The 56,037-nt window shown below is 65.7% G+C and carries 52 protein-coding genes, 1 other RNA gene and 1 pseudogene (2 of these 54 cut by a window edge); 31 read left to right on the forward strand and 23 right to left on the reverse strand.

The features are described 5' to 3' along the window. From yihA to ACM9HJ_RS11010, 4 genes are all read left to right on the forward strand, one after another. Positions 1-323 carry the end of a ribosome biogenesis GTP-binding protein YihA/YsxC gene (gene yihA, locus ACM9HJ_RS10995; protein ID WP_416571770.1) on the forward strand. Its footprint begins 358 nt before the window's first position, so the window shows 323 of its 681 coding nt (coding positions 359-681); its start codon lies off the left edge, out of view; it ends in the stop codon at positions 321-323. A 327-nt stretch (positions 324-650) separates the two neighbouring features. Then, positions 651-2,267, forward strand: a complete 1,617-nt coding sequence (locus ACM9HJ_RS11000; RefSeq protein WP_416571771.1) for a hypothetical protein — start codon at positions 651-653, stop codon at positions 2,265-2,267. A gap of 64 nt (positions 2,268-2,331) precedes the next feature. Further along, positions 2,332-2,577 (forward strand): hypothetical protein, encoded by a 246-nt coding sequence (locus ACM9HJ_RS11005; protein WP_416571772.1) that lies wholly within the window; start codon positions 2,332-2,334, stop codon positions 2,575-2,577. Between the two features lie 114 nt (positions 2,578-2,691). Continuing rightward, positions 2,692-3,657, forward strand: coding sequence for a glycosyltransferase family 2 protein (locus ACM9HJ_RS11010; protein ID WP_416571773.1), 966 nt, complete (start codon positions 2,692-2,694; stop codon positions 3,655-3,657). 39 nt (positions 3,658-3,696) lie between these two features. On the opposite strand, the gene ACM9HJ_RS11015 is transcribed toward ACM9HJ_RS11010, so the two are convergent. Beyond that, positions 3,697-4,809 carry an acyl-CoA dehydrogenase family protein gene (locus tag ACM9HJ_RS11015; protein ID WP_416571774.1) on the reverse strand — a complete coding sequence of 371 codons (1,113 nt, stop codon included), beginning with the start codon at positions 4,807-4,809 and terminating at the stop codon, positions 3,697-3,699. A 117-nt stretch (positions 4,810-4,926) separates the two neighbouring features. Here ACM9HJ_RS11015 and ACM9HJ_RS11020 point away from each other — a divergent pair, with 117 nt between their 5' ends. Next, complete coding sequence (locus tag ACM9HJ_RS11020; protein WP_416571775.1) at positions 4,927-5,685, forward strand: winged helix-turn-helix transcriptional regulator; 759 nt, start codon at positions 4,927-4,929, stop codon at positions 5,683-5,685. A gap of 6 nt (positions 5,686-5,691) precedes the next feature. Here ACM9HJ_RS11020 and ACM9HJ_RS11025 read toward each other — a convergent pair whose 3' ends face one another. The 5 genes from ACM9HJ_RS11025 to ACM9HJ_RS11045 are packed head-to-tail and all read right to left on the reverse strand — an operon-like array spanning position 5,692 to position 9,132. Next, positions 5,692-5,991: a hypothetical protein gene (locus tag ACM9HJ_RS11025; RefSeq protein ID WP_416571776.1), complete on the reverse strand. Its 300-nt coding sequence runs from the start codon at positions 5,989-5,991 to the stop codon at positions 5,692-5,694. Beyond that, on the reverse strand, positions 5,988-7,610 hold the full coding sequence (locus ACM9HJ_RS11030; protein ID WP_416571777.1) for a cisplatin damage response ATP-dependent DNA ligase: 1,623 nt from the start codon (positions 7,608-7,610) through the stop codon (positions 5,988-5,990). The genes ACM9HJ_RS11025 and ACM9HJ_RS11030 overlap by 4 nt, the downstream gene beginning before the upstream one ends. Continuing rightward, positions 7,610-8,632, reverse strand: a complete 1,023-nt coding sequence (locus ACM9HJ_RS11035; protein WP_416571778.1) for a ligase-associated DNA damage response exonuclease — start codon at positions 8,630-8,632, stop codon at positions 7,610-7,612. Before ACM9HJ_RS11035 ends, ACM9HJ_RS11030 begins: the two co-directional genes overlap by 1 nt. A gap of 13 nt (positions 8,633-8,645) precedes the next feature. Further along, positions 8,646-8,927 carry a type II toxin-antitoxin system RelE/ParE family toxin gene (locus tag ACM9HJ_RS11040; RefSeq protein ID WP_416571779.1) on the reverse strand — a complete coding sequence of 94 codons (282 nt, stop codon included), beginning with the start codon at positions 8,925-8,927 and terminating at the stop codon, positions 8,646-8,648. Between the two features lie 13 nt (positions 8,928-8,940). Next, complete coding sequence (locus ACM9HJ_RS11045; RefSeq protein ID WP_416571780.1) at positions 8,941-9,132, reverse strand: hypothetical protein; 192 nt, start codon at positions 9,130-9,132, stop codon at positions 8,941-8,943. Between the two features lie 182 nt (positions 9,133-9,314). Here ACM9HJ_RS11045 and ACM9HJ_RS11050 point away from each other — a divergent pair, with 182 nt between their 5' ends. Next, positions 9,315-11,588, forward strand: a complete 2,274-nt coding sequence (locus ACM9HJ_RS11050; protein ID WP_416571781.1) for an NADP-dependent malic enzyme — start codon at positions 9,315-9,317, stop codon at positions 11,586-11,588. 3 nt (positions 11,589-11,591) lie between these two features. Here the strand turns inward: ACM9HJ_RS11050 and ACM9HJ_RS11055 are convergent, their stop codons facing one another. Then, positions 11,592-11,885, reverse strand: a complete 294-nt coding sequence (locus ACM9HJ_RS11055; protein ID WP_416571782.1) for an addiction module antidote protein — start codon at positions 11,883-11,885, stop codon at positions 11,592-11,594. Then, the gene (locus ACM9HJ_RS11060; RefSeq protein ID WP_416571783.1) at positions 11,878-12,195 is read right to left on the reverse strand and encodes a type II toxin-antitoxin system RelE/ParE family toxin; all 318 of its coding nucleotides are present in this window, start codon (positions 12,193-12,195) and stop codon (positions 11,878-11,880) included. Before ACM9HJ_RS11060 ends, ACM9HJ_RS11055 begins: the two co-directional genes overlap by 8 nt. 168 nt (positions 12,196-12,363) lie before the next feature. Here ACM9HJ_RS11060 and ACM9HJ_RS11065 point away from each other — a divergent pair, with 168 nt between their 5' ends. Continuing rightward, positions 12,364-13,782 (forward strand): ATP-binding protein, encoded by a 1,419-nt coding sequence (locus ACM9HJ_RS11065; protein WP_416571784.1) that lies wholly within the window; start codon positions 12,364-12,366, stop codon positions 13,780-13,782. A gap of 3 nt (positions 13,783-13,785) precedes the next feature. On the opposite strand, the gene ACM9HJ_RS11070 is transcribed toward ACM9HJ_RS11065, so the two are convergent. Then, complete coding sequence (locus tag ACM9HJ_RS11070) at positions 13,786-14,322, reverse strand: YybH family protein (protein WP_416571785.1); 537 nt, start codon at positions 14,320-14,322, stop codon at positions 13,786-13,788. Positions 14,323-14,599: 277 nt separating this feature from the next. On the opposite strand from ACM9HJ_RS11070, the gene ACM9HJ_RS11075 reads away from it, so the two are divergent. From ACM9HJ_RS11075 to phoB, 6 genes are all read left to right on the forward strand, one after another. After that, positions 14,600-15,640 carry a substrate-binding domain-containing protein gene (locus tag ACM9HJ_RS11075; RefSeq protein ID WP_416571786.1) on the forward strand — a complete coding sequence of 347 codons (1,041 nt, stop codon included), beginning with the start codon at positions 14,600-14,602 and terminating at the stop codon, positions 15,638-15,640. Positions 15,641-15,796: 156 nt separating this feature from the next. Then, positions 15,797-17,260: a phosphate ABC transporter permease subunit PstC gene (pstC, locus tag ACM9HJ_RS11080; RefSeq protein ID WP_416571787.1), complete on the forward strand. Its 1,464-nt coding sequence runs from the start codon at positions 15,797-15,799 to the stop codon at positions 17,258-17,260. Next, on the forward strand, positions 17,253-18,572 hold the full coding sequence (gene pstA / locus ACM9HJ_RS11085; RefSeq protein WP_416571788.1) for a phosphate ABC transporter permease PstA: 1,320 nt from the start codon (positions 17,253-17,255) through the stop codon (positions 18,570-18,572). Before pstC ends, pstA begins: the two co-directional genes overlap by 8 nt. 2 nt (positions 18,573-18,574) lie before the next feature. Further along, positions 18,575-19,378: a phosphate ABC transporter ATP-binding protein PstB gene (pstB, locus tag ACM9HJ_RS11090; protein ID WP_416571789.1), complete on the forward strand. Its 804-nt coding sequence runs from the start codon at positions 18,575-18,577 to the stop codon at positions 19,376-19,378. 163 nt (positions 19,379-19,541) lie between these two features. Beyond that, complete coding sequence (gene phoU / locus ACM9HJ_RS11095; RefSeq protein WP_416571790.1) at positions 19,542-20,267, forward strand: phosphate signaling complex protein PhoU; 726 nt, start codon at positions 19,542-19,544, stop codon at positions 20,265-20,267. A gap of 40 nt (positions 20,268-20,307) precedes the next feature. Continuing rightward, complete coding sequence (gene phoB, locus ACM9HJ_RS11100) at positions 20,308-21,015, forward strand: phosphate regulon transcriptional regulator PhoB (RefSeq protein ID WP_416571791.1); 708 nt, start codon at positions 20,308-20,310, stop codon at positions 21,013-21,015. Between the two features lie 38 nt (positions 21,016-21,053). On the opposite strand, the gene ACM9HJ_RS11105 is transcribed toward phoB, so the two are convergent. The 6 genes from ACM9HJ_RS11105 to ACM9HJ_RS11130 all read right to left on the reverse strand — a co-directional run bounded on the left by ACM9HJ_RS11105 (position 21,054) and on the right by ACM9HJ_RS11130 (position 25,571). Continuing rightward, the gene (locus tag ACM9HJ_RS11105; protein ID WP_416571792.1) at positions 21,054-22,433 is read right to left on the reverse strand and encodes a pyridoxal-phosphate dependent enzyme; all 1,380 of its coding nucleotides are present in this window, start codon (positions 22,431-22,433) and stop codon (positions 21,054-21,056) included. Positions 22,434-22,516: 83 nt separating this feature from the next. Continuing rightward, positions 22,517-23,158: an elongation factor P hydroxylase gene (locus ACM9HJ_RS11110; protein WP_416571793.1), complete on the reverse strand. Its 642-nt coding sequence runs from the start codon at positions 23,156-23,158 to the stop codon at positions 22,517-22,519. A gap of 87 nt (positions 23,159-23,245) precedes the next feature. Continuing rightward, complete coding sequence (locus tag ACM9HJ_RS11115) at positions 23,246-23,851, reverse strand: TetR/AcrR family transcriptional regulator (RefSeq protein ID WP_416571794.1); 606 nt, start codon at positions 23,849-23,851, stop codon at positions 23,246-23,248. Next, entirely contained in the window at positions 23,824-24,318 is a 495-nt protein-coding gene (locus ACM9HJ_RS11120; protein ID WP_416571795.1) for a PaaI family thioesterase, read from the reverse strand. Before ACM9HJ_RS11120 ends, ACM9HJ_RS11115 begins: the two co-directional genes overlap by 28 nt. Positions 24,319-24,397: 79 nt before the next feature. Next, positions 24,398-25,060: an aspartyl/asparaginyl beta-hydroxylase domain-containing protein gene (locus tag ACM9HJ_RS11125; RefSeq protein WP_416571796.1), complete on the reverse strand. Its 663-nt coding sequence runs from the start codon at positions 25,058-25,060 to the stop codon at positions 24,398-24,400. Positions 25,061-25,064: 4 nt separating this feature from the next. Further along, positions 25,065-25,571: a dihydrofolate reductase gene (locus ACM9HJ_RS11130; RefSeq protein ID WP_416571797.1), complete on the reverse strand. Its 507-nt coding sequence runs from the start codon at positions 25,569-25,571 to the stop codon at positions 25,065-25,067. 94 nt (positions 25,572-25,665) lie between these two features. Here ACM9HJ_RS11130 and thyA point away from each other — a divergent pair, with 94 nt between their 5' ends. The 7 genes from thyA to ACM9HJ_RS11165 all read left to right on the forward strand — a co-directional run bounded on the left by thyA (position 25,666) and on the right by ACM9HJ_RS11165 (position 31,771). Next, positions 25,666-26,562 carry a thymidylate synthase gene (gene thyA / locus ACM9HJ_RS11135; protein WP_416571798.1) on the forward strand — a complete coding sequence of 299 codons (897 nt, stop codon included), beginning with the start codon at positions 25,666-25,668 and terminating at the stop codon, positions 26,560-26,562. A 100-nt stretch (positions 26,563-26,662) separates the two neighbouring features. Further along, positions 26,663-28,390, forward strand: a complete 1,728-nt coding sequence (ggt, locus tag ACM9HJ_RS11140; RefSeq protein ID WP_416571799.1) for a gamma-glutamyltransferase — start codon at positions 26,663-26,665, stop codon at positions 28,388-28,390. Between the two features lie 4 nt (positions 28,391-28,394). After that, positions 28,395-28,749: a transfer-messenger RNA gene (gene ssrA / locus ACM9HJ_RS11145) on the forward strand. 355 nt (positions 28,750-29,104) lie between these two features. Next, entirely contained in the window at positions 29,105-29,611 is a 507-nt protein-coding gene (locus tag ACM9HJ_RS11150; RefSeq protein ID WP_416571800.1) for an SspB family protein, read from the forward strand. Positions 29,612-29,619: 8 nt separating this feature from the next. Next, on the forward strand, positions 29,620-29,973 hold the full coding sequence (locus ACM9HJ_RS11155) for a TfoX/Sxy family protein (RefSeq protein ID WP_416571801.1): 354 nt from the start codon (positions 29,620-29,622) through the stop codon (positions 29,971-29,973). A gap of 100 nt (positions 29,974-30,073) precedes the next feature. Then, positions 30,074-30,820 carry an enoyl-CoA hydratase gene (locus ACM9HJ_RS11160; RefSeq protein ID WP_416571802.1) on the forward strand — a complete coding sequence of 249 codons (747 nt, stop codon included), beginning with the start codon at positions 30,074-30,076 and terminating at the stop codon, positions 30,818-30,820. Between the two features lie 81 nt (positions 30,821-30,901). Continuing rightward, on the forward strand, positions 30,902-31,771 hold the full coding sequence (locus tag ACM9HJ_RS11165; protein ID WP_416571803.1) for a MipA/OmpV family protein: 870 nt from the start codon (positions 30,902-30,904) through the stop codon (positions 31,769-31,771). Between the two features lie 254 nt (positions 31,772-32,025). On the opposite strand, the gene ACM9HJ_RS11170 is transcribed toward ACM9HJ_RS11165, so the two are convergent. Further along, positions 32,026-32,550, reverse strand: coding sequence for a GNAT family N-acetyltransferase (locus tag ACM9HJ_RS11170; RefSeq protein WP_416571982.1), 525 nt, complete (start codon positions 32,548-32,550; stop codon positions 32,026-32,028). Positions 32,551-32,552: 2 nt separating this feature from the next. Next, the gene (locus ACM9HJ_RS11175; protein ID WP_416571983.1) at positions 32,553-33,581 is read right to left on the reverse strand and encodes an NrtR DNA-binding winged helix domain-containing protein; all 1,029 of its coding nucleotides are present in this window, start codon (positions 33,579-33,581) and stop codon (positions 32,553-32,555) included. A 260-nt stretch (positions 33,582-33,841) separates the two neighbouring features. Here ACM9HJ_RS11175 and ACM9HJ_RS11180 point away from each other — a divergent pair, with 260 nt between their 5' ends. Further along, a complete protein-coding gene (locus ACM9HJ_RS11180) occupies positions 33,842-38,683 on the forward strand; it encodes an NAD-glutamate dehydrogenase (RefSeq protein ID WP_416571804.1) in 4,842 nt (1,613 codons plus the stop codon). A gap of 120 nt (positions 38,684-38,803) precedes the next feature. On the opposite strand, the gene ACM9HJ_RS11185 is transcribed toward ACM9HJ_RS11180, so the two are convergent. Further along, a complete protein-coding gene (locus tag ACM9HJ_RS11185) occupies positions 38,804-39,205 on the reverse strand; it encodes a YbaN family protein (RefSeq protein ID WP_416571805.1) in 402 nt (133 codons plus the stop codon). A gap of 110 nt (positions 39,206-39,315) precedes the next feature. Here ACM9HJ_RS11185 and ACM9HJ_RS11190 point away from each other — a divergent pair, with 110 nt between their 5' ends. Continuing rightward, complete coding sequence (locus ACM9HJ_RS11190) at positions 39,316-39,663, forward strand: DUF3088 domain-containing protein (protein WP_416571806.1); 348 nt, start codon at positions 39,316-39,318, stop codon at positions 39,661-39,663. A 98-nt stretch (positions 39,664-39,761) separates the two neighbouring features. On the opposite strand, the gene ACM9HJ_RS11195 is transcribed toward ACM9HJ_RS11190, so the two are convergent. The 4 genes from ACM9HJ_RS11195 to zwf are packed head-to-tail and all read right to left on the reverse strand — an operon-like array spanning position 39,762 to position 44,439. Then, on the reverse strand, positions 39,762-40,394 hold the full coding sequence (locus tag ACM9HJ_RS11195) for a bifunctional 4-hydroxy-2-oxoglutarate aldolase/2-dehydro-3-deoxy-phosphogluconate aldolase (protein ID WP_416571807.1): 633 nt from the start codon (positions 40,392-40,394) through the stop codon (positions 39,762-39,764). A gap of 14 nt (positions 40,395-40,408) precedes the next feature. Beyond that, complete coding sequence (gene edd / locus ACM9HJ_RS11200; RefSeq protein WP_416571808.1) at positions 40,409-42,244, reverse strand: phosphogluconate dehydratase; 1,836 nt, start codon at positions 42,242-42,244, stop codon at positions 40,409-40,411. 37 nt (positions 42,245-42,281) lie between these two features. Then, a complete protein-coding gene (pgl, locus tag ACM9HJ_RS11205) occupies positions 42,282-42,977 on the reverse strand; it encodes a 6-phosphogluconolactonase (protein WP_416571809.1) in 696 nt (231 codons plus the stop codon). Next, complete coding sequence (gene zwf, locus ACM9HJ_RS11210; RefSeq protein ID WP_416571810.1) at positions 42,964-44,439, reverse strand: glucose-6-phosphate dehydrogenase; 1,476 nt, start codon at positions 44,437-44,439, stop codon at positions 42,964-42,966. The genes pgl and zwf overlap by 14 nt, the downstream gene beginning before the upstream one ends. 362 nt (positions 44,440-44,801) lie before the next feature. Here zwf and hexR point away from each other — a divergent pair, with 362 nt between their 5' ends. The 5 genes and pseudogenes from hexR to ACM9HJ_RS11235 form a co-directional block, all read left to right on the forward strand. After that, positions 44,802-45,650, forward strand: a complete 849-nt coding sequence (hexR, locus tag ACM9HJ_RS11215; protein ID WP_416571811.1) for a transcriptional regulator HexR — start codon at positions 44,802-44,804, stop codon at positions 45,648-45,650. Positions 45,651-45,726: 76 nt separating this feature from the next. Further along, entirely contained in the window at positions 45,727-47,943 is a 2,217-nt protein-coding gene (gene glgB / locus ACM9HJ_RS11220) for a 1,4-alpha-glucan branching protein GlgB (protein WP_416571812.1), read from the forward strand. 123 nt (positions 47,944-48,066) lie between these two features. Beyond that, a complete protein-coding gene (locus tag ACM9HJ_RS11225; RefSeq protein WP_416571813.1) occupies positions 48,067-48,690 on the forward strand; it encodes a CatA-like O-acetyltransferase in 624 nt (207 codons plus the stop codon). 32 nt (positions 48,691-48,722) lie between these two features. Continuing rightward, positions 48,723-49,898 carry a cystathionine gamma-synthase gene (locus tag ACM9HJ_RS11230; protein ID WP_416571814.1) on the forward strand — a complete coding sequence of 392 codons (1,176 nt, stop codon included), beginning with the start codon at positions 48,723-48,725 and terminating at the stop codon, positions 49,896-49,898. Positions 49,899-50,022: 124 nt separating this feature from the next. Beyond that, a pseudogene (locus ACM9HJ_RS11235) lies at positions 50,023-50,412 on the forward strand (DUF29 domain-containing protein); the annotation flags it as partial. A 558-nt stretch (positions 50,413-50,970) separates the two neighbouring features. Here ACM9HJ_RS11235 and apbC read toward each other — a convergent pair. After that, a complete protein-coding gene (apbC, locus tag ACM9HJ_RS11240; RefSeq protein WP_416571815.1) occupies positions 50,971-52,125 on the reverse strand; it encodes an iron-sulfur cluster carrier protein ApbC in 1,155 nt (384 codons plus the stop codon). A gap of 175 nt (positions 52,126-52,300) precedes the next feature. On the opposite strand from apbC, the gene hflK reads away from it, so the two are divergent. The 4 genes from hflK to ACM9HJ_RS11260 form a co-directional block, all read left to right on the forward strand. Beyond that, positions 52,301-53,458: an FtsH protease activity modulator HflK gene (gene hflK / locus ACM9HJ_RS11245; RefSeq protein WP_416571816.1), complete on the forward strand. Its 1,158-nt coding sequence runs from the start codon at positions 52,301-52,303 to the stop codon at positions 53,456-53,458. Positions 53,459-53,471: 13 nt separating this feature from the next. Beyond that, complete coding sequence (gene hflC, locus ACM9HJ_RS11250) at positions 53,472-54,347, forward strand: protease modulator HflC (RefSeq protein ID WP_416571817.1); 876 nt, start codon at positions 53,472-53,474, stop codon at positions 54,345-54,347. A 182-nt stretch (positions 54,348-54,529) separates the two neighbouring features. Continuing rightward, positions 54,530-54,715: a DUF2065 domain-containing protein gene (locus ACM9HJ_RS11255; RefSeq protein ID WP_416571818.1), complete on the forward strand. Its 186-nt coding sequence runs from the start codon at positions 54,530-54,532 to the stop codon at positions 54,713-54,715. Positions 54,716-54,874: 159 nt separating this feature from the next. Further along, positions 54,875-56,037 carry the 5' portion of a DegQ family serine endoprotease gene (locus tag ACM9HJ_RS11260; protein ID WP_416571819.1) on the forward strand. The gene runs 397 nt beyond the window's last position, so the window shows 1,163 of its 1,560 coding nt (coding positions 1-1,163); it begins with the start codon at positions 54,875-54,877; its stop codon lies off the right edge, out of view.

A 56,037-nucleotide genomic window follows, 5' to 3' on the forward strand; every position in this document is an offset into this window, starting at 1 on the left:
TCATCAAGTCCTACCTGCGCGGCCGCGTCACGCTGAAGCGCTCGCTGGTGCTGGTCGATGCCCGCCATGGCTTGAAACCGCACGATATCGACATGATGAAGATGATGGACCAGACGGCCGTCGGCTATCAGATCGTGCTGACCAAGGCCGACACGTTGAAGCCCGGTGCCGTGGAGAAGATCCGCGAGCAGGTGGCCGTGGCCCTGAAGACCCATGGTGCCGCCCATCCGGAGGTGCTGGCCACCTCGTCCGAAACCGGCCTGGGCATTCCCGAACTGCGCGCCTTCCTGACCCGCCTGGCGGAACCGGTGCCGTTGGCCTGATCAGAAAAGTCCCGCCGGGATCAGGAGGGGGGCGGCCGGTGAACGAAGCCGTCCCCTTCCATGAATCCCGACGGGCGGGACCGGAACGCCATGGGGGCAGCGTCCGGCCCGGTCAGTGAAGCAGTGCTACGCCGCCCTGTAACGCAAGCGCCTTGCCAACCAGCCGGGGCCAGCAAATCCGCCATCGCCCCACCCATGAGCCAACCGGGACTGTCCGGAACCGGACAGTCATTGTCCGCGCGTGAACAGCGCCCGTGTGGATCGCCTTGATTGCGCCCGGATGCGGGCTTATCACCGGGACAGCTTAACCATCATCCCGGACCCTCCATGTCCCGAAGCCTGTCTCCCCGCACCCTGATCCTGGTGCTGCTGGCCGTTCTGCCCGTGCTGGTGGCCTTCTATTCGCTGACCCTGGGCCAGGACGGGAACTGGGACCTGCGCAATTACCATTGGTACAATGCCATGGCCTTCCTGGAGGGAAGGGAACTGGTGCAGGACGTGGCGCCGGCGCAGGTGGCCAGCTTCTACAATCCCACGCTGGACCTGCCGGTCTATTGGCTGGCGCAGTTCCTGCCGGCGCGCGTCGTGTCCTTCATCCTGTCCTGGGTGCAGGGGATGAACCTGGTGCCGCTGACAGGCATCGCCTGGCTGTTGCTGCCGGCACTGGCCGGCCGGCCACGGGCCCTGGCGTCGGTCGCACTGGCGCTGGTCTGCTTCCTGGGCGCCGGGCAGATGGGCCTGCTGGGCACCACCTTCTATGACAATGTCATCAGCCTGTTCGTGCTGGGCAGCGCCTGGCTGGTCATGGCGCGGGCCGATGATGTGTGGGCCGGGGTACCGGGGCGGGGGTTCCCGATCGTCTTCATCGCCGGTCTGCTGGTGGGATCGGCGGTCGGGCTGAAGCAGCCGACGCTGCCCTATGCCGTGGGCCTGTGCTTCGCCTTCCTGGCCGTCGCGGGCAGTTTCTGGCGGCGGATGTTCCTGTCCTTTTTCTTCGGCATCGGCGTCATCGCCGGCATGGCTTTGTTCTCCGGCCATTGGATGTGGCATCTCTGGTCGACATACCAGAACCCGCTGTTCCCCTATTTCAACGACTTCTTCAAGTCGCCCTGGGGCGTGCCGGAGGCCTATCGCGACGACAAGTTCCTGCCGCACGGGTTCTGGGAGAACCTGATCTTCCCCTATACCTGGACGATCGATCCCAAGAAGGTGGGGGAGATCATCTTCACCGACCTGCGGGTGCCGGTGATGGTGGTGGTCCTGCTGCTGACCCCGGTCCTGGCGCTGGCCGGGCGGTTTGCGGGCAAGCGGGAGGCTTTGGTGCCGCTCCGGCCGGCGCTCTATCTGCTGGTGGCGGGTGCCTTGACCTATCTGGCCTGGCTGAAGCTGTTCGCCATCTATCGCTACCTGATCCCGCTGGAGATGATGGCGCCGCTGGTCATGGTGGCCGCCATCGCGCTATGGCCGCTGCCGCGCCGGGCCAAGGGCATAGCCATCGTGGCCCTGCTGGCCCTGGTCACCGTGACGGCCCGGCCCGGCACCTGGGCGCGCATGCCGTTTTCGGACCGGTTCGTGGAGGTCTCCATCCCCGATCTGCCCAACCCTGATAACACCATCATCATCCAGACCGGCTATGCGCCCACCAGCTTCCTGGCCTATGGGTTTCCGAAGAATGTGCCGTTCCTGCGCATCCACAGCTATTTCATCCATCCCGACCATGGCGACATATTGCTGAACCGCGCCATGCATGGCCGCATCGACGCGCATGACGGGGATATCTTCTGGCTGGTCGCGCAATGGGAGATCTGGACAGCGGAACATATCCTGCCCTTCTACGGGCTGGCCGCCGACATGGATGATTGCGGGCTGGTGAAGTCCAACCTGGATGAACCGATGATGCTGTGCAGGTTGCGAAAGGTTCCTATTGTGCAAACCGATAAGTGATCCTGCACTTGGAAGCAGCCCCGACCTGCCCTACATTGCCAGGGTGCAGGTTGGGTGGCATTCTATGCAGATGGTCATGGATACGCATCGCGTGGTGAAGCGGCTGAAAGAGGCCGGGTTCACCGACATACAGGCCGAAGTGGTGACCGACGTCCTGCGGGATAGTCGGGAGGCAGGCCTTGAGTCACTGGTGACCAAGAGCTTTCTCAAGGCGGAAATGGCCGATTTCAAGGCCGACCTGCTTAAGTGGTTGCTGCCGATGATGATCGGCCAGGTCGCGCTGACCGCCACCCTGGTCAAGCTGCTCTGACATCCCCACCAGACCGGCGGACATGAAAGCGCCGCGTTTCCGCCGCAGCTTTCGCCGATTGTTCGTGTTATCTGTCTGAAATCCTATCCTTGTCCAACCGGACCCGATCATCCCATGTCCCTGACCGACAGCCTGACCCAGGCCGCCCCCCGCATCGCCGTGCTGGTGCCCTGCTATAACGAGGAAGCCTCGATCGAAGCCGTCGTGCGCGACTTCAAGGCGGCCCTGCCCACGTCCACCATCTATGTCTATGACAACAACTCCAAGGACCGCACCTCGGAGATCGCATCGGCGGCCGGGGCCGTGGTCCGGCGGGAGCCGTTGCAGGGCAAGGGCAATGTCGTGCGCCGCATGTTCGCCGACATCGAGGCCGACGTCTATGTCATGGTCGATGGCGACGACACCTATCACGCGCCCAGCGCATCCAAGCTGGTGGCCAAGCTGCTGGATGAGAAGCTGGACATGGTGAACGGTGCCCGCGTCACCGACTGGGAGACGTACCGCGCCGGCCACCGCCTGGGCAATGTCATGCTGACCACCCTGGTCACCATGGTGTTCGGCAAACGCACCGACGACCTGCTGTCGGGCTACCGCGTCTTTTCCCGCCGCTTCGTGAAAAGCTTCCCGGTCCTGGCCGGCGGGTTCGAGATCGAGACGGAACTGGTGGTGCATGCTTTGGAAATGAGCATGCCGCTGGGCGAGGTGGAAACGCCCTACAAGGACCGCGCCCCCGGCTCGGTCTCCAAGCTGTCCACCTTCCGCGACGGGTTCCGCATCCTGTGGATGATCGGTAAGCTGATCAAGGAGGAGCGGCCGATGCAGTCCTTCGGGCTGGTCGCCGTTCTGCTGGCCGTGATCTCGGTGATCATCACCGTGCCGCTGTTCATCACCTATTATGAGACCGGCCTGGTGCCACGCTTCCCCACGGCCGTGCTGGCCACGGGCCTGGGCCTGCTGTCCTTCCTGTCGCTGACCTGCGGCCTGATCCTGGACACGGTGACCCGTGGCCGGCGGGAGATGAAGCGCCTGCGCTATCTCCAGATCCCCGCACCGGATTTCGACAGCGGCTTTCTGAAGTGATCCAGGCGCGGACCGGGGTGACACCGGTCCGCATCCCCCTCACGCATCTATAGAAAGCCCCAGGGCCAGCCGACCGGACATCTCCGCCTGCGGGCGGGTGGTCAGCGGGTGGAAGCGCGTGCCCTGAATATCGCGGAACAGCCGCTCCAGCCCCGCTGCCCGCCGGAACCCGGCACCGCCCACGGCGTCCATGGCCTTGGTCACGCTGGCGATCATGCCGCGGGCGGCCAGGGTGCGGGCCTGGAAGATGGCATTGGTCGTCGCCGGCCCCGGCTTGGCGGTCACCGACAGGTGCTGCATCCGCTCCACCGCCATTGTGGCCAAGCTGAGTTCCGTTTCCATCTCCCCCACGGCGGCGATCAGATGCGGGTCCGGCTGCCTGCCGGCCAGCATGGACAGGGCCTTGTCCCGTGCCGCCAGCGCCACGCCCAGATATGCCGAATAGACCAGCGGGAAGGCCACCATGCTGATGATGTGGAACAAAGGGTGCCAGGGGCCGGAGGGGCGGCGGCCGGATACAGCCCCGTCGGCCAGGAAGAACCCGTCCAGCACGACATCGTGCGAACCGGTGCCACGCATGCCCATGGCCTGCCAGCAAGGCTCGATCCGCACGCCGTCCGCCTTCATCGGGACCGCGAAATGCAGGACCTGGGGCCCGCCCTCGGCATCGGCATCGACGGCGCAGGTCAGCAGCAGGTCGCCGGCCGGCGCGCCGCTGGCGAAGACCTTGCGGCCATGGATGCGATAGCCTCCTTCCACCCGCTCCGCCCGCCCCGACCCTTGCAGCCAGTCCGACCCGCCGCTGGACATCAGCAGCACCCTGTCCTGGGCCACACGGGTCAGCAGCGGCCCCGTCGGTGCCGCCACATGGCGCAGGCGCCAGGCGGCGGCGGCCACCTGGTGGGTATGCATGGAGAACCACAGGGCGGTGGACCCGCAATGCCGGCCCAGTTCCGTCAGCATGGCGCCCAGTTCCGCCCCATCGGCCCCGCCGCCGCCCAACTCGCGCGGCACGCCCGCCGCCAACAGGGGGGAGGCCTTCAGCGCCGCCGCATTCTCCAGGGCGAAACCGTCGGTCTCGTCCATCTCCGCGCTGCGCAAGGCGAAGGTCTGGCCCAGGTTCCGCGCCGTTTCAATCAAATCGCTCGTCATGTCATCGCCTGTTTGGATCGGGTTTCCGTCTTTCGGGGATGCCCTTAATCCAGCGCGACAAAGCGACGCGCTCAAGTACAATGAATGGACCGTCACGGCCCCAGGAAAGCCGCCCCCATGAGCTATGGCCAGTTCTGTCCCGTTTCCAAGGCGGCGGAGATTTTCGCCACCCGCTGGACACCGCTGATCCTGCGCGAACTGATGCTGGGCAGTACGCGGTTCAACGATATCCATCGCGGCTTGCCGCTGATATCCCGCACCCTGCTGGCGCAGCGCCTGCGGGAGCTGGAGCGGGCCGGCGTGGTGCGGGCCGAACGCCGCCCGCGCGGCCATGACTGGCTGCTGACGGAGGCGGGCGACGCCTTCCGCCCGATGGTGGAGGGGCTGCATCTCTGGGGCCGGCGCTGGGGGCGCGGCCTGCCGACCCAGGATGACATGGACCCGCGGCTGCTGATGTGGGACATCCACCGCAAGGTACGGCTGGACCGGGTGCCACCGGGCCGGCACGTGCTGCGCTTCCATTTCAAGGGATTGCCGCGGCAATTCACCGCCGTGCGCCGCGTCTGGCTGGTGCTGACCCCGGCCGATGCCGATGTCTGCCACCAGGACCCGGGCTATCCCGTGACGCTGGGGGTGGAGGTGGATGTCGGCCTGATGTGCCGGCTATGGATGGGGTACGAGGCCTGGGAAGAGGCGCTGCGCCGCAGTGCCGTGCAGTTCGATGGCGACCGGGAGGCGGCGCGGCTGCTGCCTGACTGGCTGGATCTGGCGGAACGCCGGGCGCGGGCGGATGACCACCTGCCCCTGACGCCAGCCCCGCCGCGCGCCACTGATCGCCCGGTTTCGGCGCTGTCGCCGGCGGAAGCCCCAGCCTGATCGGGATTATTTCTGTACGGCTTCCTCGGCTGCCTTCTTCTCGCGGAAGGCGGCGCGTTCCTCATCGACCCGCTTTTCGTCGGCGATGGCCTCGTCGTTGGTCATCAGCCTGGGGAAGACGGTGATGGTCTTGTCCTCCAGCTTGAAATAGCCCATGCCGATGCCGGCGATCCATGTCGGGATGACCAGCGCGCCGACGCAGGCGGCCAGGATGCCGAACAGGCGGGTCTTGTTGCGCCCCATTCTCATGCGGCGGCCGGTCTCGTCCGATATGGGTTCGGCCGAATAGGCCCGTTTCAGCTTCATGTCCCCACCATCCTTTCCAAAACCTCCAGCCGGTCGGCCTCTGCCGCCGGCTTGTCCCAGCGCAGCCGCGCAATGCGGGGAAAACGCATGGCGATGCCGCTCTTGTGCCGTGTCGAGCGGTGGACGCTGTCGAATGCCACCTCGAACACCAGACCGGGCGCCACCTCCCGCACGGGACCGAAGCGGTTGGTGGTATGGTTGCGCACCCAGCGGTCGATCTCCACCAGTTCCGCATCGGTGAAGCCGAAATAGGCCTTGCCGACCGGCACCAGTTCCCCGCCAGCATTCGGCTCACCCCGCCAGGCGCCGAACGTGTAGTCGCTGTAGAAGCTGGATCGCTTGCCATGCCCGCGCTGGGCGTACATCAGCACGCAATCCGCCGTCAACGGTCCGCGCTTCCATTTGAACCAGGGCCCCTTGGGCCGGCCGCCGATATAGGGGCTGTCGCCCCGCTTCAGCATCAACCCCTCGATGGCGCCATCCTCCACGCCTGTGTCACGGGCCGACAGGCGCAGGCGGGAAAGGTGATCCCAATTATCGAAGGGGACAAGGGGTGACAGGTCCATGCCCGCCGGCCGGGTGCGGTCAAACCAGGCTTCCAGCCGTGCGCGGCGCGCGTCGAAGGGCAGGGCGCGCAGATCCTCGCTCCCGTCGAACAGCATGTCGTAGAGCCGGACCCAGGCGGGATAGTCCTTCAGCATCGCCGCCGTCACCCGCTTGCGGTTCAGGCGCTGCTGAAGGTCGTTGAAGGGGGCGATGCGCCCGTCACGGTGGACCAGCAATTCTCCATCCAGGACGGCGTGGAAGCCCATATGACCGGCCACATCGGGGAATGCCGCCGCGATCTCATCGCCCGTGCGGCTGTAGATGCGGGCCAGATCGGGCGTGCCGCGCGCCACCAGTTGCACGCGGATGCCGTCCCATTTCCACTCCGCGCGGAAATCGGTGGGGTCCAGCGCCTCGATATCCCCTTCCTCCAGCGGATGTGCCAGCATCATCGGCCGGAACCCGCCCGTCTCCCCCACGCCCGGTTTCTCCGACTGACCGGTCAGCCAGTCGAACAGGGGCGTGAAGGGCGGGGACAGCCCGTGCCACAGCTCTTCCACCTGTTCCAGTTCGACAATGGTGCCGTTCAGCACGGCCCAATCAACCAGGGCGGTGCGGGCCAGCCGCGCCGACACGCCAACCCGCATCCCGCCGGTGATCAGCTTCAGCAGCGCCCAGCGCCCCGTGGCGTCCAGCACATCCAACCAGCCGGCCAGCAGGTCCGGCACCGCCCGCCGCTTGGCGGCTGCCAGCCCCTCCACCACCTCCGCCAATCCCGGCGGGGGGCGGTTCAGGCCGGGCGGGGCAGGCCAGATCAGGGCCACGGTTTCCGCCAGATCGCCCACGAAATCATAGGACCAGCCGAACAGGGCCGGGTCGACGCGGGTGGCGACCAGTTCGCGGATCATCGCCGGCTTGGCGGCATTGAAGGACAGATCGCCGGTCAGGGCCGCCAGCCCATAGCCGCGGTCGGGATCGGGTGTGGAAGCCAGATAATCGGCGATCAGCCGCAGCTTGCCATTGCGCGACGGCATATAGGCGAGCGCGTCCAGCAGGGCGGCGAAGCGCTGCATCACTCCTCCTCCCCGAAACCGACCAGATGCAGGGGCTTGGCCTTCACCCCCTGGCCGGTGGCCCAATGGACCAGGGCCTCCTCGCTGCCATGGGTGACCCACAGCTCACCGGGCGCCACATCCCGCACCGTCTGGCACAGTTCGTCCCAATCGGCATGGTCGGACACGATCAGCGGCAGTTCGATCCCGTGCTGGCGGGCCCTGGCCCGCACCCGCATCCAGCCCGACGCATAGGCCGGCAGCGGGTCCGGCATCCGGCGCAGCCATTTGTCGGCCATCGCCGATGGCGGGGCCAGGACGATGCCGCCGCGCATCTCGGCCCCGTCGACAATGGTGGCGGGGCGCAACTCCCCCAGTTCCACCCCCTGCTCCCGATACAGCTCGCACAGCGGCAGGTGGGCACCATGCAGATAGAGCGGCCGGTCATAGCCCGCCCGTCGCAGCTCCGCGATCAGCCGCTGGCACTTGCCCAGGGCGTAGCAGCCGACGACGATGGTGCGCTCTGGAAACAGAGCCAACGTATGCAGCAGCCTTGCGATCTCGCCTTCCACCGGGGGATGGCGAAACACCGGCAATCCAAAGGTTGCCTCGGTGATGAAGGCATCGCATTGCACCGGCTCGAACGGGTCGCAGGTGGGATCAGGGCGGCGTTTATAGTCGCCCGACACCACCACCCGGCTGCCACGCCAATCCAGCACCACCTGGGCCGACCCCAGCACATGCCCGGCCGGCACCAGGGTCACCGTGACCTCGCCGATGCGGATGGGTTGGTGATAGGGCAGGAGATGCTGTGACAACCCCGCCCCGTCACCCAGCCTTGCCCGCATGATGGCCAGCGTGCCGGACGTGGCCAGGACCTTGGCATGCCCCGGCCGCGCATGGTCGGAATGGCCATGGGTGATCACCGCACGCTCGACCGCCCGGGTCGGGTCGACATGGAACCCGCCCGGCTCCACCCACAGGCCCCCGCCCCGTTCGGGCGGGCAGGGGGTGACCCAGCTGTCGGGTGCTGGAATGGTCATGGGCTCTCCGGCCTTATGAGGATGGCGTTCGATCCTGCGCGCCGTGCCAGACACGAAGGATGCGTACATCCTCGCCCGGCACGTCATAGACCAACACATAGGGATGGACGACGGCCAGTTCACGACAGCCATTTGGCTGCGCTTTGCCGCGTTTGGGGAAGGTAATCAAGCTGTTGCCGGCGGCCAGCAACCTGCTGGCCATTCTGTCACCAGCCATGGGATTGAACTGGTCGATATAGGCGACGTGGCCCATCAGGTCCGCGATCGTCTCGTCGGTCCAGATCACAATGGCCATGGAACAGCCTGACTCATTCGGGCTTCTTCAGCGTGTGGGAATAAGGCGGTGGGGGCCGTTCGCCATTGGCCATGCGCTGCAGCCATTCGGCCACCACCTCATGCGGCACGATCCGCCCGGCGGCGACATCGGCGCGTGCTTCGGCGATCGCGCGGGCCTTCCGCGTCTCATCCACCTGATCGAAGATCGATTCCGCCTGTTCCATACGGAAAATATCGCACCGACCGCATGCCCCGGCAAGTCATAGGCCGCATCCAAGGTCAGTTGCGTCATTTTCGCAATGCCAACCATCTGGCAACGGTAGCATTCGGTCGTTACGATACGCGCCAACGTACAATCCGCACCGGCGGGGGCGCCGGGCGGGACATAAAAGAGGAATGTTGGGATATGGCCGGTATCGACAAGCGCATCACCGAGGAAGAAGCCCTGCTGCTGCATAGCAGCGGGCGCCCCGGCAAGTTGGAAGTGACCCCCACCAAGCCTATGGCGACGCAGCGCGACCTGGCGCTGGCCTATTCGCCGGGCGTGGCCGTCCCCTGCCTGCGCATCCATGCCGATCCGTCCACGGCCTATGATTATACCGCCAAGGGCAATATCGTCGCCGTCATCTCCAACGGCACCGCCGTGCTGGGCCTGGGCGATCTGGGTGCGCTGGCGTCCAAGCCGGTGATGGAGGGCAAGGCCGTCCTGTTCAAGCGCTTCGCCGATGTGGACGGCATCGACCTGGAGGTCGATACCCGCGACGTGGAGGAATTCATCAATTCCGTCCGCTATCTGGGCCCCAGCTTCGGCGGCATCAATCTGGAGGACATCAAGGCCCCGGACTGTTTCATCATCGAACAGCGCCTGCGCGAGCTGATGGACATCCCCGTCTTCCATGACGATCAGCATGGCACGGCCATCATCGCCGCCGCCGGCCTGTTCAACGCGCTGGAAATGACCGGCCGCGACATCAAGGAGACGAAGCTGGTCATCAATGGCGCCGGTGCGGCCGCCATCGCCTGTGCCGAACTGTTCAAATCCATGGGCATCCCCCATGGCAATATCACGCTGTGCGACACCAAGGGCGTGGTGTGGAAGGGCCGGACCGAGGGCATGAACCAGTGGAAATCGGCCCATGCCGTGGTGACCGATGCCCGCACCCTGGCCGATGCCGTTTCCGGCTCCGACGTGTTCGTGGGCCTGTCGGCCAAAGGGGCGATGACGCCCGCCATGGTGAAATCCATGGCGGCCAATCCCATCATCTTCGCCCTGGCCAATCCCGATCCGGAAATCACGCCGGAAGAGGTGCGGCAGGTGCGCGATGATGCCATCGTCGCCACGGGCCGGTCGGACTATCCCAACCAGGTCAACAATGTCCTGGGCTTCCCCTATATCTTCCGCGGTGCCCTGGATGTGCGGGCCAGCACCATCAACGACCAGATGAAGATCGCGGCAGCGAAGGCATTGGCGGCCCTGGCGCGGGAGGATGTGCCGGACGAGGTGGACGCGGCCTATTCCGGCCGGCGCCTGCGTTACGGCCCGGAATATATCATCCCCGTGCCCTTCGACCCGCGCCTGATCTCCACCATCCCCGCCGCCGTGGCCCAGGCGGCCATGGATACCGGCGTGGCGCGCAAGCCCATCGTGGATATGGAGGAATACCGCCATTCCCTGCGCCTGCGCCTGGACCCCACTGCCGACAGTTTGCAACTGATCGCCGATAAGCTGCGCAGCAGCCCGCGCCGCGTGGTGTTCGCGGAGGGGGAGGAGGAACGGTCGATCCGCGCCGCCATCGCCTATCGCACCGCCGGGTTCGGTCAGCCGGTGCTGATCGGGCGCGAACATGTGGTGAAGGAGAAGCTGGCCAGCCTGGGCCTGGCCGGGGTGGAAGGGCTGGATATCCAGAACGCCAAGTTCGGCGCGCCGAATATCGAGCGCTATACGGATTTCCTCTACAAGCGTCTGCAGCGGCGCGGCAGCCTGCATCGCGACTGCCAGCGCTGGGTCAACCAGAACCGCAATGTGTTCGCGGCCTGCATGGTGGCCACGGGCGATGCCGATGCCATGGTGACGGGCCTGACCCGGTCCTTCTCCGTCAGCTATGAGGATATCGAACGGGTCATCGATCCGCAGCCCGACCATATCGTCTTCGGCCTGTCGGTGCTGGCCACCCGCAAGCGCACGGTGTTCATCTCCGACACCACGGTGCATGAGCGGCCGACCCCGGAACAGCTGGCCGACATCGCCATCCAGTCGGCCCGCACCGCCCGCCTGATGGGCCATGAACCGCGCGTGGCCTTCCTGTCCTTCAGCAATTTCGGCCAGCCGCTCCGCGACCGCGCCGCCCATGTGCGGGAAGCCGTGGCCCTGATGGACAAGCGCAAGGTCGATTTCGAATATGACGGGGAGATGTCGGCCGACACCGCCCTTGATTACGAATTGATGAAGCGGCTCTACCCGTTCGCCCGCCTGTCGGGGCCGGCCAATGTGCTGATCATGCCAGCCCTGCACGCGGCCAATATCGGCGCGAAACTGCTGCACAAGTTCGGCGGCGGCAACCTGATCGGCCCGCTGCTGATCGGCATGGACAAACCAGTGCAGGTGGTCCAGATGGGCGCCACGGTGAACGAGCTGACCACGGCCGCCATCATGGCGGCGCATGACAGCCTGACGCGGTGACTGCTATTCCCGCGGCAGGAAGGCGATGCGCAGGTCCAGCGCCTTGGCCACGGCCATAAGGGTGGAGAGGGTGGGGTTCCCATCCTCTCCCAGCGCCTTGTAGAGCCCTTCACGGCTGAGGCCGCTGTCGCGGGACAGCTTCATCATGCCATGTGATCGTGCCGCGATGCCCAGGGCACGGGTCAGGAAGGCGGGATCGTCTTCCTCCGCCGCCGCTTCCAAGAACGCGGCCACCGCTTCCGGCGTTTCCAGATAGTCCGCGGCATCATAGGGGCGGGTTACAGTCTGGTCAGGCATCCGGCTTCTCCTTTGCCGCTGGCAAGGCGGCCGCCAACAGTTGGGCGGTGGCAATGTCCTTGGCTTGGGTGGACTTGTCACCGGCACACAGCAAAACCACCAGCACGGCGCCACGTTGGACAAAGTACACACGGTAGCCGGGGCTGTAATCGATACGCATCTCGCTGATGCCATGGCCTATGGGGCGAACATCCCCCTGACTACCCTCTGCCATCCGTAGAATACGGACATGGATACGTGCCTTGGCCCGCTCATCACGCAGGCGCCGCATCCAATCCGCGAAGGCGTCGGTTTCACGAATCTCGATCACGACCCAACTGTGAACCAAAGTTGACAGTCCGTCAATTGTGACAGCCCATGCGCCCCATTATTAAGTTTCTGTGATGCTGTTACCCTGGGGCCGGCAGGAATGTTATTTCCTCCGGTCCCGCTTCCAGGCGGGCAGGGTAAAGACCAAGAAACGGGCGGGTGGGTTGAAATGCGGTGGTATGAGGTGCGGCCGGTCCGGTTCGTGATCATCGGAGTGGCGCTGGTGGGGCCGACGGCATCCATCCTGCTGGCCTTGCTGCTGGCCGGCCATGTCGATGCTCTCATTGCCCTGCCGGCGCTGCTGGTCAATGTCGCGGTCGCTGTCGCCATTCTGCGCATGATCCAGTCCGACACCCGCCGCCTGACCGACTATGCCGAGGTGCTGGGCGAGGCGTCGGCCCCCCTGCCGCCGCCGGAGGTGGCCAGCGTCACGGCGGAATTCATCGCGTCCGCCATGGCGCGGGCGCATCAGGGCTGGCTGGACCGGGAAAGCCGCGATGCCGGCCGCGCCGGCCTGTTCGAAGCCGTCATCGACCAGCTGCCGGACCCCGTCATCCTGCTGGGGCAGGGGCGGGAGGTGCAGCGCGCCAACCAGGCCGCCCGCAACCTGTTCGGCGACAGGATCATGGCCCGCGATCTGGCCAGCACGGTGCGCACACCCAGCCTGCTGGAGGCGGCCGATGCCGTCCTGGCCGGTGGCGCCTCGCGCAGTGTGGAGGTGCTGCTGCCCGTACCGGTGGAACGCACGCTCCAGGCGCGGGTGAAGCCCTTCCGCCCCCCGGGGGAGGAGAATGGGCCGTTGCTGGTGCTGCTGACCCTGCATGACATCACCATGCTGAAGCGGGCGGAGCAGATGCGGGCCGATTTCGTGGCCAATGCCAGCCATGAGCTGCGCACGCCGCTGGCGGCCCTGATCGGCTTCATCGAGACCCTGCGCGGTCCCGCCAAGGATGACCCGGCGGCACATGAGCGCTTCCTGGGCATCATGTTCGACCAGTCCAACCGCATGTCGCGGCTGGTCAACGACCTGCTGTCCCTGTCGCGCATCGAGATGGACGAGCATTCGCCGCCGACGACCGAGATCGACGTGGCCAAGATCGTGCGCAACGTGGCGGCGACGCTGGAACTGCGCGCCGCGTCGCGCAAGGTGAAGCTGCGCCTGGAACAGCCGGAGCCCATGCCGCCCGTGGTGGGGGATGAGGACCAGCTGTCCCAGGTGTTCCAGAACCTGATCGACAATGCCATCAAGTATGGCAAGGAACAGACGGAGGTGACCGTCGCCCTGACGGCGCCCGTCAATGGCAAGGCCGGTTCCGTGCGCGGCCCCGCCATCATGGTGGCCGTCACCGACCGCGGCGACGGCATCGCCCGCACGCATCTGCCGCGCCTGACGGAACGATTCTACCGCGTCGATCCCGCCCGCTCGCGCGCGCTGGGCGGCACGGGCCTGGGCCTGGCCATCGTCAAGCATATCGTCAACCGCCATCGCGGACGGCTGATCATCGACAGCGAGGTGGGCAAGGGCAGCACCTTCACCGTCGTCCTGCCGGCGGCGAAGGTGGTGGAGGGCAAGCGCGAGGCGGGTTGACTCTCACTTCTTCTCTGCTGCCGCCTTCTTCTTCTCCGCGAATTCCTTGGCTTCCGGTGCGTGCAGGCCGCCATCGGCCAGGAACTTCCACGACCCGTCCTTCTGCTTGCGCCAGATGGTGACATAGCGCGAGGGGGGCAGTTCCTCCTTCGTGCCGTCGGGCTTCACCTTGTGATAACGGGCCTTGCCCCAGGTGTATCCCAGCGTGCCGTCGACCGACACGGCACCATCCACCGGGCCCCAGTCGATCTCCAGGTCGGGGGAGAAGATCTTGGCCAGATCGGCATTGTCCGTGCCGGGAACGGGATCGTTCAGCATGGAGACGCGGGCCTCGGCATATTCGCTGAAGGCCTGGCCCGCCCCCACCTGCTTGGCGCGGGCGGCGAAGGCGCGGTCGGCCTCCATCACGCCCTGCGTGGGGTGGCTCTGCGCCATCACCGGCCCCATCGCCGGCAGTGTCATGATTGTTGCGCAGGTCAGCGCACCGAACACCCGCGTAATCATGCCGGTCTTGTGCCGGCGTTGGTCCGAAACACCCATGTCCAGTTCCTTGCAGAATTGAAATTTCTTTGTGATTTCAATGGTGAAGGAGGTTTTTGCCGCTGCCAATGGCCAATGTGTAACGCCATTGTATCGCCGGTGCCGCCTGTGACCTTCCGGGGGCAGTGTCATCGAACTGTAACGCAGATGTAGTATTTGCGTCTCTCAGCACAGCTATGGTCCCGGCACCCAGCAGGGACATGGACACATGATGATGGCGGGCGTCACGGGACGCACGCCCTTCTGTGTGCCGCCCAGATAACCGGAGGCCCTTGTCGTGACCACCAAGAAGCTCGTCCTCGCCGCCGTTCTCGGCGCCGTTTCCTTCGTCGGCCTGGCCGGCGCCGCCGCTGCCCGCGACCAGATCCGCATCGTCGGTTCCTCCACGGTGTTCCCCTTCACCTCCACGGTTGTCGAGCGCTTCGGCCAGACCACGAAGTTCGGCGCTCCGATCCTGGAATCGACGGGCACCGGCGGTGGCATGAAGCTGTTCTGCTCCGGCATCGGCGCCGATTTCCCGGACGCCACGGGCGCCTCCCGCGCCATGAAGGCCAGCGAGTACGACACCTGCCAGAAGAATGGCGTCGAGCAGATCACCGAGCTGGTCATCGGCTATGACGGCATCGGCTTCGTGCAGTCCAAGAAGGGCAAGCCCTTCAACGTGACCAAGGCCCAGCTGTTCGCTGCTCTGGCCAAGGAAGTCGAAGTCAACGGCCAGATCGTCGCCAACCCCTTCAAGACCTGGAAGGATGTCGACGCTTCCCTGCCGGCGATCGAAATCGAAGTCCTGGGCCCGCCGCCGACGTCGGGTACCCGCGACGCCTGGGTCGAGCTGGTGATGGAGCCGGGCTGCAAGGAATTCCCGGCCATCAAGGCCCTGGACGCCACCCGTCACGCCGCCGTCTGCAAGACCGTCCGTGAGGATGGCGCCTATGTCGAAGCCGGCGAGAACGACAACGTGATCGTGCAGCGCCTGTCGGCCAACCCGAACGCCTTCGGCATCTTCGGCTACAGCTACCTGGAAGAGAACCAGGACAAGCTGCACGGCCTGTCGATCAACGGTGTGGAGCCGAAGTACGAGACCATCGCTTCCGGCCAGTACCCGATCTCCCGTCCGCTGTATGTCTACTTCAAGAACCAGCATTTCGGCGTGATCCCGGGCCTGAAGGAGTTCCTGGGTGAGTACGCTTCCGAGCGTGCGATGGGCGACGAAGGCTACCTGGCCGACAAGGGCCTGGTGCCGCTGCCGGCCGACAAGCGCAAGGTGTCCGAACAGGCCGCCCTGAAGCTGACCCCGATGGCCAAGCCGGCCTCGTAATGTGCAGCCCGGGCCGGCGCGGATGAACGGTCTTCGGATCGGACTCATCTGCCGGCCCGGTGTATAAGCAGATGGCGGGACCGGCGGCGTCAAACTCTTGATGCCGCCGGTTTGCCATGCAACCGGTATTCCCCTGACAGCGGCGGATCGAAACCTATGTCAGTCACCTTGACCGTTGCGGTCCTGTTGCTTTTGTCCCTGACCGGCTTCTGGCTTGGACGCAACCGGGCCGTGGCTGTGGCCGGCGGCCGCATCGCCAATCTGCATTCCGTCCCGACATATTACGGTTCCTACATGGCGCTGTGGGCCGGCCTTCCGGCCCTGGTCCTGGTCCTGGTCTGGGTCGCCCTGCGCGGCGCCGTCATGGACTGGATCGTGCTGTCCTCCATGTCGCCGGATCAGCTGGAAGCCTGGGCACGGGTCATGCTGGCCCCGGCGGAGCTGGAAACGCTGCTGACCTCCGTCGCTGATGGCGCCTCGGCCCTGACGCAGACGCACCGTCAGCTGCTGCTGATCAATATCGGCAACCTGGCCATCGGGCAGCCGCAATATGTGAACCCGGGCGTCATTGATGCCATCCAGCCCGCCGCATCGCACATGACGCAGCTGCGCGGCCTAGCCGACTGGACACTGTTCGGCGCCGTCATGGCCCTGGCCGGTGGCGGTCTGGCCTTCACCTGGTCGAAGATCAACCCTTCTTTCCGCGCGCGCAACAATGTCGAACGCGTCGTCACCGCCCTGCTGGTGCTCTGCTCCACCATCGCGGTCCTGACCACCGTCGGCATCGTGCTGTCGCTGCTGTTTGAAAGCATCCGCTTCTTCACCAAGGTGCCGATCACCGAATTCCTGTTCGGTCTGCAATGGTCGCCGCAGACCGCGATCCGGGCCGATCAGGTGGGCTCGTCCGGTGCCTTCGGTGCCGTGCCGCTGTTCACCGGCACGTTGCTGATCGCCACCATCGCCATGCTGGTGGCGGCCCCGGTCGGTCTGATGTCGGCCATCTACCTGTCCGAATATGCGCCCAAGCGGGTGCGCGGTCTGGTGAAGCCGGTGCTGGAGATCCTGGCCGGCGTACCCACCGTGGTCTACGGCTTCTTCGCCATCCTGACGGTGGCACCGTTCATCCGCGACCTGGGCGCCCTGGTCGGCCTGCCCATCTCCTCGCAGAGCGCACTTGCCGCCGGCATCGTGATGGGCGTGATGATCGTTCCCTTCGTCTCCTCGCTCGCCGATGACGTGATCAACGCCGTGCCGCAGTCGCTGCGCGACGGGTCCTACGGCCTGGGTGCGACCAAGTCGGAAACGATCCGCCAAGTGGTGATGCCCGCGGCCCTGCCCGGTATCGTCGGCGCCATGCTGCTGGCCGTCAGCCGCGCCATCGGCGAGACGATGATCGTGGTGATGGCCGCCGGCCTGCAGGCCAGCCTGACGCTGAACCCGCTGGCCAGCGTTACCACGGTGACCGTGCAGATCAAGTCCATCCTGGTCGGCGACCAGGAGTTCGACAGCGCCAAGACGCTGTCGGTCTTCGCCCTGGGTCTGGTCCTGTTCCTGGTGACCCTGGCGCTGAACGTCGTCGCCCTCCGCATCGTCCAGAAATACCGGGAAAAATATGACTGAGATCGCAGAGCCGATGCAGACAGCCGCTCCCGTGTCGTTCCACACCGGCGACGTTGCAACCAAGCGACTGAGGGCGCGTTATGCGGCCGAACGACGCTTCCGTGTGTATGGCATCCTGGCGATCATCTTCGCCTGTTCCATGCTCGTCATCCTGCTCTCCACCCTGCTGAAGGAAGGCACCTCGGCCTTCTTCCAGACGGAAGTGAAGCTGGCCGTCACCGTCGATGCCAGCGTCATCGATCCGCAGGGCACCGGCAACCCGGCCGAATGGGACCGCGGCGCCTTCCAGACCCTGGTGTCGGAAGCGCTCTACAAGGACTTCCCCGAGGTTACGGGCCGCGTGGAAAAGCGCGACCTGCGCGGGCTGGTCAGCCCCGTGGCCGGCGTGCGCCTGGGCAAGATGCTGGACAAGGACCCGTCGCTGGTCGGGCAGACGATCGATGTCTGGCTGCCCGCGTCCGACGGTATCAACCAGATCGTCAAGGGCGGCATCGACCGCGACCTGCCGGAGGTCGAGCGTCCGATCAGCGACAAGCAGCTAGCCTGGTTCGACAGTCTGGAACAGCGCGGTGACGTGAAGTCGGCCTTCAACACCACGTTCTTCACCGCCAGCGACAGCAACTATCCCGAACTGGCCGGCCTGTTGGGCGCTGCCGTCGGTACGTTGCTGACCATGCTGGTGACGCTGGCCACGGCCCTGCCCATCGGCGTGGCGGCGGCGATCTACCTGGAAGAATTCGCACCGAAGAACCGCCTGACCGAGATCATCGAGGTCAATATCAACAATCTGGCGGCCGTGCCCTCCATCGTGTTCGGTCTGCTGGGTCTGGCGGTGTTCCTCAATTTCTTCGGCATGCCGCGTTCGGCCCCGCTGGTCGGCGGTCTGGTGCTGGGTCTGCTGGTGCTGCCCACCATCATCATCGCCAGCCGTGCCGCCTTGAAGGCGGTTCCGCCCTCGATCCGCGAAGCGGCATTGGGCATGGGCGCCTCACGCCTCCAGGCGGTGATGCATCATGTGCTGCCGCTGGCCATGCCGGGCATCATGACGGGCACCATCATCGGCATGGCGCACGCCGTGGGTGAGACCGCACCGCTGCTGATGATCGGCATGAACGCCTTCATCACCTCGGCACCCGGCAGCCTGCTGGACAGCTCGTCCGTCATGCCCGTGCAGATCTTCATGTGGTCGGACAAGCCGGAACGCGGCTTCGTCGAATTGACCTCGGCCGCCATCCTGGTGCTGCTGGCCTTCCTGATCATGATGAACGGCGCCGCCATCTGGCTGCGCAAGAAATTCGAACGTCGGTGGTAAACATGGACAGCATGACCCTGAACAAGCCTGTGCAAGCCGCCTCTCACCCGCCGGTGAAGATGCTGGCCCGCGACGTGAAAGTGTTCTACGGCGCCAAGCGCGCTTTGCACGGCGTCAATGTCGAGCTTTACGAGAACGAGGTGCTGGCCATGATCGGCCCCTCGGGCTGCGGCAAGTCGACCTTCCTGCGGACCTTGAACCGCATGAACGACACGATCGACATCTGCCGCGTCGAGGGCAAGATCCTGCTGGATGGCGAGGATATCTACGATCCCAAGCTGGACGTGGTGCAGCTGCGCGCCCGTGTCGGCATGGTGTTCCAGAAGCCGAACCCGTTTCCGAAGTCGATCTACGAGAACGTGATCTACGGTCCCAAGCTGCATGGCCTGGCCACCCGCAAGGACGAGTTCGACGCCATCGTCGAGACCTCGCTGAAGCGTGCCGGTCTGTGGAACGAGGTCAAGGACCGCCTGCATGAGCCCGGTACCGGCCTGTCCGGCGGCCAGCAGCAGCGCCTGTGCATCGCCCGCGCCGTGGCCGTCAGCCCGGAAGTGATCCTGATGGACGAGCCCTGCTCGGCCCTGGACCCGATCGCGACGGCGCATATCGAAGAGCTGATCGACGAGCTGCGTGAGAGCTTCACCATCGCCATCGTCACCCACAACATGCAGCAGGCCGCCCGCGTCTCCCAGCGCACGGCCTTCTTCCACCTGGGCGACCTGGTGGAAGTGGGTGATACCGAGGAAATCTTCACCAACCCGCGCGACGAGCGCACCCAGGGCTACATCACCGGCCGGTATGGTTGAGGGTTGAAGCGTTTCGCGCTTCACCACCCTTCTGCTTTCCCCGCGAAAGCGGGGACCCAGGGGCCACGGGCACTACCGTGGTTCCAGGCGGCCCCTGGACCCCCGCTCATCAAGGGGGAGGCAAATGAAGATTATCTGTCTCTCGAATTGAGGACCCACGTCCATGTCGCCGACCGAACATACCGTCAAGTCCTTCGAGGCGGAATTGCAGCGCCTGTCCAACCAGATCGCCCAGATGGGCGGCGTGGTCGAGGCGCAGGTGGAAGCGGCCGTGCAGGCCGTGGGCCGCCGCGATGTCGAAAGCGCGTCGCGCGTCATGCATGGCGATGCCCGCCTGGACGAATTCGAACGCCAGATCGAACATGACGCCATCCGCATGCTGGCGCTGCGCGCGCCGGTCGGCGTCGATCTGCGCGAAGTGCTGGCGGCGCTGAAGATTTCCGCCGATCTGGAGCGCACGGGCGATTACGCCGCCAACATCGCCAAGCGCTCCATCGCGCTGGCCCAGCTGCCGGTGATGCGCCCCGCCGGGACCATCCCGCGCATGGGCCGTCTGGTGCAGGAGATGCTGAAGGACGTGCTGGACGCCTATATCGACCGCGATGTCGAAAAGGCCGTGGCCGCTTGGCATCGGGACGAGGAGCTGGACGATCTCTATACCAGCCTGTTCCGCGAGGTCCTGACCTATATGATGGAAGACCCGCGCAACATCACGCCCTGCACGCATCTGCTGTTCATCGCCAAGAACCTGGAACGCGCCGGCGACCATGCGACCAACATCGCCGAGACCGTGCATTTCCTGGTGAAGGGCCAGCCGCTGACGGCCGAACGGCCCAAGAGCGACAAGTCCAGCTTCACCATCATCGAACCGGTTGATAGCGAGGGCTGATCCAGCCCCGCCCGTCACTGCCTAGAACCCAGGGATACCGATGAACGCCGCCTTGAAGCCGCTGATCCTGGTCGTCGAAGACGAAGCCGATCTCGTCACCCTGCTATCCTATAATCTGGAACGCGAAGGCTTCCGGGTCATCACCGCCGGCGACGGGGAAGAAGCCCTGCTGCAGGCCGACGAGCGCAGCCCGCATTTGATCCTGCTGGACTGGATGCTGCCGTTGATGAGCGGTCTGGAGGTTTGCCGCCAGCTGCGCCGCAACCCCAAGACCCGCGAAACCCCGGTCATCATGCTGACGGCGCGTGGGGAGGAGGCGGACAAGGTTCGCGGCCTGAACAGCGGTGCGGACGATTACCTGTCCAAGCCGTTCAGCCCGACGGAGCTGGTGGCCCGCATCCGCGCCGTGCTGCGCCGCGCCTCCCCGGGTCTGGCGGAGGAGTTGTTGCGCTTCTCCGACATCTCCATGGACCTGGCCGCCCACCGCGTGCGCCGGGGCGGCCGCGACATCCATCTGGGCCCGAAGGAATTCGCCCTGCTGCGCCATTTCATGCAGCATCCGGGGCGCGTCTTCTCGCGCGAACAGCTGCTGGACATCGTCTGGGGCCATGACGTCTATGTCGAGCTGCGGACGGTGGACGTGCATATCCGCCGCCTGCGCAAGGCCCTGAACGAAACGGAAGAGCAGGATGTGATCCGCACCGTGCGGTCGGCGGGCTACGCGCTGGATACGAAGACGACGATGTGATGTGCAAAGGGCCGCCCGACGGGGCGGCCCTTCTGCTATCACCCCAACTGCCGGCGCAGATGGTTCAGCACGTCGGTGCGGGTCAGCAGGCCCAGGAACTTGCCCTCATCCTGGATGATCGCCACCATGTTGCGGTCGAACAGGGCGCGCAGGTCGGATGTGGTGGCGGTCAAGGGCAGGGTCTCCAGCCGGTTGACCATGGCCGTATAGACCTTGTCGCGGAAGCGGGCCGGGTCCTTCTCGACATGCAGCAGCAGGTCGCTCTCATCCAGGATGCCGATCACCCGCTCGCCTTCCATCACCGGCAGCTGTGACACGTCGGAGATGCGCATCCGCTTGTACGCTGTCAGCAGCGTATCCTCCGGCCCCACCGTCACCACCTGGCCCTTGTCGAAACGGCGGGTCATCAGGTCGCGCAGGTCGTTATGACGTTCGCGCGGGGTGAAGCCGTGATCTTCCATCCAGGCGTCGTTGAACATCTTCGACAGGTACTTGTTGCCCGTGTCGCAGACGAAGGTGACGACGCGCTTTTTGGTGGTCTGGGCGCGGCAATATTTCAGGGCGGCGGCGAACAGCGTGCCCGATGACGACCCGGCCAGGATGCCCTCCAGCCGCAGCAGGTCGCGCGCGGCGTTCAGGCTTTCGGTGTCGGTGACGTAATAGGCGGCCTTGGCGTACTGAAGGTCGCAGATCGGCGGCACAAAATCCTCGCCCACGCCTTCCACCACCCAGGAACCGGGCTCGTCATGCGTGCCCTTGTTGACCAGGTCGGCGATGATGGAGCCGGCGGGATCGCCGATCACCATTTCCGTCTTGGGGCTGGCCTTGGCGAAGAAGGCGCCCAGGCCGGTGAAGGTGCCGCCAGAGCCGATGCCGGAAACCACGGCGTCGATATCGCCGTCCAGCTGCCTAAACATCTCCGGACCCGTCCATTCCTCATGGGTCTTCGGGTTGGCCGGGTTGGCGAACTGGTTGACATAGAAGCTGCCGGCGATCTCCTGCGACAGGCGCTCGGCGATGTCCTGGTAATAGGCGGGGTGGCCCTTGCCCACGTCGGAACGGGTGATGTGGATCTGGGCACCCAGGGCGCGCAGATTGTTGATCTTCTCCGTCGCCATCTTGTCGGGGATCACCAGGATCAGGCGATAGCCCTTGGCGGCGCAGACCAGCGCCAGGCCCAGGCCGGTATTGCCGGCCGTCGCCTCGATCACGGTGCCGCCGGGGGCCAGTTTGCCCTCCTGCTCGGCCGCCTCGATCATCTTCAGGGCGATGCGGTCCTTGATGGAGCCGCCGGGATTCTGGTTCTCCAGCTTCAGATACAGCTCGCACGGGCCGGTATCGAAGCGGGTGATGCGGACGACCGGCGTGTTGCCGATCATGGACAGGATGGCAGGCGCCGAAGCGGGCGTCGCGGACATGGGTATCCCCCCTGGGGCAAATGGTTTTGCCACCAGGGAACCGCATCCTGGATTTCCCCGCAAGAGCCTGTGGAATTACGAAATCAAGCTGCGGCGCGGGCGCCCGGGACGCACGATTCCGGCGCAAATGGCCGCCCCTCGGCATCGATCAAACCCGCCTGGAAAAGCTGGTCGACATTGTCGGCCAGATTCTGCGCACAGGAGGCGCGGTCCCAGCCTTCCAGCCAGTTCTGCTCCAGGAAGGCCAGCACTGCCGGCTGGCCCAATTCGACCTCCCACAGGATGCCGAGCAGCGAGGCCAGGGCCTCTTCCCTGATCTGCTCATCCTTGCCCACGGCGATGGCTTCATTGGCCTCATCGATGCGGCCGGACTCGGGGCCAGCGCCCAGGCCGAAATCCACCAGCCCGCGCCGTTCCGGCGGCGCCACCAGCCAATGCGCCACCTCATGGATCAGCACATAGGCTTCCGACCGGGTGCGGATGGAAACACCGTCATAGGAGAAGGCATCCTGCGGCGCCTCGTCGATCACGCCGATGCCGAAGGCACGGGCCAGATCGACCGCCGCCGCGCGATGTTCCGCCGTATCCACGCCCAACGCGATCAGGTCGCGCGTGGCGGCGATGCGGGCCAGCACCTTGGCCGTCAGGCTGCCGGGCGACAGGTTCGCGGCCACGCTGTCCAGCGCCTGGGGCAGGATGTCATCGGGGATAGTGGTCAGTTGCATGGGCGGGGAGGATAGCCGGAACCGGGCCCACGTGAAGTGCCAAACCATCGCGGCCGCTCTCCCCGGCGCGCAGAGGTGGCCGGTGCATCATTGCGCCAGCAAAGCAAGGATATAGGCCTTGGCGGCATCGGCATTGCGGGCCCGAAGCGCGCCGCGCCGCCACAGGTCGCACAGCCCATGCACCGTGCCCCAGGCTTGCATCACCCGGTCGCGCAGCGCGATGCTGAAGCCGGGCGCGTCGTCGGGCTGGCGGAAGGCGCGAGCGGCCAGCCGCGTGACCTTGGCGACCGAGGGCGCCAGGGTCGGATGGGTCAGGTAATCCTGGCCCGGTATCCCGTACATCAGGGCGTACAGCGCCGGGCGTTCCAGGGCGAAATCGACATAGGCGCGGTAAAGCGGGCCGGCACTGGGCTGTCCATCGGCATCGAAACCCGCCTGGATGCCCAGGGCCAGCCGGTCGAACCCCTGTGCCGCCAAAGCCAGGGTCAGTTCGTGCTTGTCGGTGAAATGGCGATAGAGCGCGCGGTGGTTCACGCCGGTGGCTGCGGCCACGGCACGGAAGGACAGGGCGTCGGGCCCGTCCGTCTCCACCATGGCCAGGGCCGCCGCCAGGGCGGCCGCGCGCAGGTCGCCATGATGGAAGCTGTCGCGCCGTGGAATGGGTATCACGACCGCTTGGGACTGACGTACCATTCCACCACCATCTTCGACACCGGATTGCCGGCCGCATCGGTGATCTCCACCTCTACGGGGAAGCGCACCTTGCCCTCGGCCTCCAGTTCGGCGCGCAATTCCGTGCCCGACCGGCCGGTGCGGGCGGTGGCGCGCAGATCACCCTTGGCCAGGGTCAGGAACTGGATGGTGGCCTGTGCCGCCACGGGCCGCACATTCATCAGCACGGGGGCCATCGCACCGGCCATGGCCCCACCGCTGGCGGTCTCGGCCAGGGTGAAGATGACGCCGGCATGGGGGGTGCCCAGGTGGTTCTTCACCTCCGCCCGGTCGGTCACCCTGGCCTCGGCGATGCCGTCGCCCAGGCTGACCAGGTCGATGCCGCAATGGCGGACAAACGGAAGCGAACCCGCCATCTGCTGGCGGATCATGTCATAGACCATCTTGGGCCTCACCTTGAACAGCAGGGGAAGAACGATTTTCAGCATGGCTAAAGTCTCCGATGGAGACATTAAGCGAAAAGCGAACGATCGGTCAAGAATGTTTCGTCGGCCTGGGGAAGATTGGTCAGGAGCTGCGGGAGAAACGCCAATAGCTCAGGTGATTGCAGGCCTCGCCGGCCAGCGCCCCGCGCCGGTCGGGCTCGGCGTAAAGCGCCGGTGGGAAATGGGCGCGGATCGCGTCGGTGGGCACGTAATCCAGCGCGATCATCAGCCGTTCCTGGTCCGCCGCGTTCTCCACCTGATGCGGGAAGCCGAAATCACCGGTCCATAATGTGCCGGGCGGAAAGGCCACCTTCTCATGCCCGATCCAGGTGAAGGCTTCGGGCGCAGCCTGGACGGTCAGCAGCAGCCGGCAGAATGGCAGGTGCAGGGCCTGATTGTCGAAATGCCATTCCAGCATGCCGCGGGGCGGCTGGCGCAGGATATAGGCGCCATGCGCCATCCCGCCAAAGCCGGCCATGATCGGGTCCAGCACCGGCAGGTGGGCCATGATTGCGGTCGGTGTGCCGGCCGGAATGCCATAGTTGGCGGGCATGCGGGCCAGGGTGATGGCGGTCCAGTCACCATTCTCGCTGCCATAATGCTCGCGGTCCGCCACTGGCACGCTGTCGATGGCGGCAAGGGTTTGGCGGACCAGCTCCCGGCCATCCACCAGGATGTCGGACGCCGCCGCCAGCATCAACCCGCTGTCCAATGTCTGCTGCTGCCAGGGGTGCAGGTCCGTCATGGTGTCACCGGCGATGGAACAGGGTGATGCGATAGGCCGGCCGGTCCGGCCCTTCCGGCATCTGCAAGGCCAGCTCCTCGCCCAGGAAGGCGGTGCGATCGAAATCGGGGAAGAACGTATCGCCCGGCGGGCTGGCGGCGATTTCCGTCAGGAAGATGCGGTCGGCCAGCGGCAGGGTCATGGCATAGATCTGCGCCCCGCCGATCACCATCACCTCTTCCACCCCGGCCTCTTCCGCCAGGCGCTTGCCCGTCGCGATGGCGGTGTCCAGATCATGGACGACGATGGCCCCCTCGGCCGTGAAACCGCGGTTGGCGGTCAGGACGATATGCGGCCGGCCGGGCAGGGGCTTGGACCCGAAACTTTCCCAGGTCTTGCGGCCCAGGATCACCGGCTTGCCCATGGTCACCTGCTTGAAGAAGCGCAGATCGTTGGGCAGCTTCCAGGGCATGCGGCCTTCATGGCCGATGACCCCGTTGCGGGCGACGGCGGCGATCAGGGAAATGAACAAGGCGGGTCTCCAGACGGTCGATGGGTGACAATAGCCGCCCGCCGGGCTAATGAACAACCATCCGCAGCAGTTGGGCAACCGGAGCCGACGGAAGATGCGCCATCCTGAACAGCAGTACCTGGACCTGATGGCCGACATCCTGGCCCGCGGTGATCAGCGCGTTGACCGCACCGGCGTGGGCACGCGTTCCCTGTTCGGCGCCATGATGCGCTTCGACCTGTCGGACGGGACGGTACCGATCCTGACCACCAAGCGCGTCTATTGGAAGATGGCGGTCAAGGAGATGCTGTGGTTCCTGACTGGCGGCACCAATATCCAGCCGCTGCTGAAGGACAAGGTCACCATCTGGACCGACTGGCCGCTGGCCACCTATCGCCGCGAGACGGGGGAGGACATCACCCAGGCCGCGTTCGAACAGCGCATTGTCGAGGATGACGCCTTCGCCGCCCGCTGGGGTGAGCTGGGCCCGGTCTATGGCAAGCAATGGCGCCGCTGGCTGGGCCCCGACGGGCGCGAACATGACCAGATCGCCACCCTGATCAAGGGCTTGCGCGAAACACCCGCCAGCCGCCGCCTGCTGTTCCATGCCTGGAACGTGCCGGAACTGGGCGGCATGGCCCTGCCGCCCTGTCACATGGTCTATCAGTATCATGTCACCAGCGACGGTCGCCTGAATGGCCTGATGTACCAGCGCAGCTGCGACGTGCTGCTGGGCCTGCCCTTCAACCTGACCGGTGCTGTGGCGCTGCAGGCCATGCTGGCGCAGCAGGCCGGGCTGCGGCTGGGCGAGTTCGTGTGGATGGGTGGCGACGTGCATCTCTACCTGAACCATCTGGACGCGGCGCGCGAACAGATGGCCCGCGTGCCCCGCGCCCTGCCGCGCCTGACCCTGGTCCAGCGTGCCGACAGTATCGACGGTTACCGGATCGAGGATTTCCTGCTGGACGGCTATGAGCCGCATCCGCCGATCAAGGCGGAGGTGGCGGTTTGATGGGCGGTTTGCCCACCAAATAATCAATATTTTACAGTATGATGACGGTAATTTTCGTGGGAAGCTGACGGCCCTTTCGACCGGCCGGAGATGCCCCGCGATGACCCGCCTGCGTTGCCTTGCCCTGTCGCTCTGCCTTGCCACCGCGCTGACCACCCTGCCGGCCACGGGGGCCTGGGCGCAGAAGGAAAGTGCGGTGATCACGGCGCTGCCCGTGGGCAAGGCCATGGTGTCGTCGGCCGATCCGCGCGCGACGGAGGCAGGGCGGGAAATCCTGCGCCAGGGGGGCAGTGCTGCCGATGCGGCGGCGGCCCTGATGCTGGCCTTGACCGTGGTGGAACCGGAATCCTCGGGCATCGGCGGGGGTGGCTTCATGCTGTACCACCCGGCCGGAACCAAGGACACGTTCAGCTATGACGGGCGGGAGGAGGCGCCGGCCGCCGCCAAGCCCGACCGGTTCATGAAAAACGGGCAGGAGATGGATTACGAGGATGCCCGTTCGGGCGGCCTCTCCGTCGGTGTGCCGGGCAATATCCGCCTGATCGAACTGGCCCATGCCCGCCATGGCAAGCTGCCCTGGAGGGCCCTGTTCCAGCCGGCGATCAAGCTGGCGCGCGACGGCTACGTCGTCACCCCGCGCATGGTGAAATACCTGAAGGAACAGACGCCCCTGCTGAAGGTCTCCAAGGAGGCTCAGGAGCTTTACTACCTGCCCGACGGCACGCCCAAGCCGGCAGGCTCCGTCATCAAGAATCCCAAGCTGGCCGACCTGCTGACCCTGGTGGCGGAGCAGGGGGCGGATGCCTTCTACAAGGGGCCGGCGGCCGACCGGCTGCGCGCGGCGGTGGCCAATTCGCCCCGTCACGCAAGCGTGATCACCGCTGATGACATGATCGCCTATCGCGCCGTGCCGCGCCCGCCGGTCTGCGGCACCTATCGCGTCTATACGGTCTGCGGCATGGGGCCGCCGTCCTCCGGCGGCATCGCGGTGCTGAGCATCCTGAAGCAGATGGAAGGGTTCGACATCCCCGCCATGGGCAAGGACAGCGTGGAAGCCTGGCACATCCTGGGCGAATCGATGCGGCTGGCCTATGCCGACCGGGCCAAGTGGCTGGGCGATCCCGACCATGTGAAGGTGCCCGTCGATGGGCTGACCGACCCCGCCTATATCAAGGAACGCGGCAAGCTGATCGATCCGAAGAAGGCCATGCCCAAGGCGCTGCCCGGCACGCCCAAGGATGCGCCGCGCGTGTCCGACATCCTGGACAATGAAATCCCCGGCACCACCCATTTCTCCGTGGCCGATGAATGGGGCAATGTCGCCTCCATGACCTCGACCATCGAGGATATCTATGGCTCGGGCATCATCGTCGACGGCTATGTGCTGAATAACGAGCTGACGGATTTCAACTTCGTCCCCGATATCGACGGGGTGCCCACCGCCAACCGGGTAGAGCCGGGCAAGCGCCCGCGCAGTTCCATGTCGCCCAGCATCGTCTATGACCAGAATGGTCAGGTCGTGCTGGCCATCGGGGCCGCCGGCGGCCCGACCATCATCGCCCAGGTCGCCAAGGCCATCGTCGGCGTGCTGGACTGGAAGCTGGATGTGCAGACGGCCATCGCCCTGCCCACCTTCATGGGCAATGGGGATGTGCTGCGCATCGAGGCCGGTACGCCGGTGGGGGCGATGGCCGACAAGCTGCGCGCCATGGGGCATGAGGTGCAGGTCGATGATTTCGGCGGCAAGCTGAACGGTATCGACAAGGTTACCGGTCAATGGCGTGGCGGGGCCGACCCGCGGTCCAACGGCACGGCGGGTGCTCCCTGACAAACCCCTTTAAACCGGCCGCGCGACCGCCTATATAGTGCCTTGTCGGGTTCGCCCGACTATGGGGATAAACGCGGTGTGGAATAGACGTTGCGGACCCGGGGGCGGTACCCGGCGCCTCCACCATTCACCTTCGGCCTGACGGTTGCGGGTTCATGGGGGCGAAACAGGATCGACGCGCGTAATAAAGGCATAGTCTTCCCTCGGCATGATACCGCCGTTATCGGGTCAAACCTCATAGATGCCAACGATAACTCGGCGTCTGACCTTCGCATGGCTGCCTAATTCCCCCTAAAGGGCGTTAGTCAGTTAGCTTAGTTCGCAGCCCGGGGGGAGCTGGGCAACAGAATCCCCCCACCTTATATATTTGTTCCCTCAAGCGCCGGGCGCGGCCATCCGGCCGCTTGGCTAACGGCGCACGTGCGCCGGGCCGGCAGTCGCCGGCCTTCGATTTGTTCCCTCAAGCGCCGGGCGCGGCCATCCGTCGGCTTGGCTCACGCGACCACGGGGTCGCGGGCGCTCAATGCGCCAACCAAGCTGCGCTTGGTATTTGGTCCCCAATACCCTGCCATAAGGCAGCATTCCCGCATGGCTGCATGCGGGAATGCTGACAATTACGCCCGACGCTTGATTATCCGTCCGTAATAGGCTTGTCTGGGGCCGATGGGGGACGGGTTTGTACCGTCGCGTTCGTTGCCAGGGGTTTCAGTACCGATGTCGCAGGAAATGCTCCGCTATGACCGCATGGTCGAGGCCGCCAAGCGCGGCGTCGTCAGACAGGCCCTGCGTGAGGTTCTGAACCGCGGCGGACAGCTGCCCGGCGAACATCATTTCTACATCACCTTCCGCACCGATGCCGAAGGGGTGGATATCCCCGACTATCTCCGCGCCAAGTACCCGACGGAGATGACCATCGTCCTGCAGTACCAGTTCTATGATCTGACGGTGGAAAACGACAGGTTCTCCGTGACGCTCAGCTTCGGCGGCGTGCTGCGCCGGTTGCTGGTGCCCTTCATCACCATCGTCACCTTCGCCGACCCGTCGGTGAATTTCGTCCTGCAGTTCCAGCCCGACGACATGCCCGATCTGCTGGTCGATGAGGAGGTCGAGGAGGAACTGGAGCAGGCCGACGATGCACCCGTCGCCGAGGGCGAGGGGGACGATGACCAGCCCAAGCCCACCGGCACCGTGGTGGCCCTGGACGCCTTCCGCAAGAAATAAGCCCCACCATGGCACCGCGTCCCCAGCCCCCCTTCGTCGCCCATATCCTGGAGTTGATGGAACCGCTGGGGCCGGTGGTGGCCCGATCCATGTTCGGTGGCTGGGGCCTGTCGATCGACGGCATGACCTTCGCCCTGATCGCGGGCGAGGAACTGTATCTGAAGACCGATGACCGGAACCGCCCCGCCTTTGAGGCGCTGGGCTTGCCGCCCTTCGCCCCCTTCGCGGATCAGCCCGACAAGAAGATGAACTATCACATGCCCCCGGCTGAGGCGCTGGAGGATGCGGACAGCCTGCTGCCCTGGGCCCGTGGGGCCTTCGAGGCGGCGTTGCGCGCCCCGCGTAAGGGCAGGAAGAAGTAGTCGTCAGCATTTTCGCACGGTCGTGCTTTCCTCCTTGACGGCACGGGTCGGTTCGGGCGTCCTGTGCCCCAACCATAAACCCGAAGGAGGGAGTCCCGAAATGACCGAACATGTGCTGGTGAGCGATGCCGATGGCGTGCGCACGATCACGCTGAACCGTGCCGACAAGCGCAATGCCCTGACCGCCGCCATGTATTCGGCCATGGCCGATGCGTTGAAGACCGCACCGGATGCCGGCATCCGTGCCGTGCTGTTCCAGGGGGCGGGCGGTTTCTTCACCGGCGGCAATGATATCGGTGATTTCCTGGCCAACCCGCCTTCCACCAATGATGCGCCGGTGTTCCAGTTCCTGCAGGCTATCGCCACCACGCCGCTGCCCCTGGTCGCGGCGGTCGAGGGCATGGCGGTCGGCGTGGGTACCACCATGCTGCTGCATTGCGACCTGGTCTATGCGGCCCCCGATGCCCGCCTGCATGTGCCCTTCGTCGATCTGGGCCTGGTGCCCGAAGCCGCCAGTTCCATCCTGATGCCGCGCACCATGGGTCATGCTCAGGCCGCCCGCATGCTGATGCTGGGTGAACCGCTTGGGGCGGAGGAGGCACTGGCGAGCGGCATCCTGTCGGGTATCGTGCCGGCTTCCGATCTGGCCGCAACGGCCCTGGCCAAGGCCAAGCTGCTGGCTGCCAAGCCGGTCAACGCTATCCGCCAGACCAAGGCCCTGATGCGCCCCGGTCAGGCTGAAGTGCTGGCCACCATGCAGAAGGAAGCTGGTATCTTCGGCGCCTGCCTGCGCTCGCCGGAAGCCAAGGCCGCCTTCCAGGCTTTCATGACCAAGGGCAAAAAGTAATTCCCGATTGGGGGAGTGGCGGTGCGGGCGGCGATGCGATAGAGCTATGCCGCCCTGCAACATGACCGGTCCCGTGCCCTGATGATCCGCCGCCTTGCCGTTTGCGCCGCCGCCCTGCTGGCCTTGTCGGGCCCCGCCATGGCCCAGTCCGCCCTGTTCGGCATGGAGACGACGAACGAGACCGCCCCGCTGTGGGAAGCCAGCATCCTGGCCGCCGGCGGCTATGTCGCGCATTATCCGGCGGCTTCCGAAGGGCAGTTCAAGGCGCTGCCCGTGCCCTTCCTGATCTATCGCGGCGACAATCTGCGCATCGGCGATAACGGCTTCATCCGCGCGCGCCAGGAAATGGCCGGCGGGCGGTTCGAGCTGGATATCGGCCTTGACGGGTCCTTCGATGTCGACAGCAAGGACAACAAGGCCCGCCAGGGCATGCCCGACCTGGACCTGTTGATCGAAGCCGGGCCGAAGGCGACCTGGCACTTCATGCCCAAGCATGCGGATGTGCAGGTCGATCTGGGCGTGGAGGTGCGTGCCGTCATCGCCACCCGCTTCATCGGGTTCGATTACGAAGGTATCAGCGTCAATCCGGAATTGAGCTGGTTCGACCGTTCGCTGGGCGGGACCAAGCTGCGTGGCTACGCCTCCATCGGGCCGGTCTTCGGCTATGACGGGGTGAATGATTATTTCTATGGCGTCGAAGCTGCTTATGCCACGGCGAGCCGCCCCGCCTACAAGGCGGATGGCGGCTATATCGGCACCAAGTCCACGCTGGGCTTGGCCTATCCCGTCAATGACCGGTTGCTGGTCTTCGGTGCGGCCCAGGTCGGCTATTATGGCGGCTCCGCGAATGAGGACAGCCCGCTGTTCCGCGACAAGACGAATTACAGCCTCGGTGCCGGCGTGCGCTGGTCCTTCTGGCAGTCCGATACCCGGGTGCCCGTCGTTCGCTGATTTCGCTGCCCAATTCCGCGCCACTGCCGTGTTTGTGGGCAGCGCAAGGCAACCGCCATCGGGTTAATCCCTTTGGAATGGGCCGCACCACACTTGGCACGCGATTCGCAAAGTGCTTTGTGCACATGCGCGGGGATATTGGGCTCTCCCACCGGCTGGCGACAGGCGGGTAGCATGATGTTGAAATTGGGGTCCTCCGGGACCCGGCTGGGGACCGACGCCCGGCAGTGGGGAAACCCGCTGCCGGGCGTTGTTTATTTCACCCGGTACAGTGCATGCCGGCGCAGCGGATGGTCTGCCGCCAGGGCCGGATGGTCGAAATCGCCGTCCGGGTCATGGACCATGCCGATCCGTTCCATCACGGCCCGGCTGGCCCTATTCCCCACAGCGGTGAAGGACACGATATTGGGCAGGCGCAGCACGTTCAGCCCATGATCCAGCGCCGCCTTCGCCCCCTCGCTGGCCAGCCCGCGCCCCTGCCATTCACTGCCCAGCCGCCAGCCGATATCCACAGCCGGGGTGAAGCGTTCCTCGAACCGCACCGGCTGTATCCCGATCATGCCGACCAGGGTGCCGCCGTCGCGCAGGGTGGCGGCCCAGAAGCAATGGCCGTGGGCCTCTTGATATCCGCACTGGCGTTCGATGCTGGCCTGGGTCATCTCGCGGCTGATCGGCCCGCCCAGCCATTGGTGGACGGCCGGATCGGCATTGATGGCGGCCAGGGCATCCAGGTCGCTGTCCAGCCAGGGGCGCAGGATCAGGCGGGCGCTCTCGATCATCGTCAATCCACCATCCGCACCTGCGGCAGGCCGATGCCCGCCGCCACCCGTTCGCGCAGCACGTCGCGGCGGAAGCGGTGCAGTTCCGCCGGGCGCCCCCCGGTATGCGCTTCCTGTGACCCGGTAGCCTCCACTAAGCCACCGGCCAGGACAAGGCGGCGGAAATTCTGCTTGTGCAGTTGCACCCCCGACAGCGCCTCCACGGTGCGCTGCAGGCGGAACAGGGTGAATTGCTGGGGCAGCAGGTCGAACACCAGCGGCCGGTATTTCAGCTTGCCGCGCAGCCTTCCCAGCCCCACGGCCAGGATGCGGCGATTATCCTGGGCCATGGGCGTGCCCATCTGGGCCGCCAGTTCCGGCTCGTTCAGATGGCCATTATCCAGGCTGAGGCCCAGGCGCTGCCGGATGGCGCGGTCGCGCAGCGCCTCTTCCACCAGGCCGGCGCTGTAGAGCAGCTCATACCGTTCCAGCACCCGTTCGGTGTCCCACAGCTCCTCCTCCGCGAAGGTGGTGGAGACGCGTTCGGCGCGGGCGGCGGCGATGGCGGGGTCGGGTGCCGCGGCGATCCAGCGCGACAAAGCCGGCAGGATGGTGCGGGTCAGGATGGCGGGCCGCCCGTCGCGCCAATCCTCCCACGGGAAGTAATCGTACCAGTCGTGCCATTCCGCCGCGCCGCTGCCCGACAGCGGTGCCTCGCGCACCAGCGCCATATAGCCGACGGAGACGACGCGCGAACTGCCCTCCAACTCGCGCGCATCCCGGTACCGGTCACCGAACGTGTAGAGCTGTTCGACATAGCGCAGCGGCAGGCCCGTCTGTTCCTCCACCCAGCGGCGCAGACCCTGTTCCAGGGTGCGGTCGCGGTCGGCGGTGAAGGGACCGAAGGGCAGGGCGTCCTGCCCCGCCGTGGCATCGCGCTGTTCCGGCGTCGCCAGGTTGTGGGTCATGCGCCGGACCACCAGTACGCGCGGCACCTCGTCCGTCACCGCGACGATGACGGCGGTCAGACCCAGCACTGTCGAGTCGGGCATGGCCACGGGCTGCGGTTTCCCTGACGGAAGGAATGGCGGGCGGGGGCGGATTCGAAAAGAAAGCCTTAGTCGCTTGTAAAGCAATGGAATGCCGTATGCCAGCCTGTCGGCGGCATAAGCGTTCCCGGACGCGCAAACGTCACCCAGCCCTCTTTTGGCCGACGCATAAAAGGCGCAAGGTACCGTCCGCGAACCGTGCCGGGGCAAATCCAGCCACACAACCGCCCCGACAAGATGCGGTCCATTGCGGGAGATACACCATGGCGTTCAAGCTCGAACAGCGTAAGTCCGAGCTGGTGGAACAGGTCGTCGCCAAGCTGCGCGGACGCCTTTCCAAGGATAAGGCCGGCCTGGCCGAAGGTTTCGTGCGGGCCTTCTATCGCAACGTGTCGCCCGACGACATGCTGCGTTCCACCGCGGATGAGCTGTATGGCGCGGCCATCGCCATCATGCAGTTCGGCGGCAGCCGCCAGAAGGGCGAGGCCCTGGTCCGCGTGCTGAACCCGCGCGTCGATGCCGACGGCTGGCATGCCCATCACACGGTGGTGGAAATCGTCAATGACGACATGCCCTTCTTGGTGGACAGCGTCTCGGCCGAACTGAACCGCCATGGCCTGACCGTGCATCTGATCGTCCATCCGGTGATCCGTGTCAGCCGCGATGCCAATGGCCGCCTGACGGCCATCTGGCAGAATGGCGACGCGCCGGCCGATGCGATCGCGGAATCCGTGATGCATATCGAGGTCGATCAGCGCACGGGTGCCGATGAACTGGACGCCATCCGCGCCGGCATCGCCGGGGTCCTGGCCGATGTCCGCGCGTCGGTGACCGATTTCCAGGCCATGCGCACCCGCCTGACCGAAACCATCGACGGCCAGTACGGCCCGGTGGCGGCCGACGAGCGGGAGGAAGGTTTGGCCTTCCTGCGCTGGATGGACGAGGACCATTTCATCTTCCTCGGCATCCGCGAATACCGCCTGGGTCGCGACAAGGATGAGGAGACGCTGGACATCCAGCATGGCGAGGGGCTGGGCCTGCTGCGCGATGACGAGGTCTCCGTCTTCGACGGTCTGCGCTATTTCTCCACCCTGCCGCCGGAGGTGAAGGCCTTCGTGCGTCAGCCGCGCTTCATGATGGTGACCAAGGCCAACAAGGACAGCACCGTCCATCGCCGGGCACCGCTGGACGCGGTCATGGTCAAGCTGTTCAACGATGCGGGGGAGGAGATCGGGGAGCGGCTGTTCGTCGGCCTGTTCACCAGCACCGCCTATAACCGCTCGTCCCGCGACATCCCGTTCCTGCGCCAGAAGGTCAACCGCGTCATCGCCCGTTCGGGCTTCGATCATCGCGGCCATGACGGCAAGGCCCTGGTCCATATCCTGGAGACCTATCCGCGCGACGAGCTGTTCCAGATCGGCGATGACGAGCTGTACGACATCGCCATGGGCGTGCTGCATTTGCAGGAACGCCAGCGCGTGGCCCTGTTCGTGCGCAAGGACCCGTTCGAACGGTTCGTCTCCGCCTTGATCCATGTGCCGCGCGACCGGTACGACACCGACCTGCGCAAGCGCCTGCAGGGCCTGATCGAGAAGGCCTATGACGGCACCTCCACCCAGGTGAACGTCTCGCTGTCGGAAAGCGTGCTGGCCCGCGTCCACCTGATTGTGCAGACCAATCCCGGCAAGGTGCCGGATGTGGATGTGGGCGAGCTGGAAAGCCAGCTGATCGAGGCGGCGCGCGGCTGGCGCGACCGTCTGACCCAGGCTCTGGTGGAGGAGAAGGGGGAGGCCGCTGGCCTGGCGCTGGCGCGCAAGTATAATGCCGCCCTGCCGGCATCCTATCAGGAGGCGTACACGCCGGACGAGGCGGTGGTCGACATCGCCCGGATCGAACAAATCATCGCCCAGGGCGGCATCGCGCTGAACCTCCACCGGCCGGTGGAGGCGGATGCCCATCAGCTGTTCTTCAAGGTCTATCAGATCGGCAGTCCGGTGGAACTGTCGCGCGTGCTGCCCATGCTGGAACATCTGGGCCTGCGCATCCTGGCCGAAGGCGGCCCGTTCGAGGTGGAATTCCCCGGCGATACGTCCAACATCTTCATGCAGGATTTTGACATGCGCACGGCCGATGGCCGCGCCGTGGAACTGGACCGCGTGAAGGCCGCGTTCGAGGATGCGTTCCAGCGCGTCTGGACGGGGGAGGCGCAGTCCGATGCCTTCAACCGCCTGGTGCTGCTGTCGGGCATGGACTGGCGTGAGGTCACCATCTTCCGCGCCTATGCCAAGTATCTGAAGCAGGCCAAGTTCGATTTCAGCCAGGAATATATCGAGAATACGGTCGCGACCCATTCCAAGATCGCCCGCCTGCTGCTGGACCTGTTCCGCTTCAGCCATGATCCGGTCATCCTGACCAAGCTGGGCCGGGATGAGGTGGATACCAGGCGCAAGGGTTTGATCCTGGAGATCGACCACGCGCTGGACGCCGTCACCAACCTGGATGAGGACCGCATCCTGCGCCGGATGCTGAACATCATCCGCGCCACCCTGCGCACCAACTTCTTCCAGAAGGGTGCGGACGGGAAGGCGAAGTCCTACATCTCCTTCAAGCTGGACAGCGCGTCGATCGACGATCTGCCGTTGCCGCGCCCGTGGCGGGAGATCTGGGTCTACAGCCCGCGGGTGGAAGCCATCCATCTGCGCGGCGGCAAGGTCGCCCGCGGCGGCATCCGCTGGTCCGACCGCAAGGAGGATTTCCGCACCGAGATCCTGGGCCTGATCAAGGCGCAGATCGTCAAGAACGCGGTGATCGTGCCGGTGGGCAGCAAGGGCGGCTTCATCGTCAAGAACCCCGTGCCGGCCAGCGCGGGCCGCGAGGCGGTGATGGCCGAAGTCATCGAATGCTACAAGACGATGATGCGCGGCCTGCTGGACATCACCGACAATCTGAAGAACGGGGCGGTGATCCCGCCCGCCGATGTGGTGCGGCTGGACAGCGACGATCCTTACCTGGTGGTGGCCGCCGACAAGGGCACGGCCACGTTCAGCGACATCGCCAATGGCGTGTCGCGCGATTACGGCTTCTGGCTGGATGATGCCTTCGCCTCGGGCGGGTCGGCCGGTTACGACCACAAGGGCATGGGCATCACCGCGCGCGGCGCGTGGGAGGCGGTGAAACGCCATTTCCGCGAGCTGGGCAAGGATATCCAGAATGAGGATTTCACCGCCGTCGGTGTGGGCGACATGTCGGGCGACGTGTTCGGCAACGGCATGCTGCTGTCGCAGCATATCCGCCTGATCGCCGCCTTCGACCATCGCCACATCTTCGTGGACCCGACCCCGGATGCGGCCGTCGGCTGGGCGGAACGCAAGCGCCTGTTCGATCTGCCCCGTTCGTCCTGGGCCGATTATGACGCCACCAAGATCTCCGCTGGTGGCGGCATCTTCGATCGCGGGGCCAAGTCCATCCCGCTGACCACGGAAATCCGCGCCGTCCTGGATATGCAGGGCGAGCGGGCGACCCCGGCCGAACTGATGCGCGCCATCCTGAAGGCCAAGGTGGAACTGCTCTGGCTGGGCGGCATCGGCACCTATGTGAAGTCGTCGGACGAAACCAACGCCGATGCCGGCGACAAGGCCAACGACGCCATCCGCCTGTCGGGCCGCGAGCTGCGGGCCAAGGTGGTGGGCGAAGGGGCCAATCTGGGCTTCACCCAGCGTGGCCGTATCGAGGCGGCACAGGCCGGCGTGTCGATCAATACCGACGCCATCGACAATTCGGCCGGCGTGGACACGTCGGACCATGAGGTGAACATCAAGATCCTGCTGCGCGACGTCATGGATGGCGGCGGCATGACGCGCGAGCAGCGCGACGTGCTGCTGGCCCAGATGACGGACGAGGTGGCGGAGCTGGTCCTGGCCGACAATTACAAGCAGACCCAGGCCCTGACCATCGCCCAGGCCACCTCTGTGGAGACGCTGGAGGACCAGGCCCGCTTCGCCCGCACCATGGAAAAGGCCGGCAAGCTGTCCCGCACCATCGAGTATCTGCCCGATGATGAGGAGATCGCGTCCCGCGCCAATGCCAAGCGCGGCCTGACGCGGCCGGAGACAGCCGTGCTGCTGGCCTATGCCAAGATCGACCTCTATGACCGGCTGCTGGCCTCCGACCTGCCCGACGATCCCGTCGTCGGCCGCGACCTGATGCGCTATTTCCCCAAGGCCTTGCAGGAGAAGTTCCCCGACGCCGTGGCCCGCCATCAGCTGCGCCGGGAGATCATCTGCACCGCCGTCACCAACGGCATGGTCAACCGCGTCGGCCCCACCTTCACCTGGGAGATGGTGGAACAGACCGGCCGCAGCGAGGGCGACGTGGCCCGTGCCTATCTGATCGTCCGCGACGCCTTCGGCCTGCGCCGGCTGTGGGACGCGGTGGAGGATCTGGATACCAAGGTGCCGGCCGCCGTGCAGACGGCCATGATGCTCTATACGGGCCGGCTGATGCGCCGGGCCGTGCCCTGGGTCCTGGCCAATGGTTCCTATCCGCTGGACATCGCCGCCGAAAGCGCGCGGCTGGCGCCGGTGGTGGAGGAGCTGACGGGCCATCTGCCCGACGTGCTGTCGCCCGCCGCCCTGAAATGGCTGGCGGAGACGGCGGGCAACTGGTCCAAGGACGGGGTGCCGGGCGATCTGGCCCGCCGCGTCGCGGCCCTGCCGCTGCTGGCGGCGGCCACCGACATCGCCCAGATCGCCATGGAGGCCGGGCGCGACCCGTCCGACGTGGCCAGCCTGTATTTCGACCTGGGCGACCGCCTGGGCCTGGAATATTTGCGGGCCCGCACGACGGAAGTGAAGACCGACAATCACTGGCAGCGCCAGGCGGTTGCGGCCTCATTGGACGATCTGTTCAACCTGCAGGCCCGCCTGACGGCCCGTGTCCTGACCCAGAATCCGGGCGGCGATCCGTTCGGCGCCTGGGCGGCCCAGCGCCAGGGCCCGCTGGAGCGGATCAACAGCCTGCTGACCGACCTGCGCGGTGTGGCCGCCCTGGACATCGCCATGCTGGCGGTGGCCGGGCGTCAGTTGCGCGGGTTGCTGGCGGGGTAATGCCGACGGTCAGAATGACCGTCGGCATCGGCGGCGACTGCCGCCGCGCCGCGCGTGCGGCGTAGCCAAGCCCACGGATGTGGGCGCCGGCGACTGAGGAACAACAAAAACGGGGGCGGCTCAGGCCGCCCCCGTTCCCCGGTTCGGTGCCGGCCTTGTCGCCACGAACGTCGCCGTGCAGCACAGGGTCAGTCCCACCACAATGGGTACCCACGGCTTGGTCGCCGTGAAGAACACGATCAGCCAGGACAGCGCCATCACTGAAACGGCCGCGATCTTGGCCCGCGTCGGGATGGCCCCCTGTTCGCGCCAGTCACGCAGCGGCGGCCCCCAGCGCGGATGGTCCAGCAGCTTCTGCGCCTTTTCCGGGTGCGAGCGGAAATAGGCCCACAGCGCCACCAGCAGGAACGGCGTGGTCGGCAGTACGGGCAGCACGGCCCCGGCCATGGCTAGGCCGACGCAGACATAGCCCAGGGCCATATAGAAGGGCCGCCAGCGGCGGTTGCTCGTCGGCTCGCTCATCCCGCCGCCATCACCAATCGCAAATCATTCGCAACAATGTGGACCCGGTGCGGGTGGTTGGCAAGGCTTGTCCCGTGATAGAAAACGGCAACCGCTGACGGAGATGCCCCATGTCCCGCGACATCCTCTACCTGCTGCCGCCCGATTTCCCGGACGAGAAATATCCCGGCCAGCGCTTCTATTGCGCCGATTGCATGTTCATGGAGGGGGTGCTGGCCCGTTTTCCGGAACTGCTGGCGAAGATCGAACTGCGCCGCCATGACTTCCCGCGTCCCAGGGCGGAGGTTGTGGCGCTGGTGGGGGAGGCGAACCAGGGTCTGCCGCTGCTGATCTTCGGTGATGATGCCGATGACGGGCTGGAGACGGGGCGGCATAGCGGTTTGCGCTTTGCCGGCACGCGGGTGGCGATCATGAAGGCGCTGGCCGTGCGGCACGGGATTCCGTTCCCGCATCCGTAAGGGCAAAAAAGGTGGGCGGTTGGATTTCTCCAACCGCCCACAAGGTCGATCGCCGTGAAATGACCGGACAACGGCGATCGTAGAGGACCGTAAAGGGATCAGGCACGCCGCGGCAGTGCCGCCGCCTCGCGCGCCAGGGCGGTGATGCCGGCCCAGTCGCCTTCCTTGACCAGATGGTTCGGCGTCACCCACGACCCGCCCACGCACATGACGTTGGGCAGGGCCAGGAAGTCGGGGGCGGTAGCCGCACCCACGCCGCCTGTGGGACAGAACTTGATCTGGGACAGGGGCGAGGACACGGCCTTCAGCATGTCGATGCCGCCCACCACCGTGGCCGGGAACAGCTTCTGGTGGCGGATGCCGCGCGACAGCAGGTACATCATCTCCGCCGGCGTGGCCACGCCCGGCAGATAGGGGATGCCGCTGTCCAGCACCGCATCGACCAGGGCCGGATAGGTACCGGGGCTGACGATGAACTTCGCACCCGCATCGGCCACCTGTGCCACCTGTTCCGGCGCGATCACCGTGCCGGCGCCGACCACGGCACCCGGCACCTTGGCCATGATACGGATGGCCTCCAGTGCGGCCGGCGACCGCAGGGTCACCTCCAGCACGGGCAGGCCGCCGGCGACCAGCGCCTCGGCCAGGGGCTGCGCATCTTCCAGCCGGTCGATGATGATCACCGGGATGACCGGGGCCAAGCTGGCGATTTGGGCGATATCCATGCTCATCGTGTCGGTTCCGGTCAGGTGTTGGTGTTGGGGGCGGCGAAGCAGGAACCACCCTGTTCGGCGCCCAGTGCGGCAGCGCGGAAGGCGCCGAACAGGTTGCGGCCCATGCCCCATTCATTGCCGGACAGGTCGGGAACGGTGACGGTGCGCGCAGCGAATTCCGCCGCATCGACCAGCACGTTCAGTTCCCCCGTCTCGGCATCCAGGCGGATGATGTCGCCATCCTGGACACGGGCCAGCGGTCCGCCGGCCAGGCATTCCGGCGTGATATGGATGGCGGCCGGCACCTTGCCCGACGCGCCGGACATGCGGCCATCGGTGACCAGCGCCACCTTGAACCCCTTGTCCTGCAACACGCCCAGGCCGGGCGTCAGCTTGTGCAGTTCCGGCATGCCATTGGCGCGCGGACCCTGGAAACGGACCACGGCGACGACGTCGCGGTTCAGCTTGCCGGTCTTGAAGGCGGCCTGCAGCGCGTCCTGGCTGTCGAACACGGCGGCCGGCGCCTCGATGATCCGGTGTTCCGGCTTCACGGCGGACACCTTGATGACGCCACGGCCCAGATTGCCGGACAGCAGGCGCATGCCGCCCGTGCTGTCGAACGGTTCGGTCGCGGGGCGCAGCACCTTGGTATCGGCGCTGACCTTCACGCCGGGGCGCCAGGTGGCGACACCGTAATTGTCCAGGAACGCGTCCTGACGATAGGGCTCCAGCCCGCCATCGCCGGCCACGGTCTTCACATCACCATGCAGCAGGCCACTATCCAGCAGTTCGGAAATCACGAACTGCATGCCGCCGGCGGCGTGGAAATGGTTCACATCGGCCACGCCATTGGGATAGACGCGGGCCAGCAGCGGCACGGCGGAGGACAGGTCGCTGACATCCTGCCAGTCGATGCTGATCCCCGCCGCTGCCGCCATGGCGACCAGATGGATGGCATGGTTGGTGGACCCGCCGGTGGCCATCAGGCCGATGATGGCATTGACGATGGCCTTCTCATCGATCACGTCGCAGATGGGGGTGTATTCGTCACCCAGCGCGGAAATCTTCACGGCCCGTTCGGCGGCCGCGACCGTCAGCGCGTCACGCAGCGGCGTGTTGGGGTTGATGAAGCTGGAGCCGGGCAGGTGCAGGCCCATGATCTCCATCAGCATCTGGTTGGAATTGGCGGTGCCATAGAAGGTGCAGGTGCCCGGCCCATGGTAGCTTTGCGACTCCGCCTCCAGCAGCGCGTCGCGACCCAGCTTGCCCTCGGCATACAACTGCCGGACCTTGGCCTTCTCCGGGTTGGACAGGCCGGACGTCATCGGGCCGGCCGGCACGAAGATCGCCGGCAGATGGCCGAAGGACAGGGCGCCGATGAACAGGCCCGGTACGATCTTGTCGCAGACGCCCAGATAAAGGGCGCTGTCGAACATGTTGTGCGACAGGGCGATGGCCGTCGACATGGCGATGACGTCGCGGGAGAACAACGACAGTTCCATGCCGGCCTGGCCCTGGGTGACGCCGTCGCACATGGCGGGCACCCCGCCGGCGAACTGCGCCACCGCACCCACCTTGCGCACGGCATCCTTGATCAGCGCCGGATAGCGTTCCAGCGGCTGATGCGCCGACAGCATGTCGTTGTAGGCGGAGATGATGGCGATGTTCGGCTCGTTCCCCGACTTCAGCTTGGCCTTGTCATCGGGGCCGCAGGCGGCGAAGCCATGGGCCAGATTGCCACAGGCCAGCGTGCCACGGCGCGGACCGCTGCCGCGGGCGGCGCGGGTCTGCTCCAGATATTTGGACCGGGTGGCTTCGCTGCGGGCGATGATCCGGTCGGTGACGCGGCGGATGGCGTCCTGTGTCATGTTCGAGACTTCCTCTTTCGGGGGCCCCTTGCGGGGATCAGGGCGCCCACCAGATGGAAACGGGGACCTTGTCCTGGTGCAGGACGGCGCGGACGGGGGCCGCTTCGACCGGGCCCGGCTGCAACGCCGCGTCCAGGACGGACTTCTTCTTTTCGCCCGTGATCAGCAGGGCGATGGCACGCGAGCGCAGCAGTTCCGGCAGGGTCAGGGTGATGCGTGCGGGTACACCACCCGCCGGGGTAACGGCCGCCACGGCCAGCCCCAGCGCACCGCTCAACGCCTCTGACAATCCCATCGCACCGGGGAAGAAGCTGGCCGTATGGCTGTCCTCCCCCATGCCCAGCAGCACCAGATCATAGGGGCGCGGCATGGTGGCCAGCCGGCTGCTGGTGCGGGCCAGACCGTCGGCCGGCGTCCCACCGACGCTTTTCAGCCCGACGACCGTGGCGCCCTTGGCGACCGCCCCCGACAGGGTCCGGCGCACCATGGCCTCGTTGCTGGCCGGATCGTCCAGATCGACCCAGCGCTCATCCGACAGGGTCAGATAGACCTTATCCCAGGGCAGGTCGATCATATCCAGCCGGGCGAACAGGTCGGCCGGGGTCGTGCCGCCGGACAGGACCAGCGAGGCGCTACCATGGCTGGCCACCGCATCGCGGATCAGGCCGGCGATATGGTCGGCGAACGCCGTGACCAGGGCCGATTTATCGGCGTGATCCTTAATAATCGGCATCGTTCCACCGCCGATCATCGCGGGCCAGAAGCAATGCTGCCGACAGCGGGCCCCAGCTTCCGGCGGGATAGGGTTCGGCCGGCTGGTCGGTATCCTTCCAGCCCTTCTGGATGGTGTCGATCCAGGCCCAGGCGGCATCCACCTCGTCCCGGCGCATGAACAGCGACGGGTTGCCGCGCACCGTGTCCATCAGCAGCCGTTCATAGGCGTCGGGATACCGGTCCTTGAACGTCTCCGCATAGGACAGGTTGAGTGGCACCGACCGCAGGCGCAGGCCGCCGGGGCCGGGCACCTTGGTCATGATCGACAGGTTCACGCCCTCGTCCGGCTGCAAGCGGATGACCAGACGGTTGGCGGTCAGCTCACCCGCACCCCGGCCGAACACATTGTGCGGCGTGGCCTTGAACTGGATGACGATTTCGGAATAGCGGGTGGGCATGCGCTTGCCCGTGCGCAGATAAAACGGCACCCCGCCCCAGCGCCAATTATCCACCTCCGCCTTGATGGCGACGAAGGTCTCGTTGTTGGACGATGCACCCAGTTCGTCGGCATAGCCGGGGACGGTTTTGCCCTCGATCGCACCCTGGCGGTACTGGCCGCGCACGGTCTTGGCCTTCACCTCCTGCGCGGTGATGGGGCGCAGCGCGCGCAGCACCTTGATCTTCTCATTGCGGATCATGTCCTCCGTCAGGGATGACGGCGGCTCCATGGCCACAAGGCAGAGAAGCTGCAGGAAATGGTTCTGCACCATGTCGCGGAGCGCGCCGGCCTTGTCGTAATATTCGGCGCGGCCTTCCACGCCCACCTTCTCGGCCACCGTGATCTGCACATGGTCGATATAGTTGGCGGACCAGAGCGGTTCGAACAGGGCGTTGCCGAAGCGCAGGACCATCAGGTTCTGCACCGACTCCTTGCCCAGGTAATGGTCGATGCGGAAGATCTGCTCTTCCTGGAAAATCGCCCCGACCTCGTTATTCACGGCATTGGCCGATGCCTGGTCCTTGCCGATGGGCTTTTCCAGGACGACGCGCGTCTTGGGGCAGATCAGGTCGGCATCCTTGATATTGCGGCAGATGGCGCCGAACAGGGCCGGAGATGTGGCCAGATAGAAGACGCGGGCCTTGTCCCCGCCATCTTTCAGCGCATCGGCCAGATGCGGCCAGTTGCCGCCCGGCTTGGTGGCGTCCAGCGCCACATAGGCGATGCGGCCCAGGAAACGGTCCAGCACGCCCTGATCGATATCCTCGACCGGGATGAACTGGCCCAGGGCCTTGGTGATCTGGGCACGGAAGGCGGCGGTGTCCTGATCGGTGCGCGAGACGCCGATGATGCGGCTGTCGTCGGTCAGCTGATGGTCGCGCTCGCGATAATACAGTGCTGGCATCAGCTTGCGCAGGGCCAGATCGCCCGTGCCGCCGAACACCACATAGTCGAAGGGGTTCACCTGCATCACATCAGCCATGGCACCCGGCCCGCCCGTCCCTTGATTTCGGGCCGTTTTTCGGCCCAGGCGGCGCGCACCCCGCGCCGTCTTCTGTCCTGAATGTAGCAGAATTACCGGTCGGGGCAAGCGGCGACTACGCGCGCTGCCTGCAATTCCGGCATTCGTGCGCATGTTTCTGACCTTCATGCTGCGCTGCGGCGTAACTTTACTACGGCATTTGCCTTTTTAGAAGCATTTCGGCGGCGCAACGGGCCAAGGTCTGCGGGCAATGGTGCCCCGCTGTTACCGCCGATATGGCAGCCTTGCCAAAAGGATGCGGATTTCGTGTAATTCCCTTACACGGCCTACCGGCCGACTTACAGGTTTGGGGAGCGCGCGACGTGCTTGAACGTATCCGCGGCATGCAGGCCGGTCTGCGCCGGTCCGAACAGAAGATCGCCGAAGTGGTGCTGAAGCGCCCGCATTCGGTCGTCAATGCCTCGGTGGCGGAGGTGGCGCGCGAGGCGCAGGTCAGCCAGCCCACCGTGGTGCGCTTCTGCCGGTCCATCGGCTGCGCCGGGTTCCAGGATTTCAAGCTGCGCCTGGCCCAGGACCTGGCCACCGGCACGCCCTATGTACATGAGGAGGTGCGGCCCGACGATGCCGTGGTGGATGTGGCGGCCAAGGTGCTGAACCGCTCCATCGCGTCCTTGACCCGCGTGCGCAACCACACCAACCCTGAAGCCCTGGAAGAGGCGGTGCGCATCCTGACCGAGGCGCAGCGCATGGAATTCTACGGCTTCGGTGCGTCCGGTGTCGTCGCCATGGATGCGCAGAACAAGTTCTTCCGTCTGGGCATCCCCTGCGTCGCCTATACCGATTTCCATGTGCAGGCCATGTCGGCCACCCTGCTAGGCCCCAATGCCGCGGCCCTGGTCATCTCCCACACCGGCCGCACGCGCGAACTGCTGCGCTCGGTCGATCTGGCGCTGGATAGCGGGGCCAAGGTGGTGGCGCTGACCAGCGGCGGGTCGCCGCTGGCGGAAAAGGCCACCGTGTCGCTGTTGGTCGATGTGGTGGAAGATACCAGCATGTACACGCCGATGGTCAGCCGTCTGGCGCATCTGGCCATGCTGGACGTGTTGCAGGTGGCGGTGGCCCTGCGCCGGGGCGTCACCTTGACCGAAAGCTTGGCCCGGTCGAAAAAGACCATCCGGGAACGCCGGCTGGGGCCGCGCGGGAACGGCTGATCTTCTGCCCGCTTCCCAAGCCTGGATGGGCAACCTATGGTAAATTTCCGCCTTCCACCCCCAGCCCAGGCCGATCATGCCCCATACCCCGTCCGCCGCTGAGATCGCCGCCATCACCCATGCGACGCATGGCGACGTCTTCGCGATCCTGGGGCCGCATCCGTTGCATGATGGTTCGGGGCGGGTGGCGCTGCGGGTGTTCCGGCCCGACGCGGACAAGGTGACGGTGATCGGCCCGGACGGGGCGGAGCGGCTGGATCTGGCTCGGCTTGATCCCGACGGCTTCTTCGCCGGTACCCTGACGGCCGAACAGGCCGCCGGTTACCGCCTGCGCCTGACGCGCGGGACGGACAGGTGGGAGATCGAGGACCCCTACCGCTTCCCGCCGCTGCTGGGGGAGATGGACCAGTATCTGCTGGGGGAGGGGCGGCACTGGCGGTCATACGAGAAGCTGGGCGCGCATCTGGACGTGATCGACGGCGTGGCCGGGGTGCGCTTCGCCGTCTGGGCGCCCAGCGCGCGGCGCGTCTCGGTTGTCGGTGATTTCAACGGTTGGGATGGCCGCCTGCATGTCATGCGCCTGCGGATGGGCGCGGGCATCTGGGAAATCTTCATCCCCGGTGTGGGCGAAGGGGCGCATTACAAATACGAGCTGCTGGATGCCAACGGCCACCTGCTGCCGCTGAAGGCCGATCCGCATGCGCTGGCGGCGGAGTATCGGCCGGCCACCGCCTCCATCGTTGCCCGCATCGACCATCATGCCTGGCAGGATGGCGACTGGCTGGCCCAACGAGCGGCACGCAACGCCCGGTCGGCGCCGATCTCGATCTATGAGGTGCATCCGGGTTCCTGGCGGCGGCCGGACAAGGACGGCTATCTCAGCTGGCGCGATCTGGCGGACCAGCTGGTGCCCTATGTGCAGGAAATGGGCTTCACCCATATCGAGGTGATGCCCGTGCATGAACATCCGTTCGACGGGTCCTGGGGCTATCAGGCGTTGGGCCTGTTCGCGCCCACGTCGCGGTTCGGCACGCCCACCGATTTCCAGGCCTTCGTCGATGCCTGCCACAAGGCTGATATCGGCCTGATCATCGACTGGGTGCCGGGCCACTTCCCCACCGATGCCCATGGGCTGAGCCAGTTCGACGGTTCGCACCTCTACGACCATGCCGATCCGCGCCAGGGCTATCACCCCGACTGGAACACGGCGATCTATAATTTCGGCCGGAACGAGGTGACGAACTTCCTCATCTCCAACGCCCTGTTCTGGCTGCGGCATTACCATATCGACGGGCTGCGGGTGGATGCGGTCGCCTCCATGCTGTACCTGGATTACAGCCGCAAGGAAGGCGAATGGATACCCAACCGCCATGGCGGGCGGGAGAACCTGGAAGCCATCGATTTCATGCGCCGCATGAACGCCCTGGTCTACGGCACCGAGGAAGGGCAGGGCGGCGGGGCCATCACCATCGCGGAGGAATCCACCGCCTGGCCGGGCGTGTCGCAGCCCGCCCATAATGGCGGCCTGGGCTTCGGCTATAAATGGAACATGGGCTGGATGCATGACACGCTGAAATACATGCAGCTGGACCCCATCCATCGCCGTCATCACCATAACGACCTGACCTTCGGTCTGCTCTACGCCTTCTCCGAAAATTTCATCCTGCCGCTCAGCCATGACGAGGTCGTGCATGGCAAGGGTTCTCTGCTGGCCCGCATGCCGGGCGACGATTGGCAGAAATTCGCCAATCTGCGCGCCTATTTCGGCTTCATGTGGACCCATCCCGGCAAGAAGCTGCTGTTCATGGGCGGGGAATTCGCGCAAGGCCGGGAGTGGAACCATGATGGCCAGTTGGACTGGCATCTGCTGGACGGTGAAGGCGGCGGCCACTGGCACCGTGGCGTGCGCGATTTCGTACGGGACCTGAACCATCTTTACCGCGATACGCCCGCTCTGCATGAGCGGGATTGCGAGGCGGAAGGCTTCCGCTGGATCAAGGGCGGGTCGGCCGACGAAAGCGTGCTGGCCTATAGCCGTCATGGCTTCGCGGAAGGCTCCGTGGCCGTGTCGGTGGTGAATTTCACGCCTGTGCCGCGTCAGCGCTACCGCATCGGCCTGCCACGCGGCGGTGCCTGGCGGGAGGCGCTGAACAGCGATAGCAGCACCTATGCCGGCAGCGGCATCGGCAATGACGGGCTGATCCAGGCGGAAAACCTGCCCTGGGACGGGCAGCCCTGCAGTGCCGAGATCACGCTGCCGCCGCTGGCCTGTCTGGTGCTGCTGCCGGCTTGACCCCGGCCCGCATCGCGGTTATCCAAACCGGGCTCTGGCGGAGCCGACGGGTGTTGCAAACAGGCACCCCGCAAACTAAGTGCCCCGGATCGGGTCGGGAACCCGTCATGGGAGCACTTGAGATTGATCGACCGCAGCCGCCAGATCGCCCTTTTCGACCGTTACGACCAGCCCGCCGTGAATATCGCGGCCGTGGCCGATTGCCCGGATTTCGTGCCCGCGGCCAAGGATGCCGGCGTGCCGCCCTTCGCCCGTGTGCTGCATTCCATCGGCCGGGCCAGCCTGGACATCCCGCAATTCCGCCTGCGCCTGATGGAAGGACGGTTGAACGAGGTCAAGAACCTTACCCTGTCCTATACGGTGCTGGGCAGGGACCAGAACCTGAACTTCTCCACCATTCCCTATCAGCCGGATTTCCAGGCCTTCCTGAAGGATTACCTGGCCGACCGGGAACTGGCCCGCAATGCCCTGGAGATGCGGATAGAGCCGCTGACCAGCCGGGATTACATCTTCGGCACCTGCATGCCCTGGCTGCGCTTCACCTCCATCCAGCATCCCATGGCCCGGTTCGGGGATTGCTCCATCCCCAACATCGCTGTCGGCAAGTTCCGCCACGCCGATGGCCGTGTGGATTTCCCCATCGCCATCCAGGCCCATCACGGCCTGGTCGACGGGCTGCATATCGCCCAGTTCATCGCCCGGCTGGAACAGGTGCTGGCCGATGCCGTCAACGATCCGACCCGCTAGAGGCCGGACTTGAACCAACAAGGATGTTCAGCATGACAGACCAACCCACGGGTCGCCCCAACCGCCAGGGTTTCGCCACCCGCGCCATCCATGCCGGCCAGCAGCCCGACCCGACCACCGGCGCCATCATGGTGCCCATCTACGCCACCAGCACCTTCGTGCAGGAAAGCCCTGGCGTGCATAAGGGATACGAGTACGCCCGCAGCCAGAACCCCACCCGCATGGCGTACGAGGCCTGCGTGGCCGACCTGGAATCGGGCCATCGCGGCTATGCCTTCGCATCCGGACTGGCGGCGGAGGCGACGATCCTGGAACTGCTGGATGCCGGCGCCCATGTCATCGCGTCCGACGATCTTTATGGCGGCACCTACCGCCTGCTGCACCGGGTGCGCTCGCGTACGGCCAACCTGTCGGTGACCACCGTCGATCTGTCCGATCTGGCGGCGGTGGAAGCCGCCATCCGGCCGGAGACGAAGATGATCTGGGTGGAGACGCCCACCAACCCGCTGCTGAAGCTGGCCGATCTGGAAGCCTTGGCCGGTTTGGCGAAGAGGCGGGGCCTGATCTCCGTCGCCGACAACACCTTCGCCAGCCCCTGGATCCAGCGGCCGCTGGAGCAGGGTTTCGACGTGGTGGTGCATTCGGCCACCAAGTATCTGAACGGCCATTCCGACATGGTGGGCGGCATCGCCGTAGTGCGGGAGGCGGGGGAGATCGCCGACCGTCTGGCCTTCCTGCACAATGCCGTCGGCGCCATCCAGGGCCCGTTCGACAGTTTCCTGGTCATGCGCAGCCTGAAGACCCTGGCCCTGCGCATGGAACGCCACAGCCAGAACGGTGCCCAGATCGCCGAATGGCTGGAAAAGCATCCCGCCGTGGCCAAGGTCCGCTACCCCTACCTGCCCAGCCATGCCCAGCATGATCTGGCGAAGCGCCAGATGCGGGCCGGCGGCGGCATGGTGACCATCCATCTGAAGGGTGGGCTGGAGCCGGCGCGCCGCATGCTGGAACGCACGGAGCTGTTCAGCTTGGCCGAAAGCCTGGGTGGGGTGGAAAGCCTGATCGAACACCCGGCCATCATGACCCATGCCAGCATCCCCGCCGACCAGCGCGCCGCCATCGGCATCGATGACGGCCTGGTCCGCCTGTCGGTGGGCGTGGAGGATGTGACCGACCTGATCGCCGATCTGGAACAGGCGCTGCGGTAAGGGGTGGGAAGGTGGGGCAGGTGGTTTTCCGCTTGCCCCGACGTCTTTCCTTGCCCAAATCTGGTCTGTCGCCAGGGAGGGTGCCATGAGCCTTTATGAGAAGGATTTCTAAGCCTGGGCCAACCAGCAGGCCACCCTGCTGCGCGCCGGCAAACTCGACGCCGCTGATATCGCCAACATTGCCGAGGAGATCGAGAGCATGGGGCGAACGGAAAAGCGCGAGTTGGTCAATCGGCTGGCCGTTCTGCTGCTGCATTTGCTGAAATGGCAGTTCCAGCCGGAGCGCCGGGGAAAAAGCGGGCAGTTTTCGGTTAAGGAGCAACGCCGGAAGCTGCTTCGGCACATGCGGGACAATCCAAGCCTCAAGGCGGTACTGGCAGAGGCGATTGTCGATGCCTATGAGGACGCGATCGCCGACGCCTTCAAGGAAACTGGTTTGACGGAAGCGACCTTCCCGCCCGCCTGCCCCTATAGCTACGACCAGATGGTCGATGACGGCGTCTGGCCGGAATAAAAAAATGGCGCCCGGATTGGGGCCGGGCGCCAGTTGTTCAGCAATCCATACACATACCGCCTACATGGCGACTTGCAATGCCGGGTTCAGGGTCGGACTTCCCAAGCGAACTCGACATGGCAAGGGGTGTTCGGCATGGCCGCGATGGGGTTCATCTGCAGCCATGTCCAGAATTCCTTGAACGCCAGCTGGGGACGGGCCTGCGCGTATGCACCAACACGACCCGCAACCCGCTCGCTCAGCGTCCGCGTTACCTCCTCATAGGCGACTTCCGGTACGCCATGCGCAACCTGGACATCACCCGTGCGAGGATCGGCGGCCCGAAAGGAGTGGGCGCCGTCACGAAACGCATATGCAACTCGGATTGGTTCGTCTTGATACATCCTGTCCGTCCTCCGCCGGAGCACGCAGTTTATGTACCAAATGCCGGTCCAGACGGAAAGGAAAAATCCATTGCACGATACGCAGTGCAGCAATCCGTCTTTCGGCAGGCTTGCCGCGACAGTCTGTTTCAAAGACGGTTTGCCCTGAAACCGGGCAGCATGAATACCGCTGTCCTCAGTCTATGATGATCCGTGGCGCCTGACGTGCCCCGCCCAGGCTGATCTTATCCCAGACGCGGGCGGCTATGGTGCGATAGACCTTGGCGTGCTCGCTGTCCGGTTGCGACATGACGATGGGGGTACCGCTGTCGCTGGTCTCGCGGATGGCGATGTCCAGCGGCACTTCGCCCAGGAAGTCCACGCCCAGCTTGTCCGCCTCCGCCCGCGCCCCGCCATGGCTGAAGATGTCGCTGCGATGGCCGCAATTGGGGCAGCAGAAATAGGACATGTTCTCCACGATGCCCAGCACGGGCACGTCCACGCGCCGGAACATGTTCAGTCCCTTGCGCGCGTCCAGCAGGGCGATGTCCTGGGGGGTGGAGACGATGACGGCCCCGGCCAGCGGCACATTCTGCGACAGGGACAGCTGCGCATCGCCGGTCCCCGGCGGCATGTCGACCACCAGCACGTCCAGCTCTCCCCAGGCCACGTCGCGCAGCATCTGCTGGATGGCGCCCATCACCATGGGGCCGCGCCAGACCATCGGCGTTTCCTCCGCCACCAGGAAGCCCATGGACATGACCTTTACCCCGTGGCCGGCCAGCGGCTTCAGCACCTTGCCGTCCGTCGTCTCCGGCTTGCCCGACAGTCCCAGCATGCGGGGCAGGGACGGGCCATAGATGTCGGCATCCAGCAGGCCGACGCGCAACCCGTTGGCCGCCATGCCCAGCGCCAGGTTGACGGCGGTGGTCGACTTGCCCACCCCGCCCTTGCCCGAGGCCACGGCGATGATGGCGCGCACGCCGGGGATGCCGATCTTGGCCGGGCGCGGCGGCGGGGTGGGGGCCGGGGCGGCGTGGCTGTGGCCCTTGTGGTCGTGCCCCTTGTGATCATGCCCACCGCCGCCCAGCTTGGGCGGGGCGCGATGGGCGGTCAGCATGGCGGTGACCGACGTGACGCCGGGCAGCGCATCCACCGCGCGCTCCGCCGCCTGGCGCAGGGGTTCCAGTGCCGCACCCTTGGCAGGATCCACTTCCACGGCGAACGCGATGTTGCCGCCCTTCACGGTCAGGCCGGAAATCATGCCCAGCGTCACGATGTCCGTACCCCGGTCCGGGTCCTTCACACAACGAAGTGCCGCCAGAACCTGTTCCTCTGTGACCATCGGCATGGTTGAAAACCCCGTCTGCTTCCCAATATCTGCGGTGACCGTCGGGCCAAGGGCCTTTCGCCGACGCGCCGCGATATATAGGGTGGCGTGCAGCACTTAGAAAGCGTCCTGTCCTTGCGGGCAGGCCTGTCGGTTTGGCAGTTTGTGTTCGTCCAATCACCAAAGGGTCGGAAATATGCCCTGGAACAATCAAGGCGGCGGCAATGGCGGCGGACCGTGGGGCTCTCCCCCGGGCGGCGGCAACGGCGGCGGTAACAACCCGTGGGGTCGTCCGCCGGGCGGCGGCGGGCAACAGCCCGGCGGCCCCGACCTGGAGGATTTGCTGCGCAAGGGCCAGGAGCGGTTCAAGAGCATGACGCCCGGCGGCCTGGGCGGCGGCAAGGGCATCATGCTGGGCGTGCTGGCGCTGGCGGTGCTGTGGGGCCTGTCGGGCATCTATCGTATCGAGCCGGACGAACAGGGCGTCGTGCAGCGATTCGGCAAATATGTGCGCACCGAGCAGCCGGGCCTGCGCTATCACCTGCCCGCACCGTTCGAAACGGTGGACACGCCCAAGGTGACGCTCGTCAACCGGCTGGAGATCGGCTATCGCTCCGCCATCGACAACCGCCGCCAGGGTGGCGATGTCGTCGATGAAAGTCTGATGCTGACCGGCGACGAGAATATCATCGACATCGACTTCACCGTCCTGTGGGTGATCAAGGATGCCGGCAATTTCCTGTTCAAGATCCGCGAGCCGCAACTGACCGTGCAACTGGCCGCCGAAAGCGCCATGCGCGAGGTCATCGGCCGCACCGACATCCAGCCGGCCCTGACCGAGGCCCGCCAGGATATCGAGCAGCAGACCAAGCTGCTGTTGCAAACCATGCTGGACGAATACCAATCGGGTATCGAGATCAGCCAGGTGCAGCTGCAGAAGGTCGATCCGCCCGCCCCCGTGGTGGACGCGTTCAACGATGTGCAGCGCGCCCGCCAGGATCGCGAGCGTCTGCGCAACGAGGCCGAGGCCTATCGCAACGACATCATCCCCCGCGCCCGCGGCGAGGCGGAACAGCTGATCCAGCAGGCTTCGGCCTATCGCGAGCAGGTGGTCAGCCTGGCCCAGGGTGATGCGCAGCGCTTCTCCCAGGTCCTGTCGGCGTATACGGTGTCGCCAGAGGTTACCGCGCGGCGCATGTATCTGGAAACGATGCAGGAAGTGCTGGGCGGGTCCAACAAGATCATCATCGACCAGGGCAAGGGCAGTGGTGTCGTGCCGTTCCTGCCGCTGAACGAGTTGACGAACCAGCTCCGCCAACAGACGCCGGCCACGCCGGCGGCGCCACGCCAGTAAGGGGGGACGGGATATGAACCGTAAACTTGTCGCCTTGGGCGTCGTCGCCGCCGCGACCGTCATCCTGGCCTCGGCCTCGCTGTTCACCGTCAAGCAGACGCAGCAGGCGCTGGTGCTGCAGTTCGGTGAATGGAAGCGCACAATCCAGGAACCGGGCCTGCATGCGAAGATCCCGTTCGTGCAGAACGTGATCCTGCTGGATGCCCGCGTCCTGAATGTCGACCCACCGGTCGAACAGGTGATCCTGGCCGATCAGAAGCGGCTGGAGGTCGATGCCTTCGCCCGCTATCGCATCACCGCGCCGTTGCAGTTCTATCAGTCGGTCGGCAATGATGTGGTGGCCGAACAGCGTCTGGCCGCCACGGTGAATTCGGCCCTGCGCCGCGTGCTGGGTAATTCCACCCTGCTGAACGTGCTCTCCAAGGAGCGCGTGAAGGTCATGGCAGACATCAAGGCGCAGGTGAACCAGGAAGCCGCCCGTTTCGGCGTGGAAATCGTGGATGTCCGCATCCGCCGCGCTGACCTGCCCGATGCCACGTCCCAGGCCGTGTATGAGCGCATGCGGTCGGAGCGTGAGCGCGAAGCCCGTGAGGCCCGCGCCCAGGGTAACGAGCAGGCCCAGCAGATCCGCAGCCGGGCCGAGCGTGAACGCACCGTCATTCTGGCCGAAGCCCAGCGCGACAGCCAGGTGCTGCGCGGTGAGGGCGACAACCAGGCCATCCGCATCCTGGGCGAATCCGCCGGCAAGAACGCCGATTTCTATGCGTTCTACCGTTCGCTGGAAGCTTACAAGGCGGCCGTGAAGGGCGAGAACACCCAGATGGTCCTGTCGCCGGACAGCGAGTTCTTCCGCTATTTCAACGGCACGGCCGGCGTGACGCGGCGGTGACATTTCCCGTGATCGCGCTTTGACCATCCTCGTCATCCCGGCGCAAGCCGGGACCCAGGGGCCGCAGGAACCTCCCATTCAGCAGCGTCGATCGACGCTGCCGGAAGGTCGGGCGTTTGGCTCCTGGGTCCTGGCTTGCGCCGGGATGACGAAAAGAGTTCAGGTTTCTGAAGGCCGCCATCTTGACCGACTTCCTGACCGCGCTGGCCCTGGTGTTCGTGATCGAGGGGCTGCTTTATGCCATCGCACCCGCTTCCATGCGCGACATGGCCATTCGTATCACGGGCATGGAACCGGCCATGCTGCGCCGGATCGGGTTGGGTGCGGCCATCCTGGGTGTCATCGCCCTCACGGCGATCCGGGGATAGGGCCGCTTCCCCGCCCCCTACCATCCGCCTGTTACGAAGGAATGCTTCGCAAGGCGGGGTTTCACAGCCTATATTCCATGCTGTCGGCGCGCCCCTCCGGGCCGGTGCGCCGGTGCGCGCCCTGGGTGTGGTGCGGATGACCGGCCCCTGGAGATTGACGTGATCGACGCCTTCCGTTCCCGTCCCGCCCGCGTGCATGCCGTGGCCATTGTCCGGGAAAGTGTCCGGGAAAGCCGGGTTGCCGGCCTGCTGTCGGCGCTGGCGGTGACCGCCGCCCTGATATTCGCACCCCCGGCGCTGGCCCAGCGTGGCGCGCCCGAGAGTTTCTCGGCCCTGGCGGAAAAGACCCTGCCGGCCGTGGTCAATATCTCGACCAGCCAGACCATCCAGAACAAGCCGGGCGGCCGTGGTGCCGTGCCCATGCCGGACTTCCCGCCCGGATCGCCCATGGAGGAATTCTTCCGCGACTTCCTGGAGCGCCAGCAGCAGGGCCAGCAAGGTGCCCCGCGCAAGGCGCAGTCGTTGGGTTCGGGCTTCATCATCGATGCCACCGGCTATATCGTCACCAACAACCACGTCATCGAGGGTGCGGACGAGATCACCGTCATCTTCCAGGATGCCGACCAGACGGAGCTGAAGGCCAAGCTGATCGGCACCGACAAGGAAACCGATTTGGCCCTGCTGAAGGTGGAAACCAAGGCCAGGCTGACCGCCCTGAAATGGGGTGACAGCGATACGCTGAAGGTCGGCGACTGGGTCGTGGCCATCGGCAATCCCTTCGGCCTGGGCGGCACCGTGACCGCCGGCATCGTGTCGGCGCGGGCGCGTGATATCGGGGCCGGCCGCTTCGATGATTTCATCCAGACCGACGCCGCCATCAACCAGGGCAATTCCGGCGGTCCGCTGGTCAACCTGACCGGCGACGTGGTCGGTATCAATTCCGCCATCTACAGCCGCACCGGCGGTTCCGTCGGCATCGGCTTCGCCATCCCGTCCGGCATGGCCCGCACCGTGGTGGAGGAACTGCGCAAGGCTGGCAAGGTGCGCCGTGGCTGGCTGGGCGTGCAGATCCAGTCGGTGACGCCGGAAATCGCCGAAAGCATGGGCCTGGCCCATCACAAGGGTGCCCTGGTCGGTACCGTCACCGAAGGCAGCCCGGCAGCATCCGCCGGCCTGAAGCCCGGTGACGTGATCCTGACCTTCGACGGCAAGGAAGTGTCCAACAACCGCACCCTGCCGCGCATGGTCGCTGGCACGCCGGTGGGCACCAAGGTCAATGTCGGCATCTCCCGCAAGGGGGCGGCACAGAACGTGGCCGTGAC

The organism is Niveispirillum sp. KHB5.9, assembly GCF_048066115.1.
Classification (GTDB): Bacteria; Pseudomonadota; Alphaproteobacteria; order Azospirillales; family Azospirillaceae; genus Niveispirillum.

Excerpts from the sequence above, each read along its gene's own strand:
- ACM9HJ_RS11000 (WP_416571771.1), top strand. The coding sequence starts at position 651 with ATGTCCCGAAGCCTGTCTCCCCGCACCCTGATCCTGGTGCTGCTGGCC.
- ACM9HJ_RS11005 (WP_416571772.1), top strand. The coding sequence starts at position 2,332 with ATGCAGATGGTCATGGATACGCATCGCGTGGTGAAGCGGCTGAAAGAG.
- ACM9HJ_RS11010 (WP_416571773.1), top strand. The coding sequence starts at position 2,692 with ATGTCCCTGACCGACAGCCTGACCCAGGCCGCCCCCCGCATCGCCGTG.
- ACM9HJ_RS11015 (WP_416571774.1), bottom strand. The coding sequence starts at position 4,809 with ATGACGAGCGATTTGATTGAAACGGCGCGGAACCTGGGCCAGACCTTC.
- ACM9HJ_RS11020 (WP_416571775.1), top strand. The coding sequence starts at position 4,927 with ATGAGCTATGGCCAGTTCTGTCCCGTTTCCAAGGCGGCGGAGATTTTC.
- ACM9HJ_RS11025 (WP_416571776.1), bottom strand. The coding sequence starts at position 5,991 with ATGAAGCTGAAACGGGCCTATTCGGCCGAACCCATATCGGACGAGACC.
- ACM9HJ_RS11030 (WP_416571777.1), bottom strand. The coding sequence starts at position 7,610 with ATGCAGCGCTTCGCCGCCCTGCTGGACGCGCTCGCCTATATGCCGTCG.
- ACM9HJ_RS11035 (WP_416571778.1), bottom strand. The coding sequence starts at position 8,632 with ATGACCATTCCAGCACCCGACAGCTGGGTCACCCCCTGCCCGCCCGAA.
- ACM9HJ_RS11040 (WP_416571779.1), bottom strand. The coding sequence starts at position 8,927 with ATGGCCATTGTGATCTGGACCGACGAGACGATCGCGGACCTGATGGGC.
- ACM9HJ_RS11045 (WP_416571780.1), bottom strand. The coding sequence starts at position 9,132 with ATGGAACAGGCGGAATCGATCTTCGATCAGGTGGATGAGACGCGGAAG.
- ACM9HJ_RS11050 (WP_416571781.1), top strand. The coding sequence starts at position 9,315 with ATGGCCGGTATCGACAAGCGCATCACCGAGGAAGAAGCCCTGCTGCTG.
- ACM9HJ_RS11055 (WP_416571782.1), bottom strand. The coding sequence starts at position 11,885 with ATGCCTGACCAGACTGTAACCCGCCCCTATGATGCCGCGGACTATCTG.
- ACM9HJ_RS11065 (WP_416571784.1), top strand. The coding sequence starts at position 12,364 with ATGCGGTGGTATGAGGTGCGGCCGGTCCGGTTCGTGATCATCGGAGTG.
- ACM9HJ_RS11070 (WP_416571785.1), bottom strand. The coding sequence starts at position 14,322 with ATGGGTGTTTCGGACCAACGCCGGCACAAGACCGGCATGATTACGCGG.
- pstC (WP_416571787.1), top strand. The coding sequence starts at position 15,797 with ATGTCAGTCACCTTGACCGTTGCGGTCCTGTTGCTTTTGTCCCTGACC.
- pstA (WP_416571788.1), top strand. The coding sequence starts at position 17,253 with ATGACTGAGATCGCAGAGCCGATGCAGACAGCCGCTCCCGTGTCGTTC.
- pstB (WP_416571789.1), top strand. The coding sequence starts at position 18,575 with ATGGACAGCATGACCCTGAACAAGCCTGTGCAAGCCGCCTCTCACCCG.
- phoU (WP_416571790.1), top strand. The coding sequence starts at position 19,542 with ATGTCGCCGACCGAACATACCGTCAAGTCCTTCGAGGCGGAATTGCAG.
- phoB (WP_416571791.1), top strand. The coding sequence starts at position 20,308 with ATGAACGCCGCCTTGAAGCCGCTGATCCTGGTCGTCGAAGACGAAGCC.
- ACM9HJ_RS11105 (WP_416571792.1), bottom strand. The coding sequence starts at position 22,433 with ATGTCCGCGACGCCCGCTTCGGCGCCTGCCATCCTGTCCATGATCGGC.
- ACM9HJ_RS11110 (WP_416571793.1), bottom strand. The coding sequence starts at position 23,158 with ATGCAACTGACCACTATCCCCGATGACATCCTGCCCCAGGCGCTGGAC.
- ACM9HJ_RS11115 (WP_416571794.1), bottom strand. The coding sequence starts at position 23,851 with ATGGTACGTCAGTCCCAAGCGGTCGTGATACCCATTCCACGGCGCGAC.
- ACM9HJ_RS11120 (WP_416571795.1), bottom strand. The coding sequence starts at position 24,318 with ATGCTGAAAATCGTTCTTCCCCTGCTGTTCAAGGTGAGGCCCAAGATG.
- ACM9HJ_RS11125 (WP_416571796.1), bottom strand. The coding sequence starts at position 25,060 with ATGACGGACCTGCACCCCTGGCAGCAGCAGACATTGGACAGCGGGTTG.
- thyA (WP_416571798.1), top strand. The coding sequence starts at position 25,666 with ATGCGCCATCCTGAACAGCAGTACCTGGACCTGATGGCCGACATCCTG.
- ggt (WP_416571799.1), top strand. The coding sequence starts at position 26,663 with ATGACCCGCCTGCGTTGCCTTGCCCTGTCGCTCTGCCTTGCCACCGCG.
- ACM9HJ_RS11150 (WP_416571800.1), top strand. The coding sequence starts at position 29,105 with ATGTCGCAGGAAATGCTCCGCTATGACCGCATGGTCGAGGCCGCCAAG.
- ACM9HJ_RS11155 (WP_416571801.1), top strand. The coding sequence starts at position 29,620 with ATGGCACCGCGTCCCCAGCCCCCCTTCGTCGCCCATATCCTGGAGTTG.
- ACM9HJ_RS11160 (WP_416571802.1), top strand. The coding sequence starts at position 30,074 with ATGACCGAACATGTGCTGGTGAGCGATGCCGATGGCGTGCGCACGATC.
- ACM9HJ_RS11165 (WP_416571803.1), top strand. The coding sequence starts at position 30,902 with ATGATCCGCCGCCTTGCCGTTTGCGCCGCCGCCCTGCTGGCCTTGTCG.
- ACM9HJ_RS11170 (WP_416571982.1), bottom strand. The coding sequence starts at position 32,550 with ATGATCGAGAGCGCCCGCCTGATCCTGCGCCCCTGGCTGGACAGCGAC.
- ACM9HJ_RS11175 (WP_416571983.1), bottom strand. The coding sequence starts at position 33,581 with ATGCCCGACTCGACAGTGCTGGGTCTGACCGCCGTCATCGTCGCGGTG.
- ACM9HJ_RS11180 (WP_416571804.1), top strand. The coding sequence starts at position 33,842 with ATGGCGTTCAAGCTCGAACAGCGTAAGTCCGAGCTGGTGGAACAGGTC.
- ACM9HJ_RS11185 (WP_416571805.1), bottom strand. The coding sequence starts at position 39,205 with ATGAGCGAGCCGACGAGCAACCGCCGCTGGCGGCCCTTCTATATGGCC.
- ACM9HJ_RS11190 (WP_416571806.1), top strand. The coding sequence starts at position 39,316 with ATGTCCCGCGACATCCTCTACCTGCTGCCGCCCGATTTCCCGGACGAG.
- ACM9HJ_RS11195 (WP_416571807.1), bottom strand. The coding sequence starts at position 40,394 with ATGAGCATGGATATCGCCCAAATCGCCAGCTTGGCCCCGGTCATCCCG.
- edd (WP_416571808.1), bottom strand. The coding sequence starts at position 42,244 with ATGACACAGGACGCCATCCGCCGCGTCACCGACCGGATCATCGCCCGC.
- pgl (WP_416571809.1), bottom strand. The coding sequence starts at position 42,977 with ATGCCGATTATTAAGGATCACGCCGATAAATCGGCCCTGGTCACGGCG.
- zwf (WP_416571810.1), bottom strand. The coding sequence starts at position 44,439 with ATGGCTGATGTGATGCAGGTGAACCCCTTCGACTATGTGGTGTTCGGC.
- glgB (WP_416571812.1), top strand. The coding sequence starts at position 45,727 with ATGCCCCATACCCCGTCCGCCGCTGAGATCGCCGCCATCACCCATGCG.
- ACM9HJ_RS11230 (WP_416571814.1), top strand. The coding sequence starts at position 48,723 with ATGACAGACCAACCCACGGGTCGCCCCAACCGCCAGGGTTTCGCCACC.
- apbC (WP_416571815.1), bottom strand. The coding sequence starts at position 52,125 with ATGCCGATGGTCACAGAGGAACAGGTTCTGGCGGCACTTCGTTGTGTG.
- hflK (WP_416571816.1), top strand. The coding sequence starts at position 52,301 with ATGCCCTGGAACAATCAAGGCGGCGGCAATGGCGGCGGACCGTGGGGC.
- hflC (WP_416571817.1), top strand. The coding sequence starts at position 53,472 with ATGAACCGTAAACTTGTCGCCTTGGGCGTCGTCGCCGCCGCGACCGTC.